Source organism: Terrabacter lapilli (assembly GCF_039531305.1).
GTDB lineage: Bacteria > Actinomycetota > Actinomycetes > Actinomycetales > Dermatophilaceae > Terrabacter > Terrabacter lapilli.
In genome coordinates, this window is record NZ_BAAAPU010000011.1 from 147704 (window position 1) to 203671 (window position 55968).

Consider the following 55968-nt stretch of genomic DNA (forward strand, 5'->3'; position numbering starts at 1 on the left):
CGCGTGCACACGGGAGTGCACTACCCCGGGGACGTCATGGCGGGGGCTCTCATCGGGGCCAGCATGGGATCGGCGAGCTACCACCTGTCCCGGGCGGTGCGGCGACGAGCCACGTCTCACGACGTCGACCCCGGGGCGGGCTGAGGGTCGGCTGGGAGCGGGCTCCGAGAGCGGTCCAGTTCATCCTCACGGGGTGACGCGGTACCGCCCGCAATCGCCCACGATGACTGCGTGTCCACCAACTCGCCCGCCCGGACCGGGGCAAGGGTCGTGCTGACGCTCCTGGCCGCCGGGCAGTTCCTGATGACCCTCGACAGCTCGGTCATGAACGTCTCGATGGCCGTGGTCGCCAACGACCTGGGCACCACGATCAGCGGCATCCAGACGGCCATCACGCTCTACACCCTCGTCATGGCCACGCTCATGATCACCGGCGGCAAGGTCGGGACCATCATCGGCCGGCGTCGGGCCTTCGGCGTCGGGCTGGTCATCTACGGAGCCGGCTCCCTCACCACGGCGCTCTCCCCGAACCTGACCGTCCTGCTGATCGGCTGGTCGCTGCTCGAGGGCATCGGCGCCGCGCTCATCATGCCGGCGATCGTCGCGCTCGTGGCCGCGAACTTCCCCCGTGAACGGCGCGCTGCCGCATACGGGCTCATCGCCGCGGCCGGCGCCATGGCGGTCGCTGCCGGGCCGCTCATCGGCGGCGCGGTGACGACGTACTTCTCGTGGCGCTACGTCTTCGCGGGCGAGGTCGTCATCGTGCTGGTCATCCTGGCCTTCCTGCGCAAGATGGCCGACGTGCCGCCGGTGCGGTCGCACATCGACTACGTCGGGTCCCTGCTGTCGGTGCTCGGCCTGGGGTCGCTCGTCCTCGGCGTGCTGCGCACGAGCGAGTGGGGCTGGGTGGTGCCCAAGCCAAGCGCTCCCACGCTCTTCGGCGCATCGCTGTCGATCTGGCTCATCCTGCTCGGCATGCTCGTGGTCCTGCTCTTCCTGCGCTGGGAGAGCCGGCTCGTCCGGCGAGGGAAGGAGCCGCTGCTTCGCCCCGTCATGCTGCGCAACCGCGAACTGACCGGCGGCCTGACGATGTTCTTCTCGCAGTACATGATCCAGGCCGGGACGTTCTTCGCGGTGCCGCTCTTCCTCTCGGTCGTGCTCGAGCTCGACGCGCTCCAGACCGGGCTGCGGATCCTCCCGCTCTCCTTCGCCCTGCTCGTCTCGGCAGCCGGTGTCCCGAAGATCTGGCCGACCGCCAACCCGCGCCGGGTGGTCCGAGTCGGCCTGGTGTCGGTGCTGGCCGGGGAGCTGGTCCTCGTGGGCGGCATGGACCCGGGCGCGTCCGCGGCGGTCGTGGCGATCCCCATGCTCCTCATCGGCCTCGGGCTGGGTGCGCTGGCCTCTCAGCTGGGCAGCGTCACCGTCTCGGCTGTGCCGGACTCGGAGAGCGCCGAGGTCGGCGGCCTGCAGAACACGGGCACCAACCTCGGCGCCTCCCTCGGCACCGCGCTCGTCGGCTCGGTGCTCCTGGCCACCCTGACCGCATCCGTCATCTCCGGCATCGAGGAGAACCCTGCCGTCCCCGAGTCGGTCAAGACCCAGGCCTCGACCCAGCTCGTCAGCGGTGTGCCCTTCATCTCCGACACCCAGCTGAGCCAGGGCCTCGCCGACGCCGGGGTCACCGGCGCTACGGCCGACGCGATCATGCAGGTCAACACGCAGGCTCGCCTCGACGCCCTCCGCAACGCCTTCGCCGTCACCGCCCTGCTGACCGCCGGCGCACTCTTCTTCACCGGCCGGATCCCGCGTCGGGCTCCCGGCAGCAAGAAGGACGAGGACGAGGACGAGGACGGTGAGGGCGTGGTGGCCGACCGGGAGGAGCACCGCGAGGAGGCAGAGCAGGGCGGCGAGAAGGACGGCGAGAAGGACGGCGCGACGACGGGTGTGACGGCGGGTGTGACGGCGGACGAGGCGGTGGATGGCGTGCCGGAGGCGCGCCCGGCGGCCGCGCCTGGGCCGGCGACACGGCATACGACCGAACCGCTTGCGCAGGCGGGGGAGCGGCGGTTGGGTGAGGGGAGACCGTCCGACGCCGCCCGGGAGTGACCGTGACCGCAGTGCAGACCCACCCCTCGACCGAGCTCGACCCGCGCCTGTCGCACACTCGCGGTGAGACCGAGCCGCCGCTGCTCGAGGAGACCATCGGCGACAACTTCGACGCCACCGCCGAACGCTTCGGCGAGCGTGAGGCGCTCGTCGACGTCGCGCAGGGCCGGCGGTGGACGTATGCCGCGTTGCGCGCCGACGTCGACCGGCTGGCTCGTGCGCTCCTGGCGTCCGGTGTGCGCAAGGGTGACCGCGTCGGCATCTGGGCGCCCAACTGCTCCGAGTGGACGCTCGTCCAGTACGCGACGGCCAAGATCGGCGCCATCCTCGTCAACATCAACCCGGCCTACCGGGCGCACGAGCTGCACTACGTCCTCGGGCAGGCGGGCATCTCGACCCTCATCGCGGCCGAGTCGTTCAAGACGAGCGACTACCGCGGGATGGTCGAGGAGGTCCGCGACGAGATCGACTCGCTCGAGCGGGTCGTCTACATCGGCACGCCCGACTGGGAGGCGCTCCTCGCGCGAGCCGACGAGGTCGGCGCGGACGAGCTCGCGCGCGTGCAGTCGAGCCTGTCCAACACCGAGCCCATCAATATCCAGTACACCTCGGGCACAACGGGATTCCCCAAGGGTGCGACTCTCAGCCACCGCAACATCCTCAACAACGGCTACATGGTCGGCGAGCTGTGCCGCTACACCGAGGCCGACCGCGTCTGCATCCCGGTGCCCTTCTACCACTGCTTCGGCATGGTGATGGGCAACCTCGCGTGCACCTCGCACGGCGCCTGCATGGTCATCCCTGCACCCGGCTTCGACCCCGCGGCGACGCTGCGCGCCGTGCAGCAGGAGAAGGTCACCTCGCTCTACGGCGTGCCCACCATGTTCATCGCCGAGTGGAACCTGCCCGACTTCGACTCCTACGACCTGTCGACCGTGCGCACCGGCATCATGGCCGGATCCCCTTGTCCCGCAGAGCTGATGAAGAAGCTCATCGCGTCCGGCATCGAGGAGATGACGATCTGCTACGGCATGACCGAGACCTCGCCGGTGTCGACGCAGAACCGCACCGACGACACCTTCGAGCAGAAGGTCGGCACCGTCGGTCGGGTCGGGCCGCACCTGGAGATCAAGATCGTCGACCCGGCCACCGGTGAGACGCTGCCGCGTGGCCAGGCGGGCGAGTTCATGACCAAGGGCTACTCGGTGATGCTCGGCTACTGGGAGCAGCCCGACAAGACGTCCGAGGCGATCGAGGACGGCTGGATGCACACGGGCGACCTCGGCGTCATGCACGAGGACGGCTACGTCGAGATCACCGGGCGCATCAAGGACATGGTGATCCGAGGCGGTGAGAACGTCTATCCGCGCGAGATCGAGGAGTTCCTCTACACGCACCCCGACATCCTCGACGCGCAGGTGATCGGGGTCCCGGACGAGAGGTACGGCGAGGAGCTGTGCGCCTGGATCCGGATGAAGGAGGGCGCCACCCCGCTGACGCCCGAGTCGCTCCGGGAGTTCTGCAGCGGCCAGCTCGCCCACTACAAGATCCCGCGCTACGTCGAGATCGTCGACGAGTTCCCGATGACCGTGACGGGCAAGATCCGCAAGGTCGAGATGCGCGAGACGACCGCGAAGAAGCTCGGCCTCGTCTGAGGAGGGTCGCGCCCGCCTCGACCGGCCTGGACCGGACGCCGCCTGGGACCCAGCACGGCGCGGGCGGTGCCGCCCTGCTCCCACGGCACAGTAGGTTTCCGGGGACGTGGTCGCCGGGACCGCGTGGATGCGTGAGGGGATGGCATGTCAGAGGCAGGCAAGGCGGTTCTGTGGATCGTGGTGGCGATCGCGGTCATCGCAGTGATCATCTGGTTGTTCGTCTCGGCAGGCCGACGCCGCGCCGCCGAGGCGCGACGCTTCGAGGCGAGCGAGCAGCGTGGCCGTGCCGCCACCCGGCGCGCCGACCTGCGGTCGCCGGGACGGGGCCACGACGTCGTGCCGGCCTCCCCGGCTTCCTCGGCTTCCCCGGCCCCGGCCGAGCAGCCGGCGCCTGCTGTCCCCGCGGCACCCGCGGCCCCGGCGCTCGGAGCTGCGGCCGTCGGCGCTGCAGCCTTCACCCAGGAGGACGACGACGAGGACCTGGCCGACGCCGCGAACCCCTTCGCCGCAACCGCAGCGACGGCAGTGGGTACGCGGAGTGCAGAGGAGCACCCCGAGGAGAGGTCCACGATCGTGAGCGACAAGCCCGCACCCCAGACCGCGGAGACCACGTCCAGCGGAGGCACCGGAAGCACCGTCTTCGACCCCGAGAGCGTGTCCGAGGGCCAGAGCACCGAGGCCACCGACAGCGTCCCGACGGCCGAAGCCTCCGGGGCAGACGGCTCGGCAGCCACCGACGGGCAGTCCGTCACGCCGCCGGCGGCCACCATCGACGAACCGCAGGAGGTGGACGTCCCCGCCCTCGCCGACCGCGACGAGTTCATCGCCGAGGGCGGGACCCCCGCCGGCGACCCGGGCGACCACCGCGGCCAGCCGTGGGCCACGACCCCCGGCCAGCACGACCCGGGCGACAGCGACGCGCCCGCCGACGAGGGCCTCGACGTCGACATGGCGCCCCACTCGCACGCCAGCGACGAGGTCGACGAGACGGCAGAGGCCGTCGACCCCGCGGGCGACGCGCCTCGGCGCGAGGAGGCCGAGCCGGCGCCTGACGCTGCCGCGGCAGCGTTCCCCGAGGAGCACGACCCCACCACCGACGAGCACGACACCGCCGGCGACGGCGCCACAGCCGGCCGGAGCGACACCGGGGAGCGTCAGGAAGCCCGCACCCGGCGTACGTCCAGCTTCGACGAGGTCGTCGACGGCGGCTTCGGCCTCGGCTCGGCCGCTCCGATCGGCGACGGGGCCCAGCCCCTCGGCCACGCCGTCAAGGCCCAACGGGACGGCAGGACGTTCCTGGCTCCCGGCGACGCCGGCTACGACGAGCTCGAGCCCGACGTGTGGTTCTACAACGAGGACGCCGCCCGTCGCGCGGGCTTCGACCGCCAGGGGGAGTGACCCTTCCCGAGGCGCCCGCGTCGCGGGAAACCGTGGCGCGGGCACCCAAGCGGCGCAAATAGACTTGCCCGCATGGTCTCCCCGCTCGTCGCGCTCACACCCAAGGTCCAGTCCGCGATCGCCGCCGCCCTCGGCGACGACTACCGCGACGCCGACCCCGTGCTGCGCCCGTCGCAGTTCGCCGACGTTCAGGTCAACGCCGCGCTCGCGCTCGCCAAGAAGGCGGGTATGCCGCCGCGCGAGGTCGCGAGCAGGATCGTCGACGCGCTCGACCTCGACGGCGTGTGCGACACGGTCGAGGTGAGCGGCCCCGGCTTCATCAACCTGACCTTCGCCGACGCGTGGCTGGCCTCCCTCCTGCAGGAGGTCGAGGCCGACGAGCGCAGCGGGGTGCCGCTTCAGCCCTCGGAGAACATCCCGATCGACTACTCGGCGCCCAACGTCGCCAAGGAGATGCACGTCGGGCACCTGCGCACGACGATCGTCGGTGACTCTCTCGCCCGCACCCTGGAACACCTGGGTCACAACGTCATCCGGCAGAACCACATCGGCGACTGGGGCACGCCGTTCGGCATGCTGATCGAGCACCTGCTCGAGGTCGGGGAGGACTCGCCCGAGGCGGAGCTGCTCGTCTCCGATCCCAACGCCTTCTACCAGGCCGCCCGCACGAAGTTCGACACGGCCGAGAAGGCCGAGCCGCACGGCAGTGCCGGTGACTTCGACGTGCGGTCACGGGCGCGGGTCGTCAAGCTGCAGGCCGGTGACCCCGAGACGATCAAGCACTGGCACGACCTCGTCGGGATGTCCAAGGCCTACTTCAACAAGGTCTACTCGACGCTCGGGGTCACGCTCACCGACGACGACCTCGCCGGCGAGTCGACCTACAACGACCACCTGGCGGCCATCTGCGACGAGCTCGAGAGCAAGGGCATCGCGACGATGTCCGACGGTGCGCTCTGCGTGTTCCTCGAGGGCTACACCGGCCGGGAGGGCAAGCCGGTCCCGCTGATCATCCGCAAGTCCGACGGCGGCTACAACTACGGCACCACCGACCTCGCGACGATCCGCTACCGCGTCTCCACCCTGGGCGCGCACCGGGTGCTCTACGTCGTCGGTGCACCCCAGGCGCTGCACTTCAGCATGGTGTGGGAGACGGCGCGGCGGGCCGGCTGGCTGCCCGACGACGTCAAGCCGGTCCACGTGCAGATCGGCAACGTGCTCGGCGAGGACCGCAAGATCCTGCGCACCCGCTCCGGCGCGTCGCTGCGGCTCATGGCCCTGCTCGAGGAGGCCGTCGACAAGGCGCAGGCGCTCATCGACGCCAACCGGCCCGACCTCGACGAGGCGACGCGCTCGACGATCGCCCGCCAGATCGGCATCGGTGCCGTGAAGTACGCCGACCTGTCCGTCGCCCACGACAGCGAGTACGTCTTCGACCTCGACCGCATGGTCGCGCTCACCGGCAACACCGGGCCCTATCTGCAGTACGTCGTGGCGCGGATCCGGTCGATCTTCCGGCAGGTCGGGCTCGACCCGACGGCGCAGCACGCGCCACTGCTGCTCGGCGAGAGCCACGAGCGGGCCCTCGGCATGCACCTGCTCGGCTTCGGCGACGTCGTTGCCGAGGTGGGTGACACCTACGAGCCGCACCGGCTCGCGGCCTACCTCTTCGAGCTGGCACAGGCGTTCTCGGCCTTCTACGAGAACTGCCCCGTGCTCAAGGCCGAGCGCGACGAGGTCAAGGAGTCCCGCCTGACGCTCTGCGCGCTCACGCTGCGGGTCATGACGAGCGGCCTGGACATGCTGGGGCTGGAGGCGCCCGACCAGATGTGATTCACCCCGTTTGGATGATGCCGGGGGTGGGGACGGAGGCGACGCTGGCACTGGACGGGCCCGAATGGGTCCGGCCTAGGAGAAAGGTCGCCTCATGTCTTTCTGGGACATCATCTGGTACATCATCGTCTTCTTCGCGTTCGTGGCCTACCTCATGGCCCTGTTCTGGATCCTGACCGACCTGTTCCGTGACCGGGAGCTCTCCGGGTGGCTGAAGGCCGTGTGGATCGTGTTCCTCGTCGTCTTCCCGCTCATCACGGCGCTCGTCTACCTCATCGCCCGTGGGCACGGCATGAGCGAGCGCTCCGCGCAGCAGTACGCGGAGGCCCAGAAGGCCCAGGACGCGTACATCCGCTCCGTCGCGGGCAGCAACGGTGCCGCGTCGGGGGCCGAGCAGATCGCCAAGGCCAAGGAGCTGCTCGACTCCGGCGCCATCACGCCCGACGAGTACGCCGCGCTGAAGCAGAAGGCACTGGCCTGACCGGAGGGCGAAGCCATGACCGCCGCACCCGCCGCCAGCCTCCCGAAGAGCTCCTCAGCCCGGAAGGAGCGTGTCGCCCAGGCCACCGCACGTATGCCGCTGACCGCCCACGCGCAGCTCGTGCCGTGGGCGGAGCGTGACCCGGTGGAGATCCTCGAGGAGCAGGGGCGCACCCGTGTGCCCGAGCTGCTCCCCGTCCGCTACGGGCGGATGCTCGCATCGCCCTTCGCGTTCTACCGCGGGGCGGCGGCCGTGATGGCGGCCGACCTCGCGGCGAGCGGCAGCTCCGAGCTGACGGCCCAGCTGTGCGGTGACGCGCACGTGTCCAACTTCGGCTTCTTCGGCACGCCGGAGCGCAAGCAGGTCTTCGACCTCAACGACTTCGACGAGACGTGGCCCGGGCCGTTCGAGTGGGACGTCAAGCGGCTGGCGGCCAGTCTCGAGATCGCCGGCCGTGAGAACGGGTTGCGCCGCAAGCAGCGGCGGGCGATCACGGTCGGCATGGTCCGCGCCTACCGGCAGTCGATCGCGGAGTTCGCCTCGCAGTCGGCCCTCGACGTGTGGTACGCCCGGGCGGAGCTCCAGCCGGGCCTGCCACGCCTGGCCAAGGAACTGCCGAAGGCCGCGAGGGAGACGACCCGGAAGGTGCTCAGCAAGTCGCGTGTGCGAGATGCGGCGCACGCCGTGGCGAAGCTGACGACACCCGAGTTCGGCCAGCGGCGCTTCGTCAGCGACCCTCCGCTCCTCGTGCCGGTGCGCGAGCTGGCGCCCGAGCTGGCCGACGACCTGACGAGGCTGCTCGACCTGCTGCTCGTGGAGTACCGCAAGAGCCTCCCGCCGGACCGGCGGGTCCTGATCGGCCGCTTCCAGGTGGTCGACATGGCGCGCAAGGCCGTCGGCGTCGGCTCGGTCGGCACCCGGGCGTGGCTGCTGCTCCTCGTCGACGAGCTGGGCAACCCGCTCCTGCTCCAGGCCAAGGAGGCCGCTGAGTCCGTGCTGGCGGCCCACCTGCCGTGGCCGGCCCTCGACAACCAGGGCCGGCGCGTGGTCGAGGGACAGCGCCTCATGCAGGCGAGCAGCGACATCCTGCTCGGCTGGCAGCGCGTGACCGGTCTGGACGGAGTGGAGCGCGACTTCTACATCCGGCAGTTCCGCGACTGGAAGGGCGGCTACGAGATCGAGACCCTCGACCCTGCCACGCTCGAACGCCTCGGGCAGGCGTGCGCCTGGACCCTGGCGCGAGCCCATGCGCGGTCCGGCGACCCCCGGGACATCGCCCTCTACCTGGGTACCCCTCCGGGACCCGTCCCGGCAGACGGCGCGGCCGACGGCCCGGGAGCGGTCTTCGACGAGGCAGTGGGCGACTTCGCCGTCGCGTACGCCGACCAGAACGAACGCGACCACGCCGAGCTCGTCGCGGCGGTGGAGTCCGGGCGGTTGCCGGCGTCCCCGAACCTCTGAGGCGCGCGAGCCGCCTCGGCCTGTTCGTCGTCTTGCGCGTCCACTCCTCCACCCGTCGCCGACCCGGTCGACGCGGCGCCCACCATCAGAGACGTTCCGGCTGTCCGGAACGTCATTTGTGTGACGTGCCGAGCAGGGGCGCCCCGGATGAGCCGGTCGTGCCCTAGGTTCGGGTCACCAGCGCCCACAGAGCGAAGGAGCACAGCGTGCAGATCGGTGTCCCTCGTGAGACGCGTGCCCGGGAGACGCGCGTCGCCGCGACGCCCAAGACCGTCGAACAGCTCGTGGGCCTCGGCTACGACGTGGTCGTCGAGAGTGGTGCCGGGGAGGCGGCGAGCTTCTCCGACGAGGCGTATGCCGTCGCCGGCGCTCACGTCGTCAGCGCCCAGGAGGCCTGGGGCTCGCCGATCGTCCACAAGGTCAACGCGCCCTCCCACGACGAGATCGCACTGCTCCGACCCGGCACCGTCCTCGTCTCGCTCCTGGCTCCGGCCCTCAGCCCGGAGCTCGTCGAGAAGCTGCGCGCCGCCGGCGTCACCGCGATGGCGATGGACGCCGTGCCCCGTATCAGCCGCGCCCAGTCCCTCGACGTGCTGTCGTCGATGGCCAACATCGCCGGCTACCGGGCGGTCGTGGAGGCCGCCCACCGGTTCGGGTCCTTCTTCACCGGACAGGTGACGGCGGCGGGCAAGGTGCCTCCGGCCAAGGTGCTCGTCGCCGGGGCCGGCGTGGCGGGCCTCGCCGCGATCGGCACCGCTCGGTCGCTCGGCGCCATCGTCCGGGCGACCGACGCCCGCGCGGAGGTCGCCGAGCAGGTCGAGTCCATGGGGGCGGACTTCCTCGCAGTCCAGATGCCCGAGGTCGACGCGGGGGCGTCGTCGAGCGACGGCTACGCCAAGGAGATGGGCGAGGAGTACAACCGTCGGGCCGCCGAGCTCTACGCCGCCCAGGCGCCAGAGGTCGACATCATCGTCACGACGGCCCTGATCCCGGGACGGCCCGCCCCGCGACTCATCACCGCGTCCATGGTCGCCTCGATGAAGTCCGGCTCCGTCATCGTCGACATGGCCGCCGCCAACGGAGGCAACGTCGAGGGGTCCGTCGCCGACGAGGTCGTCGTCACCGGCAACGGCGTCACGATCATCGGCTACACCGACCTCGCTGCCCGGCTGCCGACGCAGGCGTCACAGCTCTACGCCACGAACCTCGTCAACCTCATGAAGCTGCTGACGCCGGGCAAGGACGGCGAGCTCGTCCTGGACTTCGACGACGTCGTCCAGCGCAACATGACCGTCGCCCGGGACGGCGAGCTGCTCTGGCCCCCGCCGGCGATCCAGGTCAGCGCGGCACCGTTGGCCAAGCAGCCGGCATACGGCAAGGAGGTCGCCAAGGAGCCCGCGCGACAACGCGACCCGCGCCGGAGGTACGCCGGGATGGCGATCGGCGGCGTCGTGTTCGCCGTGGTCGCGGCGGTCTCGCCGGCCAGCTTCCTGGGCCACTTCACGGTCTTCGCGCTCGCCGTCGTCATCGGCTACTACGTCATCGGCAACGTGCACCACGCGCTGCACACCCCGCTGATGTCGGTGACCAACGCCATCAGCGGCATCATCATCGTCGGAGCGCTGCTGCAGCTCGGCGGGGCGCGGACGTCCATGACCACCGACGTGGTGATCATCGTGCTCGCGTTCGTCGCGACCCTCATCGCCAGCATCAACATCTTCGGTGGCTTCACCGTGACCCGCCGCATGCTCACGATGTTCAGGAAGGGCTGAGCCGTGGTCGACGTCAGCACCTCGCTCATCCAGGCCGCCTACATCGTGGCGGCCCTGCTGTTCATCATGTCGCTCGCCGGGCTGTCCCGGCACGAGACCGCCAAGGACGGCAACGTCCTCGGCATGGTCGGCATGGGCATCGCCCTCGTGGCGACCCTGTGGCTGTCGCTGCGGCACGCGCCGTGGGGCAACGTCGTGGCGGTGTTCGTGGCCATGGCGATCGGCGCCGCGATCGGCATCTGGCGGGCGCGGCGGGTCGAGATGACGGGCATGCCCGAGCTCATCGCGATGCTGCACTCGTTCGTCGGGGCGGCCGCCGTGCTCGTCGGGGTGAACACCTTCCTGGCCTCCGGCGGTGCCGGCGACTCGGTGCATCTCGTCGAGATCTTCCTCGGGGTGTTCATCGGCGCGGTCACGTTCACCGGATCGATCGTCGCGTTCCTCAAGCTGTCGGCGCGCATCTCGAGCCGGCCGCTCATGCTGCCCGCACGACACTGGCTCAACCTGGCCGCCCTCGTCGTCTCGGCGGGGCTGCTCGTGTGGTTCGTCGCCGCACACTCGATGGTGCCGCTGCTGGTGATGACGGCGATCGCGCTGGCCTTCGGGTGGCACCTCGTGGCCTCGATCGGCGGCGGGGACATGCCCGTCGTCGTGTCGATGCTCAACAGCTACTCCGGGTGGGCGGCCGCTGCGGCAGGCTTCATGCTCGGCAACGACCTGCTGATCGTCACCGGTGCCCTCGTCGGCTCCTCCGGTGCGTACCTCTCGTACATCATGTGCAAGGCGATGAACCGTTCGTTCGTCTCCGTCATCGCCGGCGGGTTCGGCTCCGACGGTGCGGTCTCCGACGCCGACGTCGACTACGGCGAGCACCGGGAGACCACCGCGTCCGAGGTCGCCGAGCTGCTGGAGAACGCGTCGTCGGTCGTCATCACGCCGGGCTACGGCATGGCGGTGGCGCAGGCGCAGTACCCCGTCGCCGACCTCACCTCGAAGCTGCGCGAGCGGGGCGTCGAGGTCCGCTTCGGCATCCATCCAGTCGCCGGCCGACTGCCCGGTCACATGAACGTGCTGCTCGCCGAGGCCAAGGTGCCCTACGACATCGTGCTCGAGATGGACGAGATCAACGACGACTTCCCGGACACGGACGTCGTGCTGGTGATCGGCGCCAACGACACGGTCAACCCCGCGGCCGCCGAGGACCCGACCTCGCCGATCGCCGGAATGCCGGTGCTCGAGGTGTGGAAGGCCAAGGAGGTCATCGTCTTCAAGCGGTCCATGGCCGCGGGCTACGCGGGGGTCCAGAACCCGCTCTTCTTCCGCGAGAACTCCGCCATGCTCTTCGGCGACGCCAAGGAGCGCGTCGAGGACATCATCAAAGCCCTCTGAGGAAGCTGCCGCCGCCCCCTCGACTGCCCATCCACTTGTCGAGTGCCCGCTGACCGAACGCCTGACACGGCATGCCGTGGGGCTCGTTCGTTCGCAGAGCAGTCGTCCGGTGGGGGAGCACGCGCGACGCCCGCGCGGACCGGTCAGGCCGTCCGTGCGGGCGGATCCTGCCGCGACGGGCTCGTGCGAGAGCGTCTTGGAGCAGCGTGCGGACGCGTTCGGGTCGGGAGAGGTCCGCCCAGATGAGCCGCACGACCTCGTAGCCGAGCGAGCGGATCCGGTCCTCGCGCTGCTTCTCGGCGAAGAGCACGTCGCGGTCGGAGTACTTGACCTTGCCGTCGAACTCCACCACGACCCGGGTGCCCTCGACGAGGAAGTCGACCCGGTCGGGCCATCCACTCGCGGTCAGTCGCTCCGTGCCGGGCACCTCGTGCTGCGGCACGAGCCGGTGACCGAGCTGGTGCAAGAGCCAGGCGGTCAGGCTCTCGCCCGGTGATTCATGCAACGGCTCCAAGAGGTGGGCCACCGCCCGCGCGGCGACGATGCCGCGGTGCCCCTCCAGCGCCGCCAGCGCCGCATCGATGTCCACGCGGGTCGCAGTCTTGGAGCGGAGGGCGGCATCGCCGGCCACGAGCAGCGCCCGGCGGCTGCGCAGTCCCGACTGTGCGACTGCGACGGCCGGCGGCACGGTGTGGTCCCCGTCGCCGAGATGCACGCCGGGCGGGCACCGGTGCAGGCGGACCCAGCGTCCGAGGTGGGCAGGTGTGGTGGGGTCGAGCCAGGTGAGGTCGATGCGCGAGGTCACCGGCTGGAACGTCGGTAGCCCGAGCGCGAGCACGGCGGCGTCGTGGCTGAGAACGGCCCGGCCGGCATACTCCTGCTGGGCTGCCGCGATGAGCAGTCGCCATCGGTGGCGCTCGTCGGTGAGGGTGCCGGCGGCATACCACCCCGGTCGGAGCCGTGCGCAGGCCCCGACGCGCATCAGACGCTTCAAGGCCGCGGCGTCGATCCCGAGACGGGTCGCCGTGCCGGTGTCGAAGACGCCGTCACGAGCGATGGTCGATATGTCCATCGCCACATCGTGGCGGGGATGGGGGCGAGCGTGCAGGAGGCCTGTGGACAGTCGCCTCCGCCCCCGGACGACGGGGGCGGTGACCGCCCGACTACAGCACGACTCTGCTGACATGGGACGACTCCCACGGCAGGCCGTGGGAGTCGTCCCATCCCGGAGCAGTCGCCGCGGGACAGCCGGAGTGAGGGCGGGCGTCAGCGTTCGCGGACGACCTCCGGTGCCTCCTCGACCCGGGCCTCGTCGACCCCGCGGGCGACGTTGCTGTGCGTTCGCGAGTAGGCGAAGTAGATGAGGAAGCCGAGGGCCATCCAGACGACGAAGCGGATCCAGGTCTCCACCGAGAGGTTGAGCACGAGGTAGAAGCAGGCCAGGGCCGAGAGCCACGGGACGATGGGGTTGCCCGGCACCCGGAACGAGCGCTTGAGGTCGGGGCGGCGCTTGCGCAGGATCGGCACGGCGAGCGAGACGAGCAGGAAGGCCGTCAGCGTGCCGATGTTGACCATCTCCTCCAGCTTGCCGATCGGCGTGAGGGAGGCGATGAGGGCGACGACGGTGCCGATGATGAGCGTCAGCTTCACCGGGGTGCCCGTCCTGGGGTTGGTGCGACCGAGGCTCGAGGGGATCAGGTTGTCGCGGCTCATCGCGAACGTCACGCGGGTGGCGCCGATCATGAGCGTCATCACCACGGTGGTCAGACCGGCGACGGCGCCCGCCGAGATCAGGGTGGCGAAGCCGTCCTTGCCGACCTGGGTGAAGGCCGTGGCGAGGGCCGCCTTCGGGTCGATGTCCTTGTAGTTCTGCATGCCGGTGATCACGAGGGTCACGGCCACGTAGAGGATCGTGCAGATCGCCAGCGAGCCGAGGATGCCGCGAGGCAGGTCGCGCTGGGGGTTGCGGGCCTCCTCCGCCGTGGTGGCCACGACGTCGAACCCGATGTAGGCGAAGAAGACGATGGCGGCGCCGGCCATGATGCCCATGACGCCGTAGGTGGCGGGCGTCATGCCGCTGATGAGCTGGATGAGCGGGGTGGTGAGGCCCTCGGCGGCCTTCCCCGGCTCGCTCGGCGGGATGAAGGGCGACCAGTTCGCGGTGTTGATGTAGGAGATGCCGGCGAAGATCACGAACAGCACGATGAAGAGCTTGACGCCGACGAGCACGAGGTTGACCCGCATCGACTCCTTGATGCCCTTGGCGATGAGCAGGGTCAGGATCGCGACGAGCAGGAAGGCCGGCAGGTCGAAGGTCGAGCCAGGACCGACGGCGTCTGGCCATTTGAGGCCGAACTGCCCGAGGAGGGTGACGAGGTACTGCGACCACCCCTGTGCGACCACGCTCGCTCCGAGCATCAGCTCGAGCAGCAGGTCCCAGCCGATGATCCAGGCGATGAGCTCACCCAGGGTGGCGTAGGAGAAGGTGTACGCCGAGCCGGAGATCGGGACCGTGGACGCGAACTCGGCGTAGCAGAGGGCTGCGAGTCCGCAGACGATCGCGCCGACGACGAACGAGAGGGCGATGGAGGGGCCGGCGTAGTCCTTGGCTGCCCTGCCGGTCAGCGTGAAGATACCGGCGCCGATGATGACCCCGATGCCGAAGACGGTGAGGTCAAGGGCGCTGAGGGTTCTCTTCAGCTTGTGGTCGGCTTCCTCGGCCGACGCCATCGACGCCTCGATCGACTTGGTGCGAAACACGCTCATGGTGACCTCCGAGCAGGTCCGGTGACGGGCGGATCATCACAAACTAGCGGGGCGCGTTCCCGGGGGCGAGCCCTGCGCGTCAGGTATCCGACGGACCGCGCTCGCGCGTGGGCCAGATCGGGCCCGTGTCGGCCCCTCGGCGGCGCCGCTTCAGGTCCTCGCTCTCGTAGACCGTCTCGCCTCGATGCTCGCCTCGACGTTCCACCCGACGCTCCGGACCACGCTCCGGGCGCTGGATCGGCATCGCGCGCGAGTAGGAGTCGAGCCGGTCGGAGATGGGGTTGTGCACGGCGCTCACGTCGGGGAAACCGCCGCCGACCTCGTCCAGCGGCTCGAAGTCCTCGTCGCCGGGCGGGGGGACGATGTGGAAGATCTCGGCGCAGATGTCGCGGTAGGTCCGGTCCGGGTTGGGCACCCACTTGACCTCGCGCAGGGCCTGGTCCTGGCCCGCGCTCTCGAGCACGAACTTGCCGTAGCCGAGGAACTGCCCCGGGATCGACCTGACGTAGCTCATGTCGGTCACCTTGAGCAGGGGCATCATCGCCACCTTGTGCGTGACCAGCCCGTAGCGCAGCAGCAGCCGCTTGTCGGTGGCGACGAACCAGTTGTGGCTCCAGTCGACGAGACACCAGACGAGGCGGGCGAGCAGGGCGAGGAAGAGCCACCAGAAGGCCGTGCCGACGGCCTGGGTCGACTTCGTGACGTTGGAGTCGACCCAGACGGCGGCCACGAAGCCGAGCGTCGTCGTCGCGACCGGCTCGGCGAGCTTGGCCCAGTGCGCGCGCACCGCGGTGACCAGCCGTTCGCCCGGGAGCAGGATCGGGGCCAGTCCCGCAGGGACCTCGGTGCTCCGCAGCAGCGCCATGTCCTCAGTCTGCTCGCGTCACCGGTTGAGCAACGCGTTGAAGAACCGCAGGATCGCGTCGAAGCCGTCGACGAGGATGCCCCAGATGTTCGTGACGATGCCTGCGGCCTTGTCCGGTGACGTGAAGACGGCGTAGACGAAGAACGCGAGCACGACGATCAGGATGATCTTCTTGACCTTGGGGCCCATGGTGTGTCGCTCCTTGGAGGGAAGGTGCTGGCGCTGCCCTGACAGCCCCACGGCACAGGGGTGCGACCAGTGTGCCGCATGAGGCCTCTGTGGCTCGGGACCCGGGTCGCGTGTCTCCCGGGCCGGCGCCGGAGCCGTGCTCCGCGGCCCCAGCTGCCGGCGCGGCTATCCTCCTCGCGTGTCCCGAACGCCGACGTATGCCGCCGAGCTGCGTGCCGCCCTCAGCGACGTCGTGCGCGCGGTGGACGAGCGCGAGCTGGCGCGAGCGACCGAGGCGCTGGTCGCGCGCTATCGCTCGGTGGGCCCGGCGTCGGCACCGATCCTCGCCTCGGAGGTGCACGTCGCCGCGTACGCCGCCTACCGGATGCCGGCGACGCACGCCGCGCTCTCGCGGGTGCTCGGGGCCGTGGCCGACCGCGGCGTGCAGCCGCGCTCCCTGCTCGACCTCGGCGGCGGCACCGGTGCCGCGGCCTGGGCAGCCGCCGGCGCCTTCCCGTCGCTCGAGTCGATCACGGTGCTCGACCAGGTGGAGGCGGCGCTCACCCTCGGGCGTCGCCTCGTCGCCGATGCCCCCTCGCCGGCGCTCGCCGCTGCCAGCTTCGGCCGGGCGCGCGCCGGTGCCTGGCCGGAGGAGCAGGCCGATCTCGTCACCGTCTCCTACGTGCTGAGCGAGCTCGACGAGCGCCAGCAGGACGCGCTGGTGGCCGATGCGATGCGCCGTGGGCAGGTCGTGGTCGTGGCCGAGCCGGGCACGCCGGACGGCTACGCCCGCGTGATCCGGGTCCGCACGGCGCTGCTCGCCGCCGGGTGGTCGCTGCTCGGCCCCTGCCCGCACGAGGCGGAATGCCCTCTGCTGCAGGGCGACTGGTGTCACTTCGTCGCCCGCGTCAACCGATCCGCGGAGCACCGGCGGATCAAGGGCGCCGAGCTGTCCTACGAGGACGAGAAGTTCTCGTGGGTCGCCGCCGCCGCTCCGGGCCTCGTCGAATCGCTTGCCGCAGAACCGAGTCCAGGGCGCATCATCCGGCACCCGTTGAAGCGCAAGGGACTCGTCGAGTTCCAGGTGTGCCGACCCGACGGCACCGCCGGCCGCGAGGTGGTCTCCAAGAAGGCGGGGGAGCGCTACCGGCGGGCACGCGACGCCGAGTGGGGCGACCCGCTGCCGTGACCCGGCGGCATACGCAAGCGGTCAGACGACGCCGTAGAGACGGTCGCCGGCGTCGCCGAGCCCGGGGACGATGTAGCCCTTCTCGTTGAGCTTCTCGTCGATGGTGCCGAGCACGACCTTGACCGGGATGTCGCTCTCGGACAGCTCGTCCTCGAGGTGCTTGATGCCCTCGGGGGCGGCGAGGAGGCACACGGCGGTGATGTCGCGGGCGCCCTTGCTGGTCAGGTAGTCGATGGCCATGACGAGCGTGCCGCCGGTGGCGAGCATGGGGTCGAGGATGAAGACCTGGCGTCCGGTGAGGTCGTCGGGCAGCCGGTTGGCGTAGGTCGAGACCTCGAGGGTCTCCTCGTTGCGGATCATGCCGAGGAAGCCGACCTCGGCGCTCGGCAGGAGCTTGACCATGCCGTCGAGCATCCCGAGGCCCGCGCGCAGGATGGGCACGATGATCGGCTTCGGGTTGGACAGCTTGATGCCCGTGGTCGGCGCGACGGGCGTCTCGATCTCGAACGGCTCGACCCGGACGTCACGGGTGGCCTCGTAGGCCAGCAGCGTCACGAGCTCCTCGGCCAGGCGGCGGAACGTCGGGCTGTCGGTCCGCTTGTCGCGCAGGTAGGTGAGCTTGTGGGCGATGAGCGGGTGGTCTGCGACATGGACGTCCATGGGTGGAAACTTAGCGCGTGGCCAAAGGATCCGAGACCTCCCGCAAGAGCTCCCTCTCCGCGCCGGAGGCGTATGCCGCGCTGCTCGGCGAGGCGCTCGAGCTCGCGGCCGCGACGGTCGGGTCGCAGGACGTGCCGGTGGGTGCTCTGGTCGTCGACCCCGACGGCGTCGTGCTCGGCCGGGGACGCAACGTGCGCGAGGAGGACGGCGACCCGACGGGCCACGCGGAGGTGCTGGCGCTGCGCGAGGCGTCGCGGGCGCTGGGTTCGTGGCGGCTGGAGGGGTGCACCCTCGTGGTGACCCTGGAACCGTGCGTCATGTGTGCCGGCGCTGCGATGGCGGCGCGGCTCGAGCGCATCGTGTTCGGCGCCTGGGACCCCAAGGCGGGGGCCTGCGGCTCGGTCTGGGACCTGACCCGCGACCCCCTTGCGACGCACAACGTGGACGTCGTGGGGGGCGTGCGCGCGGAGGAGTCCGCGGCCCTCCTGGTCGATTTCTTCGAGGGCCGCCGCCTCCGGTAAGGTCTCTCCCGGTGGCGTGTCCGAGCGGCCAAAGGAGCACGCCTCGAAAGCGTGTGTGGGGGTAACTCCACCGTGGGTTCAAATCCCACCGCCACCGCCAGCCGAAGCAGGACCCGACATCAGCGAGTCGGGTCCTGCTTCGTTTTCGGGCCTCAGGCAAGAGCCGTCTCATGAATCGTCTGTTACATCTAGACGCGCTAAGAACCATTCTGTAATGCTTCACACGGCTTCCGGCGCCCGCCGGTGCCCAGCCTCCAGTGAAGGATCTGCAGTGCGCTCACGTCCTCTCGTGTCCTACCTCGGCGCCGCATCCGTCGGGGCCCTGACCTGCCTCGCCCTCGCTTCCTGCGCGTCCGGCGCCGGGGCCGCCAACGGGGCGAGCAGCGCCCCGCCCTCGACGGTCGCGGGCGTCACCGTCGGGGTCGACGCGGCCGCCCGTGGGCTCGTCCCGCAGAAGTACCGCGATGCCGGCGAGGTCCGCGTGGCCACCGACGTCCCCTACGCCCCGTTCGAGATGTACGCGTCGGAGGGGTCGACCCAGATCACGGGCGTCGACTACGACCTCGGACAGGCCGTCGCCGCCAGGCTCGGCCTGAAGTTCACCTTCACCGCCCAGAAGTTCGACGGCATCATCCCGGCGATCCAGGCCGGCAAGTTCGACGCCGTCATGTCGGCGATGACCGACAAGAAGGAGCGCCAGGCGGTCCTGACGTTCGTGGACTACTCAGCCTCGGGCACGGGCGTGCTCGTGGCCAAGGGCAACCCGCAGGGCATCAAGACCTACACCGACCTGTGCGGCCAGAAGGTGGCCGTCCAGGCGGCGACGAACCAGCTCGACCTCGCGACGTCGTGGCAGAAGGAGTGCTCGGCCGGCGGCAAGGGGCAGATCCAGCTCGAGCAGTTCCCGAAGGACTCCGACGCCCAGCTGGCCATCAAGGCCGGCAAGGTCGTCGCAGCCCTGGCGACCAAGCCCGCCGCCGGCTACTCCGCGAAGACGACCGACAACGGCAGCGCCTTCGAGGTCGTGAACGACCCCGCTGCCCCGACCGGGTACCAGGCGACCCCCAACGGCATCGGCGTGAACAAGGCCGACGCCGACCTCGCCAAGGCCGTGCAGAAGGCGCTGCAGTCGCTCATGGACGACGGCACGTACACCAAGATCCTGGCCAAGTACGGCGTCGAGGGGATCGCGGTCAAGCAGGCCACGATCAACGGCGCGGTCAGCTGACCATGGCGGTCGACAGCCCCGGCGGCGCCACCGTCCGCGAACTCGTCAGGCCGAGCAGTCAACCGCTGCAAGCGGTCCCGGTCCGCCACCCCGGCCGGTGGGTCGCCGCGCTCGCCGTCGGTGTCGTCGCCGTCTCGGTCGTGGTCAGCCTCGCCAAGAACCCGAACCTCGACTGGGGGACCGTCGGGCACTACCTCCTCTCGGACCTCGTGCTGACGGGGCTGTGGACCACCGTCTGGCTCACCGCGGCGGCCATGGCGATCGGTGTGGTCGGCGGGATCGTCGTCGCGGTCATGCGCCTGTCGTCGAACCCGGTGCTGCGCGTGGTGTCCGGCGCCTTCGTGTGGGTCTTCCGCGGCACTCCGGTGCTCGTCCAGCTCATCTTCTGGGGGTTCCTCGGCGCCTTCTACCCGACGACGACCATCGGAGTCCCGTTCACGGACGTCGTCTTCTTCACCGGCCGGACCAGCGACCTCGTCCCGGCCACGGTCGCGGCGCTGCTGGCCCTCGGCCTCAACGAGATGGCGTACGCCTCCGAGATCATCCGCGCCGGGATCCAGTCCGTCGACCACGGGCAGGTCGAGGCGGCCCACTCCCTGGGGATGACCTCCGGGCGCGCGATGCGCCGGATCGTGCTCCCGCAGGCGATGCGGGTCATCATCCCGCCGATGGGCAACGAGACCATCACGATGCTGAAGACGACGGCCCTCGTGTCGGTCATCTCCGGCCACGACCTCATGTCGAACATCCAGGCGGCCTACGCCCAGAACTTCAAGGTCATCCCGCTCCTCGTCGTCGCGAGCATCTGGTACCTCGTGCTGACGACCCTGCTGTCCGTCCCGCAGGGCTGGCTGGAGCGCCGGTTCGGGCGGGGCCTGTCCACCTCCGGTCCCCGCGGCGGCCTCGGCCGCCTGCTCACCTTCCGCTCGGGAGCAACCTCATGAACCTGCCGGGTCGCACGCACTCTGCCCAGCCCAGCCCGGTCACCGGAGTCAGCCCGGGAGTCGGCCCCGGAGCCGCCCTCGCCGCCGGCCCAGGAGCCCTCGCCGGCGCCCCGGCGATGGTCAGGGCCGAGGGCGTCTGCAAGAGCTTCGGGCACCTCCAGGTGCTTCAAGGCATCGACCTCGAGGTCCGGCGCGGCGAGGTGGCAGTCCTCCTGGGCCCGTCGGGTTCGGGCAAGTCCACCTTCCTGCGGTGCATCAACCACCTCGAGAAGATCGACGCCGGCCGCCTGGCGGTCGACGGCGAACCGGTCGGCTACGTCGAGCGCGACGGGCGCCTCCACGAGCTGCGCGAGAAGGAAGTCGCAGCCCGGCGCACCGAGATCGGGATGGTCTTCCAGCGCTTCAACCTCTTCGCGCACCAGACCGCGCTCGAGAACGTCGTCGAGGCCCCGATCCAGGTGAAACGGACGCCCCGCAAGGTCGCCGAGCACAGGGCTCGACAGCTGCTCGACCGCGTGGGCCTGGCAGACAAGGCGACGAGCTACCCCAGCCAGCTCTCCGGTGGCCAGCAGCAGCGCGTGGCCATCGCCCGGGCGCTCGCCATGGACCCGAAGCTCATGCTCTTCGACGAGCCGACCTCCGCGCTCGACCCCGAGCTCGTCGGCGAGGTGCTCGACGTCATGCGCGACCTGGCCGGCGACGGGATGACGATGGTGGTGGTCACCCACGAGATCGGCTTCGCCCGGGAGGTCGCGGACCTCGTGGCCTTCATGGACGGTGGCGTCGTCGTGGAGACCGGGTCTCCGCAGGAGGTGCTCGGAAGCCCTCGGCACGAGCGCACCCGGTCGTTCCTGTCCAAGGTCCTCTGACGTGCCGGACACCGCGCCCGACCCCGGCGACCTGCTCGCCCGCGCCTCGAGCCGGCTCGGCGCGTTCGTCGCCGATCTGCGCACCCTCGTGGCCGTCGACAGCGGCTCACGGCACGTGCCCGGCATCCGTCAGGTGGCCGAGTGGGCGACTGCCAGGCTCCAGCGGGCGGGCTTCGACGTCGAGCAGCGTCCGGTCGAGGACGCCGACGGCGTTCCTCTGGGCCCGGTCGTCGTGGCCCGCCGGCCGGCCGCCGGCCGCCGGGTCCTGCTCTTCGCGCACATGGACACCGTCTTCGCACCCGGCACGGCAGCCGCCCGCCCGCTGCGGCTCGTCGGCCACCGCGCCCTCGGTCCCGGCGTCTGCGACGACAAGGGAGGCCTCCTCGCCGGCCTGTACGCGTGCGAAGTGCTCGTCGAAGCGGGGCTCGCCGACGACGTCGACCTCACGGTGGTCCTCACGCCGGACGAGGAGATCGGGGCTCCCGGCAGTGCGGCCGTCCTCGCCGAGCTCGCCCGGGTGAGCGACGCGGCCCTGTGCCTCGAGGGCGCCCGGGAGTCCGGTGACCTCGTCTCGTCGCGCAAGGGGGTCGCGGACCTGCACTTCCGCGTCCGCGGGCGCGCGGCCCACTCCGGCATCGAGCCGGGGCGCGGCGCCAGCGCGGCCGTGGAGGCGGCTCACCTCACCCTCGCCGCGACGGCCCTGGACGGCTCCGCGCCCGGCCTCACCGTCAACGTGGGGGTCGTCGAGGCGGGGTCCCGGCCCAACGTCGTCGCCGAAGAGGCGCGGGTCGTCGCCGAGGTGCGTGCCACCACGTCCGCGGCCCTCGACGCCGCCGTCGAGCAGCTCCGTCGCCACGCCGCGCGTCCGGTCACTCCCGGCGTGGGCGTCGAGCTCGAGGTCCGGGACCGCACCGAGCCCATGGAGCCCACCCCGAGCAGTGAGGCCCTGGCCCGGCTCGCGCTCGAAGTCGCGGCCGGACTCGGCCTGGACGTCGGCGCGGTCTCGACCGGTGGTGTCTCCGACGCGAACACCGTTGCTGCTGCAGGCTGCCCGACGCTCGACGGGCTCGGCCCCGTCGGCGGTGACGACCACAGCGACTCCGAGTGGCTCGACCTGTCGTCGGTGCCGTCACGGGTGGCGCTCCTCGCGTGCCTCGTCGCCCGCCTCGGCCGAGGCGCCCTCGACGCCGAGGGCGCTGCCGACGCCGAGCGCGCTGCCGACGCCGAGCGCGCTGCCGACGCCGAGGCCGCTTCGGTCACGGGCAGCTCGGTGCTCGCCTGAGGCGCCGTGCAGGACCGAGGAAGAGCCGAGATGCTCGCCTCACCCGCCAGGCCGACGGCGCTCTCGCGCGCGTCCCGCCGTGCCGACCCGATCTCTGAGCGAGAGTTGACCCATGAGCACTGACCCCGTAGCCGCGGCCCACGACGGAAGCGTGGCCGACCTGGTCCGGCGGTCGCTCGGTGGCCTCAGCATGTCCGAGCGCAAGGTGGCTCGGGCGCTGCTCGCGGCATACCCGGTCGCCGGCCTCGAGACCGTCGCGAGGCTCGCCGCCCGGGCCGGCGTGAGCGGCCCGACCGTCGTGCGGTTCGTGGCCCGGCTCGGCTTCGACGGCTACGCCGACTTCCAGCGGGCGCTGCGCGAGGACCTCGCCGCGCAGGCGGCCTCGCCCCTGGCTCTCTACGAGCGCGCCGACCGCCGGCGCGAGGGGGACCGGGGCGGCGACGACCTCGTGTCGCGCGCCGGGGAGAGCGCCCGGGCCGCGACGGCGGCAACGTTCGCGTCCCTGTCGGCGGACGAGGTCGAGCGCGCCGTCGAGGTGCTCGCGACGAGCCGGCGGGTGCTGCTCTCCGGCGGCCGATACAGCGTCCTGCTCGCGCGCTACCTGCACCAGCACCTGGAGCAGTTGAGACCGCGCGCCACGATGGTCCCGGAGCCGGTCTCCTCGCGCGCGGCCGCGCTGTCGGAGCTCTCGCGCAAGGACGTCGTCGTGCTCTTCGACTTCCGCCGCTACGAGCCGCAGGCCCGGTCGCTGGCGCAGGAGGCCCGCCGGCGGCACGCGCGGGTGCTGCTGTTCACCGACTCCTATCTCTCGCCGGTCGCGGCCACGGCGGACGTGGTCCTCGCCGCCGATGTCTCGTCGGTCTCCCCGTTCGACACGATGGCCACGTCGATGTTCCTCGTCGAGACGTGCATCGCCGGTGTCGTCGAGCGACTGGGCGACGAGGCCCGTGACCGGATGACGCAGATCGAGACCGCGGCCGGCCGGCTGGGCCTGTACTGACCCGGCCGAGCGGCGTCCGGCAGGTGCCGTGGACTCAGGCCACCGGGCTGGCGCCCAGGGTGAGGGTCGCCGAGTGCTGGGAGCCGTCCTGGCCGGTCCACGCAATGCCGACCCGGTCGCCGGGGTTGGCCCCGACCAGGGCCGCCGACACGTCGTCTGGCGAGGAGACGGGGTGACCGTTCAGGCTCGTGATGACGTCGCCGGCCTGCAGCCCGGCGTCGGCAGCTGCCCCACCGCTGAGGACACCGCTGACCTGGGCCCCGGGCGTCATGGCTGCGTAGCCATCGGACCCGTAGCCGTAACCGCCGTTGCCGCCGCCTCCGTACGAGGCGGCGCTGCCGACCTCGACGCCGAGGAAGGCGGCCGGGCCGATGCGGACGGTGCCCGTCTCGTGGCCGGACTGGATCTGCCGGGCGATGGACAGGGCGCGGGCGATCGGGATGGCGTACGCGTCAGGCGCGCCGCCGGACGAGCCGGCCGTGTCGATGCCGACCACCTCGCCCTGCGCGTCGAACAACGGCCCACCCGAGTCGCCGGCGAGGACGTCGGCGTCGGTCTCGAGCATGCCGTCGAGGGTCTCGGGGGAGGTCCCGTCCTCCGACCGTGCGGTGACCGAGGCGTCGAGGGAGGTGATCCGCCCGTCGGCGGCGGTCAAGCTCCCGGTCCCGCCGGCGTTGCCCACCGCCGTCACGGCTGCGCCCACCGCAATCCCGTCCGTGTCGGGCTTGATGGTCGTCAGCCCGGACGCACCGGCGAGCTGGATGAGCGCGACGTCGTGGGCCTCGTCACTGCCGACGACGCTCGCCTGGTAGGTCTGGCCGGTCGCCGCCACCGTCACGCGGATGGATCCTGCGCCGTGGACCACGTGGTAGTTGGTGAGCACCTGACCGTCCGGGGTCAGGACCATGCCGGTCCCGGCGGCCCGGCCGTTCTGGTACGGCAGGGTCGTGTCGATGAGCACGACACCTGCCGACTGGGCCTTCGTCGCGGCCTGCGAGGCCGTGCCGGCGCTGGAGCCGTCCGAGCCGCCCGAGCCGTATGCCGGGTCGCCCGAACCGTCCGAGCTCCCCGGCATCCCCGAGCTCCACGGTTGCGAACCGGAGCCGTCCGGGGTCGCGGACCAGTCCTGCCAGTCCTGCACGGTGGCACCGTGCTGGGCCCGGACAGCCGCGACGGCCGGCGCGCCGGCGGCGAGGCCGAGGGAGAGCGCCGCGGCCAGCGCGAGCGTCCCGCGCCGGACCCGCCACCTGCGAAGGGGCGAGCCGGGTGCGTTCTGGGATGACGGACCGGCGGGCACCGGGTTGCCTGATGTGCTCATCTGCGCTTCCTCCGAGACGATGTGGATCTGCTGCCACCAGTCGAACGCCGCCTGCCATGCGGACCCTCTGGGCCGGCCATGAGCCGGTTGTGAACCGCCTGCACCGGGACCTTCGCCCCTAGGCCCCTGCAAGGCCGCTGGGAAGGCTGGGAGCAACAGCCGGCACAGCCGAGTCAGGGGGTCTGTCATGCAACTGCCCGACAGCACGGCGACGAGCACGCCGACCACACCGCCGAGCAACCCGACGACCGTCGCAGCGGCCAGGACGCCGCTGCCGCGCGGCCTCGCGTGGTCGGGGGTCGCCCGGTGCGTCGTGACGAGCGCCGGGATGCTCGTGCGCCGACAGGTCCGCTTCCCCAGGACGCAGGTGGGCCGCCGCATCGGCTTCGCCGACCGCACGGGTGCGCGGGTCTACCGGGACACGAGAGTCGCTCGTCCCGCCGTGGAGCCGTGCTTCCTCGCCGTGACCTTCCGCCTCCGAGCCGTCCGCGGCCGGGGCCACGCGTGGTTCCGCGCCGAGAGCTGGCTCAACACACCGCTCTTCGTCGGCTTCCCCGGCTTCGTCTCCAAGCTGTGGCTCACGCACGACGAGCAGGGTCGCTACCGCGGCCTCTACGAGTGGGACGGGCCCGATCGTGCTGAGACGTATGCCCGCTCGCTCTGGCACGTCCTGGCGCTGGTGAGCGAGCCACGCTCCATCGACTACCGCATCGTGCCGGGTGTGCGCCGTGGCGACATCCTCGCCGACACCAGCGTGCTGGCCCGGTGGTTCCCGGACGAGGAGGGTGCCTGGTGGCGCGTGGTGGCAGTGACCTGACCGACGGCGCCGACGTCCTGGTCGTGGGGGCCGGACCCACTGGTCTCGCCCTGGCGCTGGAGGCCCACGCCTCCGGTGCGAACGTGCGGATCATCGAGCGCAGGGCCGAGTCCTTCCGCCCGTCGCGGGCGATGATCATGCACTCGCGCACCCTCGAGGTGCTGCGGCCGCTGGGAGTGGTCGACGAGCTGCTCGACCGGGCGGACCGATCCCCACGCGCGCAGCTGCACCTGGGCTCCCGCACGGTCGCGGCGCAGCTGGGTGACGTGGCCCTCGGCGACACGGCATACCCCCACCTGACGCTCGTGCGGCAGGCCGACGTGGAGGACGTCCTGGCCGACGCGCTGGCGGCGCGCGGCGTCACGGTCGAGCGTGGTGTCGAGCTCGTCGGCGGCTCGGCCGGGGTGGACGGCATGCACGTCCACGTCCGCTCCGACGACGAGGTCGCGCCGGCCTCGTGCCGCTTCCTCGTGGGGTGCGACGGCCCGGACAGCCTCGTGCGGCGGCTGGCAGGCATCGGCTGGCGGGGCGGGCGCTACGCGCAGGAGGTGGTGCTCGCGGACGTGGAGCTCGACGGGATGCTGGAACCGGGCGTGCTCCACGTGGTCGCCGGACGACACGGTCTCGTGTTCCTGTTCGCGCTCGGCGAGGGGGCGAGCTGGCGACTGCTCGCCACGCGTCCGGCCGACCGCGCCACCGAGGCGGCGTTCGGCCAGCCGGCCGGCGAGGTGCCGCTGCCCGAGGTGCAGCTGCTGCTCGACGACTCGGGGCTCGGGGCTCGGGCCACCGACATGGTGTGGTCGGCTCGGGTGCCGCTGCAGCACCGGTTGGCCACGTCGTTCCGCCGGGGGCCGGTCTTCCTCGCGGGGGACGCGGCGCACGCCGGCTCGCCGGCGGGCGGTCAGGGCATGAACACCGGCATCCTCGACGCGACGAACCTCGGGTGGAAGCTCGCCTTCGCGGCCGGTGGCGGACACCCTGGCGGTCGGCACCAGGAGCTCCTGGCCTCCTACGACCTGGAGAGGCGGCCGGCCGCCGCCCAGGTGCTGGCCCTCACCCACCTGATCTTCTTCGGTGAGGCCTCCACGCACCCGCTCCCGGCATTCCTCCGCGGCTCCGTGCTGCCGTATGCTGCGCCGGCCCTGCCCGTGCTCCTGCGGCAGCGCCCGCTGCTGGCGGCCGTCGTGGCGCTGCTCTCGCAGCGGTGGGTGCGCTACAGGAGCAGCCCGCTGTCGGTCGCGGGCAGCCCGACGAGCCACGGGGCTCGGCCCGGCGACCGGCTGCCGGACCAGACGGTCACGTGTGAGCGACGCTCACGACGGCTGCACGAGCTGACCGCGGAGCCAGGGGTGCACGTGCTCCTCGAGCGCCACACCGTCGTGCCGGAGCTGCCGGCAGCCACTCGGCTCGTCACCGTCCACCGCATCGACAGCTGGCCGGGACGGGGGCTCCTCGCCGTGCGACCCGACGGCCACGTCGGCTACCGGACGGGGCGGCTGGTCGACGACGACCTGGCACGGTGGCTCCGACTGGTCGGCCGCTGAGTCACCCGGGCGCCCGTGCACCGACCCGCCGACGAGGCAGGTCCGCCTGTCAGCCCCGGGTGCTCTTCGCGCTCTGTGCCTTCGCGCTCTCTGCGGAGGTGTCGACGGTGCTCCGGTCGGCACTCGCCCGCCACTGCTCGGCGCCCGCGGTCGTGCGCCTCGCCCTCCCGTGGTCGCCGTACCAGTCGAGCACCATGATGGTCGCGTCGTCGGACAGCGCATGGCCGCACTGCTCCAGCACCAGCCCGGTCAGGCGTCGACTCGCCTCCCGCGGATGCAGCTCTCGGGTGCGGCTGATCTGGTCACTCAGGTCCACCCCGGCGGCGTTGCGCTCCAGCATGCCGTCGGTGACCAGCACCAGCCGGTCCCCGGGCTCGAGCGCCAGCTCAGTGCTGTGGTACTCGGTGTCCGCGAAGAGTCCGAAGGGCACGTCGGGGGCGAGGGCCACGGCCGTCACGCCCCCGGCGCGGTGCAGGTAGGGAGGCACGTGGCCGGCGTTGACGACCTCCAGCGAGCCGGTCCTGAGGTCGAGGCGGGAGAGCAGGCCGGTGGCGAAGTGCTCCGTGAGGCTCTCGGTGGTGTGCTCGAGGATCGCCGCGTTGGCCGCCCCGGCCTGTTCCGTGAGCGAGCCGCTCATCCGCCGGGTGTTGCGCAGGCTGTTGACGCACAAGGTGGCGGTCAGCGCGCTGGCCACGCCGTGGCCCATGGCATCGGTCAGCGACAGGTGCAGCTCGTCGCGCGCCATGGAGTAGTCGAAGGTGTCGCCGCCGACCGAGGCTGCCGGCTCGAGCCACGCTGCGAGGGTGAAGGCCCCGCCCTCGCAGGTGAAGGCCGGCGGCAGCAGCCGGCGCTGGATCTCGGCGGGCAGGGAGAACAGGCTGCTGCGCTCGGCCCGCTCGAACAGGTCGGTGTGTCGCCGGTTCGCGATGATGACAAAGGCGAGCAGGTGGGCGATGCGGGCGATCTGGGCGTGGGCGGCGGCGTCGGGCAGCTCCGGCAGGGAGAGCTGGAGGAGGCCGAGCACCTCGCCTCGTTCCGTGACCGGGCTGAGCACCACCCAACCTCCGGCCCCGTTGGCGAGCCCGGAGTCGGCGGCCGGGAACACCTGAATGGTCTGGGTCCGGAGCGCAGCCTCGACCGGCCCTCCAGCCGTGATCGGCACGATGACCGACTCTTCACCGTCGTCGATCCGCATGCGTCCCTCGCCGCCCAGCCCTTGCGCGGCCAGGGCCCCCCTGGAGGAACCGTGCGACATGCGCACGAGGGCGCCACCCCCCAGGTCGGCGATGAGGAAGAAGGCGGCGGGCGACCGCAGGCGGCGCGCCAGGGTGGCGGTCGCCGCGTCGACGGCCTGCAGCGGCGACGCGTTCTCCACGGCGTCGAGGACACCGCCGAGAAGATCCTCCGCGTCCTCGCTGTGCTCCACCGCACCACAGTATGGCGGAGGGCCTGCCGTGGGCGGACTTTGCGCACGGAGGTCGGAGCCGAGCGAGGCGCAGCGCATCCGCGGCCAGATGCGGTTGGGCCCGATCGGGGCCCGGGTACGGTCGAACCGTGAGCGAGACCCTCAACTGGACCACCGACCCCGTCGACCTCGAGGGCGTCGAGCCCGCCGACCCGCCGACCGAGATGCTCCCCGGGCTCTGGCACGGCGGCTGCCCGGTGGACTTCCAGTGGGTCCGCGAGACCGGCATCGACACGGTCGTCGACCTGGCGGACCCGGACGCCTACCCGCCGCCGGAGGACATCGAGGGGCTCGCCTACCTCAAGTGCCCGCTCGTCGACGGCGAGGACGTCCCGGACCCGGCGCTCACGCTGCGCCTCGCCCACCTCGTGGCGGGCCTCGTCGACGAGGGCCGCCGGATCCTCGTGCACTGCACCTTCGGGCGCAACCGCTCGGGCCTGGTCATGACGCTCATCGTCCGCGAGCTCCTCGGCATGTCCGGTGCCGACGCCCTGGCTCACGTCCAGCAGCGACGCGAGCGCACGGTGAACAACGCGGACTTCGCCGAGTGGCTGCGCTCGCTGCCGGCGCCGTCCGCCTCCGATCCCGCCGCCTGAGCGGGGACGTCCGCGCCGCGGCTCAGAGGGGCGTGCCCCACAGTTCGAGCTCGGCGGGGAGCCAGTCGAGGTCGCGCCCGTGGTGCCGGCAGTCCCAGATGCGGAACACCACGCCCGCGAGGTCGGCGATGCGGTCGAGCAGCGGCAGGCCCTCCCAGCCCAGCACGTCGTGGTCGTATGCCGTACAGAAGTCCCGGTAGGTGCCCCGGTCCAGCTCGCCCGCGCGGAACCGGCGGGACGCGCTCGCCAGGTCGTACTCGCGAGGTGCCACCGCGACCCAGTCGAGGTCGATGAGGGCGGCCCGCGTCCCGTCGTGCATGACGTTCGAGGGTGACACGTCGCCGTGGATGACGCCGTATCCGAGCTCGGACCGCACGCCGGCGAGGGCGGACAGCAGCCCGTCGCGCGCCGACCTGAGCACCTCGGCGTCCTCCTCGGGCAGCACCGCCACCTGCGACTCGAGGCGCGAGAGCGGTGACCAGAGCGCGACGTCGGCGTCCGCGTGCTCGGTGTGGAAGTCCCGCAGCAGGGCACCGACCTCGGGCCACGTGACCGGGGGGCCACCAGCCAGGCGCGGGGCGACGGTGACGACACCGTGCGGCGTCACGACACTCGGGACGAGCGCCGTGGTCGCCGTGCGTGACCCGGCCAGGGCAGCATGGATCCTGTCGAGGTGCGCCGCGTCGGTCCCGGGCGGGTAGACCTTGACGACGTGGACCCCGGCGCCCAGCACGACGGTGGTGAGCAGGCCCAGCACCTCGCCGGCATCTCCCACCTCGACCGGCAGGTGCGGGCGCGCCAGCTCGAGTGCTGCAACCGCGTCGGACCCACCCCAGCCCGGGGCGGGCAGCGGCAGCGCGACCGCTTCGACGGCGCCACCGACGACCGCGGCCGCCTCCGGGCCTGCACCGATCTCGGAGCCCGGCACGGCACCGCGCGCGACGTCGGGCACGACGACGGCAGGTCCCGGCTGGGACGCGGCGGACGGCATACGGAAGCTCCTGGGGACGAGGTCCGTCCCGGTGACGCGGGCTGCTGACGCGCCGACGGACGCGGAACGTTAACACGCAGCGAACCCCTTGCGAACGCCTGCCGTCGCGGCGCCGGGGCACTGGCAGGATGAGCGCCATGACGACGGACGTCCCGCTCAGTGTGCGCACCCCCTCACCCCTGGGCGAGTTCCTTCGCGCGCGACGGCACGAGCTCGCGCCGGAGGAGGTCGGGATCAAGCGCGCCAAGGGCCGGCGCCGCGTGGGCCTCAGCCGTACCGAGGTGGCCGAGCTCGCCGACATCTCGGTGGCCTACTACGACCTCATCGAACGCGGCCGCGACCTGCGCCCCAGCCGAAGCGTCATCGACGGGCTCGCCCGCGCCCTGATGCTCGGCGCCGACGAGCGCGCGCACCTGACCGCCCTCGCCACCGGCGGCCCGTCACGACGGCCGCAGGCTCCCGAGGAGCTGACCGAGGAGCTCGAGGAGCTGCTCGACTCCATCGACCCCAACCCGGCCTACGTCGTCGGCGCCCGGTGGGACGTCCTCGGCGCGAACCACACCGCCTGCCAGCTCTTCACGGACTGGGAGGGCAAGCGCAGCAAGCGCGAGCGCAACCTGCTGTGGTTCTACTGCTGCGACCCCGCGGCCCGCAGCCTCTTCGTCGACTGGGAGCAGGAGGCGGCCGACCAGCTCGCGCTCTTCCGCGAGGCGTACGCGCGCCACCCGGACGACCCGTCGTTCAAGCGCATCCTCGACGAGGTCTTCAAGGGCAACCCGGCCACGGTCCAGTGGTGGGAGCAGCACGACACCGACCCGACGCGCGGGCGCACCAAGCGGATCCGCCTCGACACCGGCCAGGTCATCCGACTGCACCAGCTCGTGCTGCAGGTCGCCGACGAGCCGGACATCCGCGTCATCAGCTACTTCGCGGACGCCGACGTGGACCTCGACGACCTGGACCTCCGCGACTGAGCCGTCGGCCCCGCCGGTGGGTCAGGCGGGGTCAGACCGGTCAGTCCCGTGGGTTCGGCCCGTGGTCAGGCCGGACGCGCCACGACGACGACGTTCTCGTCGTAGTGACGCTGCACCGGGTCGAACCGGCCACCGCACGTGACGATGTGCAGGCTCGGCGGCCCGTCGGTGCGGAACAGCGCGGCCAGGTCCAGGCGCGTCTTGCGCACGGCCTGCACCTCGGTGACGACGAAGCGCCGCGAGGTCGTGCCGCTGTCGACGACGACCGTGTCGCCAGGAGCCACGTCGGCCAGGCGTCCGAGCGGGCCGGTGCCGTACCACGGCTGGTCGAGGTGGCCCGCGATGACGGTCGCGCCCTGCGGGTCGCCGGGGTGGGCCCCGAAGCGGTACCACCCGGCGTCGGCGGGGCTGCGTGGTAGGGCCATCTCCCCGTTCGCGGCGACGCCGACCGGGACGACCGGCATCTGCAGGCCGACGGAGTCGATGGTGAGCCGGGTGGGTGCTGCGGGCGCCGGCGCGGGACGGGTCGGCTCTGCCGGGGTTGCTGTGACGGTCGATGCCGGTGGGGCTCCCGACTGGACCCCACGCGTCGGCGCGGCGGCCGCGGGCGTCGGGACGGCTGTCGTGGTGGGCGAGCCGCCCGGTGTCGCGGTCGACGAGCTCGTCCCGCGCATCGCGGCGCCCAGGGCGGCGGCGTCGCCCGGCTGCGGACGCGTCACCCACAGGACGAGCAGGCCCGCCACGAGGGCGGCGACCACTGCGGCCACCGCCCTCGCCGGGCTGACTCTCGGGCCCACGGAGCCCGTCAGCGGGTCGGGACCGCGCGGCGGCGGGCGAGGAGCACCGCGCCGGCGGCCAGAGCGGCCGCGCCGCCGATGCCGGCGTACCGGGCGAGGTCGGACAAGGCCTGGGCCTGGCCGCCCTCACCGGCGGGGACGCCACCGGGCGCCGAGTGCATGCCGCCGATGGTCTGGACGGCCAGCTTCAGGTTCTTGTCATTGGCGCTGCCCCACGCATAGACGACCGTGTTGGTGCCCTCCTTGAGCATCAGGTCGGCCGGTCCGATGACCACCGTGGAGGTGCCCGCCAGGACGACGTCGGCCTTGACCGTGCCCGCCGGGACCGCGCCCTTGGCCTCGTTGGGGTTGGTGAGGTTCTTGAACACGGGGGTGCCGCCGGCGCGGACGTCGACGGCAGGGGCCGCCGCGTCGTGGCGGACCGTGACCCGCGCCTGGCCCGCCGGCACCATCGAGGTGTCGTTGACGTAGGGCGTCAGCTCGGGCGTGCCGGAGGCGTCGAGGTGGGCGACGACGGTGATGTTGGCTCCGGCGGGCACCTTGACCCCGTTCGCCTGCATGATCGCCTTGCCGGAGGGACCAGCCCCGGCAGCGGTGACCTTGAGGTCGTAGGTTCCGGCCGGCAGCATCTGCGGGTCGGTGAGGGTTCCGGGCTTGAAGTTCGTCAGCAGCGCCTTGCCGTTGACGTAGACGTCGACCTTGGCACCCGGGACGGCGTGCAGGATCGAGACCGTGGCGTCCGACGCGGCGTTGGCCGGCAGGGCGGCGGCAGCGAGCGGGGCCAGGGCGAGGGCGGCCGCAGCCGCGATACGAGGGGTCTTCACGAGGGGTTTCTCCTTGCTCAGGTCAAGCCGAATCGGTGACGAGAAGCGCGACCTCGGTGGCCGTCGCTGCCCGTTTTTCGAAGCAAGGAGCCGCTCGGATGGGCCGGATCCGAAGTCTTTTCCGAGCGTCACGTCCGCCGGAGAGGGAGCAGAGCCGGGTCGGGCAGTCAGCGCGCAGTCGGCGCGCAGTCGGCGCGAGTCAGGGTCGCTCAGCGGCGGCGGGTGCCGAAGAGGCTGCGGGTGATCTCCCGGCCGATGACGGTGCCGGCCGAGCGGAGCATCGAGCGGAACGCCGTGGACTGCACGACCTGCTCGACGACGCCCGGCTCCTCCTTGGGCGCCCGCCCCTGCCTCGGCGCCGGGGCGGGAGCCGGTGCCTGGGCATCGGGCGTCGGAGCGGGCTCGGCGGGGGCCGGGGGAGCCGCCTGCAACCGCGCTGTCAGCAACTCGTAGGCCGACTCGCGGTCGACGACGTCGGCATACTTCGTCTTGAGCGCCGAGCCGTTGACGACGGCGTCCAGGGTCGCCTGCGGGGAGGGGTCCATCAGCGAGTTCGGCGCCTTCATCCGGGTCCACGCGACGGGCGTCGGGACGCCCCTGTCGGACAGGACCGTCACCACCGCCTCGCCGATGCCGAGGCTCGTGAGCAGCTTCTCCATGTCGTACGCCGTGTGCGGGTAGGTCGCGATCGCCTGCTTGAGGGCCTTCGCGTCGTCGGGCGTGAAGGCGCGCAGCGCGTGCTGCACGCGGTTGCCGAGCTGGGCGAGCACGCCGGAGGGGACGTCCTTGGGCGACTGCGTCACGAAGAAGACACCGACGCCCTTGGAGCGGATGAGGCGCACCGTCTGCTCGATGGCCTGCAGGAACGCCTTGCTCGCGTCGTTGAAGAGCAGGTGCGCCTCGTCGAAGAAGAAGACGAGCTTGGGCTTGTCGAGGTCGCCCTCCTCGGGCAGGTCGTGGAAGAGGTCGGCGAGCAGCCACATGAGGAAGGTGGAGAAGAGCTGCGGCCGGTCCTGCACCTGGGGCAGCTCGAGGCAGGAGATGATGCCTCGGCCGTCGGGGGCCGTGCGCAGGAGGTCGCTCGTCTCGAACTCGGGCTCGCCGAAGAAGTCGCCGGCGCCCTGGTCCTCGAAGGTGATGAGGTTGCGCAGGATCACCCCGGCCGTCGCGCTCGAGAGGCCACCGAGCTCCTTGAGGTCGGCCTTGCCCTCGTCGGAGGTCAGGTGCGTGATGACGGCGCGCAGGTCCTTGAGGTCGAGCAGCGCCAGGCCGTTCTTGTCGGCGTAGTGGAAGATCAGCCCGAGGCTGCTCTCCTGCGTGTCGTTGAGGCCGAGGACCTTGGACAGCAGGGTGGGGCCGAAGCCGGTGATGGTGGCCCGGATCGCGATGCCGGTGCCCTTGCCGCCGAGCGTGTAGAGCTCGGTGGGGTATGCCGTCGCCGTCCACGACATGCCGACGTCGGCCGCGCGGGCGGTGATCTTGTCGCTGGCCTCGCCCGGGGTGGCGAGCCCGGAGAGGTCGCCCTTGAGGTCGGCGAGGAACACCGGGACACCCTGCTCGGACAGCTGCTCGGCCATGAGCTGGAGCGTCTTCGTCTTGCCGGTGCCGGTGGCGCCCGCGACGAGGCCGTGCCGGTTGAGCACGCTGAGCGGGACCTGCACCGGGGCGTCGGCGTGGGCCTGCCCGTCCACCACGGCGGCGCCGAGCCTGAGCACGTCCCCGTCGAACGCGTAGCCCGCCCGGATCTCGTCGAGCTGGGGGTTCGACGACGGGTCGCCGCCGGTCTTCTGGACTCCGGTGTCGGTCACGCCTCGAACTGTAACGGGCGGCCCACCCCCGGCGCTGTCTATGCTGACCCGGTGATTTTCAAGGCCGTCGGCGACTCGCGCCCGTACCCCGACCATGGACTCGAGACGACCAAGGACTGGTCCAACGTGCCGCCGCGTGTGGTCCAGCTCGGCGAGCTCATCACCACCAAGAGCACGCTCGACCTGCGTGGGCTGCTCGCCGACGACTCGACCTTCTACGGCGACCTCTTCCCGCACTGCGTCGAGTGGGAGGGCGAGCTCTACCTCGAGGACGGCCTGCACCGGGCACTTCGCGCCGCGCTGCAGCAGAGGCCTGTCCTTCACGCCCGGGTCCTCGTACTGTGACCCCGGACCGCCCGACCGGGGCGGTTGCCGAGCGGCTCGCGAGCGGGTCGGGAGCAAGGAGCGTGGATGTCGCAGGCGGTTGACGACGACGACCGGCCCTACCGGAGGCGCCGCCAGCGCCGGGCGACGATCGTCATCGCGGTCGTCCTGCTGGGGCTGGCGGGGGCGTTCTACTACGCCTCCACCTACTTCCGTGACACGGCGCCGAAGCCGCAGCCGTGCACCACGGAGGTTGCTGCCGCGCCGCTGACACCCCAGGACGTCAGCCTCGACGTCTACAACTCGACGAACCGCACCGGCCTCGCCGCCGCGGTGGCCAAGCAGGCCGGGGCCCGGGGGTTCAAGATCAAGGCCGTCGGCAACGACCCCTTGGGCCCGTCCGCCAAGCAGGTGGCCCAGATCCGCTTCGGCCCGGAGGGGGAGGCGTCGGCCAAACTGCTCAAGACGCACGTGCCCCAGGCCGTCCTCGTCAACGACAAGCGCAAGGGCGACACGATCGACCTCGCGGTCGGGGCGGCCTGGAAGGGCTTCGGCAAGGTGCCCGTCGTCATCACCCCCACCCAGACGCTGCGCCCCTGCCCCACGGTGACCGTCCAGCAGTGACCCGAGCGTGCGTATGCCGTCCGGCGCAGACTGCGCCGGACGGCATACGTCCTCGGGGCGGCGGGGCCTCCCGGCCGCTCAGGTGAGCGGGGAGGCGGCCTTGACGAACTCGTTGGTGTACGTCTTGGCGAGGTCGATGTCCTTGCCCTTGACCTTCGGGTTGAACTCGCCCAGCACGGCCAGGCAGGTCTTCGGGCCGTCCTCGGGCATCAGGCCCGTGGGGTTGAAGATGCCCTTCTCGCTGTCGAGGGCCTTGACGTAGGCGTCCTTGCCGACGCCCTTGTAGTACGCGGCCGGCATCTTGTCGGCGATCGCGGCGCCGTCGTGCTGCTGGATCCAGGCGAGCGTCGAGACGTAGGCGTTGACGAGCTTCTGCACCGTGTCCTTGTTCTGGTTGACCCAGGCGGTCGGCATGTACAGCGAGGTCGCCGGGTAGGTGCCGCCGAGTGCCGCCTTGGAGCCCTCGGCCGTGCGCATGTCGAGCAGGATGAATGCGGTTCCGTACGAGACCGCTTGCGAGACAGTGGGTTCGGTCGTCATGCCGCAGTCGATGGCCTTCTGCTTCATCGCCGCGAGGAACGTCTGTCCGGCGCCGACGCCACGGCGGGTCTCCTGGGCCGGGTCGACGCCGTTCTTCTTGCTGAGGTACTGCGTGAGGAAGTCGGTGGACGAGCCGGTGTCGGTGATGCCGAGCGAGCGGCCCTTGAAGTCGGCCGGACCCTTGACGGTGCCCTTGAGGTCGCTGCGGCACAGCTCCACCTCGCCGGGGATCTGGAGCATCGAGACGACGGCCTCGGACGACTTGCCCTGCGCCTGCAGGGCGATGTTGTGGTCGTAGAAGCCGCCGACGCCCTGCACCTGCCCGGCGAGCATGTTCTCGGTCGCGTCGCCCCCGGCGGGCTCGTCGACGAGGTTGACGTTGACGCCGGCCTTCTCGTAGTAGCCGAGCTGCTTGGCGAGCATGAACGGCAGGTAGATCTGCTTGCTCATGCCGCCGACCATGATCGTGACGGTGGGGGCGTTCGCGTTCGCCGTGCCGGCGGCTCCCGCCCCGGCGCTCGACGAGCCCGAGGCGTTGTTGGCGCAGGCGGCCATGGTGGTTGCGGCGAGGAAGGCGGCGCCTGCGGCGCCGATGCGCTTGGTGTTCATGGGAACTCTCCTTTGAGTGTGGTGCGGGGTGCTGGGTGGGTGGTCGCGCTGGTCCTGCTACTCGACGGCGGCTCCTCCGTGGGTCTGCGGCGGCCGCCAGCGCAGCAGGCGCCGCTCGAGGAGGCTGATCAGGCCTTCGGCCGTCAGGGCGATGACGGCGACGAGGACCATTCCGGCCAGGACGCCGTTCATGTCGAAGTTGTTCTGCGACGAGCGGATGAGCAGGCCCAGGCCCTGGTTGGCGCCGAGGATCTCCCCGACCAGGGCGCCGATGAGGGCGAAGCCGAAGCTGATGTGCAGGCTCGCGAGGATCCACGTGAAGGCCGACGGCAGCACGACGTCGCGCGTCACCTGCCAGCGGGAGGCGCCGAGCAGCCGGGCGTTCGCGATGAGGTTGCGGTCGACCTCGCGGGCGCCCTGGAAGGCGTTGAAGAAGACACCGAAGAAGACGAGCACCACGGCGAGGATCACCTTGGACTGGATGCCGAACCCGAAGGCGACGGTGAAGATCGAGCCGAGGATGATGCGCGGGATCGAGTTCGCGGCCTTGAGGAACGGGGCGAAGAGCTCGGAGAGGATGCGGACGCGCCCGAGCGCGATGCCGCAGACGACCCCGAGGATCGAGCCGATCACGAAGCCGAGCACCGCCTCCTCGAGGGTGACGAGGATCTGGTCGCCGAGCGAGCCCTGGCTCGTGCCGACGGTGAGCCAGTCGTAGAGGTCGGCCCAGACCCCCTTGGGCTCGCCCCAGAAGAACGGGTCGACGACCTTGGCGTCGACGCAGGCCTGCCACGTGACGAGCAGGACGACGACGATCGCCAGGCGCGCGCCGGCGAGCACGGCGCGGCGCCGGCGCGCACGGGTGCGTGGTGAGGGGGCCGGCGTCGCGGCCGCGGGCGGGAGCTGGGCGGCGACGTCGGTGACCGCTGCGTCACTCTGGGTCGGGGTGTCGATCACGACGCCACCTCCGCGAGACGCGTCGTGCGGGCGTACGCCTCGGCCACCTCGGCGCGCAGCGCCTCCCAGATCTGCTCGTAGAGGCGGGTGAACCGCGGGTCGAAGCGGATCTCCTGCACGACCCGGGGGCGGGGCAGGTCGATCTCGAACTCGGCCTTGACCGTGCCGGGACCGGCCGTGAGCACCACGACCTTGTCGGCGAGGGCGATGGCCTCCTCGAGGTCGTGCGTCACGAACACGACGGCGGGCTTGGTCTGGTCCCACAGGTGCAGCAGCTCGGTCGACATGATCGCCCGGGTCTGCACGTCGAGGGCGCTGAAGGGCTCGTCCATGAGCAGGATCCGCGGCTGGTTGATGAGCGACTGGGCCAGGGCCACGCGCTTGCGCATGCCGCCCGACAGCTGGTGCGGGTAGCGGTCCTCGAAGCCGCTGAGGCCGACCCGGCGCAGCCAGTCGCGGGCCAGCGTCAGGGCCTCCGACCGGCTCCGGCCGCGGTAGAGCGGTCCTGCCGCGACGTTGTCGACGACTGACCGCCACGGGAAGACGGCGTCCTGCTGGAAGACGAAACCGGTGCTCGTGTCGATGCCCCGGACCGGTTCGCCGTGCACGAGCGCCTCACCGCGCGAGGGTTGTTCGAGTCCCGAGACCAGCGTGAGGGTGGTCGACTTGCCGCACCCGGTGGGGCCGACGACGGCGCAGAACTGGCCCTCCTCGACCGTCAGCGACAGGTTCTCGATCGCGGTGTAGGTGCCGCCGTCCGCCGTGGCGAACTTCTTGGTGACGTTGCGTAGCTCGATGGCCGCCATTGGCTCCCGCCCTTTCTCCTCGTTGAGTTGCGTCACCGTAGGAGCCGGGTGGTCGGGGCCGGAATGCTTGTGATCGTTGCCGTTGATAGCCGCGATAGAGATGGTTTTGTGCAATCTGCTCAGCCATGCTGGGTGCGACGCCGACGAGGGCGTCACCGGGACCACGCGCCGCGAACCGTCGTGGCCGAGCAGGAGCGGAGGAGCCGTATGCCGCGACTGGGCAGGACGCTCGCCGCCCGGATCCTGCTGGCCGTCCTCGGGATCGTCGTCGTGACGCTCGCCGTGGGGTTCGCCCTCCTCGCCCGGCTGACGTCCCAGACGGCCGACAGCCACGCCATCGAGCAGGCGAGCGCCATCGCCACGACCCTCGGACGCGTCCCCCAGGTGGGGCAGGCGCTCGAGGCCGGCGACCCGGGGCACGTGCTGGCGACGCTCGGCGCCGAGGTCAGGGCGTCGACGGGGGCGTCCTACGTCGTCATCATCGGCCGCGACGGCCGCCGCTTCTCGCACCCGAACCCGGCTCTGATCGGGCAGCGCATCGAGGAGCCGGTCGCCGCGCTCGACGGTCAGGTGCACACCGGCATCGACGAGGGCAGCCTCGGGCGCTCGGCCAACGCGCGTGCACCCGTCTTCGGCCCGGCAGGGCGCCCGGTCGGCGAGGTCTCCGTCGGCATCCTCGAGTCGGAGGTCGGGGTGCGGCTCAACGCCGAGGTCCTCGACATCGCGCTGTATGCCGGCATCGCCCTCGCGCTCGGCGTGGCGGCCTCGCTGCTGCTGGCTCGGGCGATCAAGCGGGTCACCTTCGGGGTGGAGCCGGCCGAGATCGTGGCGCTCATGCAGGAGCGCGAGGCGATGCTGCACGGCATACGGGAAGGGGTGCTCGCGGTCGACGCGAAGGGCGTCATCAACGTGCTCAACGACGAGGCGCGGCGGCTGCTCGGGGTGGAGTCCGCGGGACTGGGCCAACGGGTCGAGGACGTGATCCCCGAGGGCCGGCTCCAGCGCGTCGTCACGGGGCAGGTCGAGGGCGTCGACCTCGTGGCCGTGACGGACGAGCACCTGCTCGTGCTCAACCGGATGCCCGTGCTCGTCGCCGGCCGCAACGTCGGCTGGGTCGTGACGATCCGGGACCGCACCGAGCTCGAGGCGCTCGTGCGGCAGCTCGACTCGATGGAGGGGCTGTCGACGGCACTGCGCGCGCAGGAGCACGAGTTCTCCAACCGCCTGCACGTCCTGTCGGTCCTGCTCGAGCTGGGCGAGGTGGAGGAGGCCACGCGCTACAGCCGCGAGCTGCAGGCGGAGACGGCGCTCGCCAGCGAGGAGATCCGGGCGCGGGTCGGCTCGCCCGTCGTGGCGGCGCTGCTCCTGGCCAAGACCACCGTGGCCGCCGAGCGCGACGTCGTGGTGCGGCTCGACCCGACGAGCCGGCTCGAGGCCGGCCGGGACGAGGACCTGCCGCTTGTCACGGTGCTCGGCAACCTCGTCGACAACGCCGTGGACGCCGTCGCCGACGACCCTCGCACCGCGGGCAGCCACCCGCGCGGCGAGGTGCTGGTCCGGGTCGTGTCGATCGGCGACACCCTCGTGCTGACCGTGTCCGACACCGGTCCCGGCATCCCCGAGGACCGGCTCGAGGAGGTGTTCGTCGACGGCTACTCGACGAAGCCGCCGCGCGGGGCCATGCGCCGCGGGGTCGGCCTCGCCCTCGTGCACCGCCTCGTCACCCGCCTCGGCGGCACCATCCGTGCCACCTCGGCCGAGGGCGCGACCTTCGAGGTCCGCCTACCACTTCGTGTCCGCCAGGGAGCGTCATGATCCGCGTCCTCGTCGTCGACGACGACTACCACGTCGCGCACGCCCACGCCCTGAGCGTCGCCCGCGTCCCCGGGTTCACCGTCGTGGGGGAGGCGCACACGGGAGCCGAGGCCCGGGAGCTCGTCACCTCCGGGGTGCCGGACCTGCTGCTGCTCGACATGTACCTGCCCGACTTCAGCGGCCTCGACCTCGTGCGGCAGGTCGCCGCCTCGGGGGAGCGGGTCCCCGACTTCCTGCTCGTCACCGCGGCCCGCGACATCGACTCGGTCCGGTCCGCGATGCAGCTCGGGGCCTTCTACTACCTCGTGAAGCCGTTCAGCTTCGCCGCGCTGCGCGAGCAGCTCGAGGGCTACCGGGCGTGGTCCGAGCGGATCGACCGCGCGCCGGAGGCCGACCAGCACGTCGTCGACGCGCTCTACAGCCTGCGCGGAGCGCAGCCCCGGCGGGCGGCCTCCGCCAGGACGCTGCAGCCGACGATGGCCCGCGTGCTCGAGATCGTCGAGTCGGCGCCCGCGCCCATCGGCGCCGCCGAGGTCGCGGAGATCCTCGGGGCCAGCCGCCCGACGGCGCAGCGCTACCTGGCCGGGCTCGTCAAGAAGCAGCTGCTCGACCTCGACCTGACCTACGGCTCGACGGGCCGCCCCGAGCACCGCTACCTCCCCCGCCGCAACTGACCCGCACCACTCCCACCCCGACCCCAACCGTCGAGAGGCCACTTCTTGCCGCTCCCGACCCGTCGAGAGGCCACTTCTTGCCGCTCCCGACCCGTCGAGAGGCCAGAGCCGGTGGCAAGAGCTGGCCTTTCGACTGCCGGAGAGCGGCACGTTCTGGCCTCTCGACGGTTGGAGGTTCGGCGCGGGCTGCGTCGGACGGCGTCGGGCTGCGCCGGACGGCATACCCTCCCGGCTCGGGTGTCCGGGTGGGCCGGTTCAGGAGGCGTACGGGATCCGCTGCCACGAGAGCACGTGCTCGGCTCCGGGCCGGTTGACGGTGACCTCGAGGAAGTCCTTGTTGTTGCTCGACCCGTCGACGGTGACGCGGGTCAGGTTGTCGGCCGAGCCGTGCACGCCGTAGAAGGAGAGCCACTTCGACCCGGCCGCGAGGGGCTTGTCGGAGTTGTAGACGTGGCTGTCGCCGTTGAAGAGGTAGACCTCGCCGTCGAAGGCGTCCGACTGCGCGACGAGCTCGCGCACGAGCGGCTCGAAGGCCGAGTTGTCGGCCCACGTCACGTCGTAGGTCGGGTCGAACATGTCGGCCTGCAGGAAGAGCGCGACCGCGCGGTCGTGCCGCTGCCGCGCGCCAGCGAACGCCGAGCGCACCTGTGCCACAGCGTTGTCCATGCGCGACCGCTCCTCGGCGACCTGCTCGGGCGTCGGCGACGTGAAGCCGAGCTCCGGCCACGGGAGCAGCCCGTCGTTGCTGCCCACGACGTGCAGGGTCGCGAGGTCGACGCCCTGGCGGCGGAACGCGACGTTCTCGGGGAAGCCGGCGGACGCCTGCGACGCGACCGTCAGGTCGGCGCCGAGCGTGTGCCCGGGGCGGTCGAAGAAGGTCGAGCGGATCGCGGAGAGGCGCTCGAGCGGGTTGTACGCCCCGTTGTTGGTGCGGTGGCAGTCGGTCCACTCGTTGTCGCCGGGGGTGTAGACGAGCGGCATCGTGAAGCGGTCGAACTGGGTGCGGATCATCCCGAAGTACTCGTTGGTGCACGTGGACGAGCCGTTCTTGATGTCGCCGACGTGAACCGTGAAGGACAGGCCGGGTGTCGCGTTGATCTGGTCGACCCACCTCGGGAAGGCCGCGACCTGCGCGTCGCCGTAGGGCACGTCGCCGATGACGGCGAAGCGGTAGTGGCCGTCCTTGCCCTGGCCGGGCGCGTCGGCGGGCGACGCCGTGGCGGCTGCGGCGGAGAGGACGACGAGCGAGGCGGCGGCAGCCGCGAGGACGGGGGTTCGCGAAAGGTGCATGACAGCAGTTGTCCCGCACTTCGGGCGAAGTCCGCCACCACGGGCGGGTGAACGTCAGGCGTCGAGCTGCACCATCGTGGCGACCATGAGCGCCTTGATGGTGTGCATGCGGTTCTCGGCCTGGTCGAAGACCACGGACGCGTCCGACTCGAAGACGTCGTCGGTGACCTCGAGCTCCTTGAGGCCGAACTGCTCGTGCACGTCCACGCCGACGGCGGTCTCGAGGTCGTGGAAAGCCGGGAGGCAGTGCATGAACTTCACCTGCGGATTCCCTGTCAGCGCAAGGAGATCCGCGTTCACCTGGTAGGGCTTGAGCAGCTCGATGCGCTCGGCCCAGACCTCCTTCGACTCGCCCATCGAGACCCAGACGTCGGTGTGGACGAAGTCGACCCCGCGTACGCCCTCGGCCACGTCCTCGGTGAGCGTGACCCGCGCGCCGGTCTCGGCGGCATACCTCCTCGCGATGGCCACCACGGCGTCGGAGGGCCACAGCGAGCGCGGGGCGGCGATGCGCACATCCATGCCGAGGATCGCTCCGGTGACGAGCAGCGAGTTGCCCATGTTGAAGCGGGCGTCGCCGATGTACGCGTACGCGATCTGCTCGTCGGGCTTGCCGGCGTGCTCGCGCATCGTCAGGGCGTCGCAGAGGGACTGGGTGGGGTGCCAGTCGTCCGTCAGGCCGTTCCAGACCGGCACGCCGGCGAACGCGCCGAGGGTCTCGACGACGTCGTGGGCGGCGCCGCGGTACTCGATGCCGTCGTAGAAGCGGCCGAGCACGCGCGCGGTGTCCTTGGCCGACTCCTTGTGGCCCATCTGCGAGCCGACCGGGTCGAGGTAGGTCGTGCTCGCCCCCTGGTCGGCGGCGGCGACCTCGAAGGCGCAGCGCGTGCGGGTCGAGGTCTTGGCGAAGAGCAGGGCGATGTTCTTGCCGGTGAGGCGTCGCTCCTCGCGGCCCTCCCGCTTGGCGGCCTTGAGCTCTGCGGCGAGGTCGAGCAGCGCCCGGAACTCGTCGGGCGTCAGGTCGGTCTCCTTGAGCAGGTTGCGGCGGTGGAGTGCGGCGAGCGACATGGTGGGATCGTTTCAGGCGGGTCGCCGTGCGGCAATCGGGTCTCAGTCGGTCCGCCGACGGCTCCGGCGGCGGCTCCGGAGCCCGAGCTGCCAGCGGGCGCGCTCGAGCAGGCCCCGGGCCAGGAGCGGGACCTGGACCCGGGGACCGTTGCCGACGCAGAAGACGACGTCGTCGAAGCGGTGGATGCCGGGCCGGTGGGCGACCGTGCGGAAGGCTTCGCGGACGGCCCGCAGCTGGGCCACCGTCATGAACGGCGACGGCTCGTCGGGCTGGTAACGGGAGCCGAGCGGGTGGTCGCGGCCCAGCGTCCTCGTCATCTCGACGTGGCAGCCGAGGACGTGGCGCACCCCGCGGTCCTCGGCGAAGGCCACCAGCCGGTCGAGGGTGTCGAGGAGGGCCTCGGGGTCCTCGACGTAGATGCGCCCGGGATAGACGGTGTCGCCGGTGTGGAGCAGCCCGGTCGTCGGGTCGTGCACCGCGATCGACGTCGCGTGGTGCCCGGGGATGCCGAACACCTCCAGCGTGCGCCCGCCCAGCTCGAACGGCACGACCTGGGCCGGCCAGTCCGTGAACCCGAAGAAGTCGCGGACCGCACCGAGGTCGTGACCGACCACGGTGGTGGCGGGGCGGTCGGCGAAGGCGGCGTCCCCGGCGACGTGGTCGCCGTGCGCATGGGTGTGCGCGACGACGAGCTCGTAGGCGGCGGGGTCGTAGGCGGCGAGGTCGTATGCGTCGGGGTCGTATGCGTCGGGCCCGGTGCGCGCGGAGAGCCAGTCCGCGAGCACCCCGTCCACGACCTCCCGCAGCGTCGTGCCGTCGACCGCGCCGGTGTCGAGGAGCAGGGCCCGGCGCCCGCCGAGCAGGAGCAGGACGAACGGCGCCTCGAACGTGAGGTCCTTGCTCTGGCGGATGAGAACGGTCCCGGGAGCGAGGCGGTGGACCTGCAGGGGCGGGTCCGTCAGGCGTCGCGGCGAGGCGGAGCCGTGGATCCACCGCACGTCGGTGTCGAGGGGGACCGGCTGCGAGGGGGGCATGGGGCGATTGTGTCGGTGACGGGCGCCGAGCCGAGGGGTTGCGGTGCCGATTTCATCTGCAGGGTGCGCCTCCGGTAGCCTGCGCGACGGAGGATTCGCATAGTGGCCTAGTGCGCACGATTGGAAATCGTGTTGGGATAAAACCCTCGGGGGTTCAAATCCCCCATCCTCCGCCGACACCGACGGCCCCTGCCGCGCCCAGCGCGACGGGGGCCGTCGCTGTTCTCGCGGCCCCTCGGGGTCGTGGTGGGAACTTTTTCCCGTCTGGGGCAATCCGTCCGTTACACGGCTACGAACTCCACGTGGAGACGGTCGACCGCGGCCCCCGTCTGGCAAGACAGCAGGATGGACGGTTTGTCTCCTCGTCAAGGAGGAACACAGATGCGCACCACCACCACCACCCGGGTCGTCGGGGCCAGCTTCGCCGCAGCAGCAGCCTTGGCCCTGAGCGTCGGTCCGGCCTTCGCCGCCGACGGCTCGGTCACCGCCAACCTCAAGCCCGTGGCCGGCAGTGGAGTGAACGGCAGCGGCACCGCCATGGTCGACGTCCAGGCCAACACGATCACCGTCACGATGGCCGCCAACGGCCTGCTCGCGGACAGCCCGCACGCCGCACACATCCACTTCGCCGCCGAGGCACGTCACGAGTGCCCGATCCTGTCCGACGACAAGAACGGCGACGGCCACCTCAACACGACCGAGGGCGGTCCCGCCTACGGTGACATCGTCGTCTCGCTGACGAAGACCGGTGACACGAGCCCGAAGTCGGGCCTGGCCATCGACCGCTTCAGCACCGCCCCCGGCGGCAAGATCGCCTACCAGCGCGGCAGCATCCAGGTCTCGAGCGAGGTCGCCCAGGCGATCACGGCCGGTCAGTCCGTCGTCGTCATCCACGGTGTCGACTACAACAAGGACGGCAAGTACTCCGGCAGCACCAAGAGCGACCTGATGCCGTCGCTGCCCACCGAGGCCACCGACCCGGCCCTGTGCGGCGCGCTGCGGGTCGCCCCCGTCGGCGGCATGCACACCGGTGGTGGCCTCGACACCGTCAAGAGCGGCGGCCAGAACGAGGCCCTCATGCTCGTCGGGGGCGGCGCCCTGCTCGCTGCGGCCGGGACCGGTGCCTTCGCCGCCCGTCGCGCGCGCTCGCGCGCCTGAGTCGACGGGCCCGGACCGATGACTGAGCGCACCCAGTCGCCGAGCGGTCGCCGCGTCTCCTCCGGGGTCGCGGCGGCCCTGGCGACGACGGCCGTCCTGGTCGTCGTGGGGCTCGTCGCGCTCGTCCTGGGTCTTCGGGGCACGGGGACGTCCGGACCGCCGCAGACAGCGGCGGCCGGGCCTCCTCCGGCCACCTCGGTGAATCGACCACCAGCCTCGTCGCCGACCGGCCCGCCGGCGTCTCCCGGTCAGGGTGGGACGCCGACCGCCGGTCCCCGGCCGGCGGCCGGGGGTGACGGTATCGGCCCCTTCCTCGAGGCGTCCGCGCCGACGTCGTTGACGATCCCCTCGATCGGGCTCCGGTCGAGCCGCTTCGTCACTTTAAGCATCCAGCGTGACGGCACCATCTCCGTTCCCGGCACGGCCCAGGAGGTCGGGCTCTACGACGCCGGGCCGACTCCCGGCCAGCTCGGGCCAGCGGTCCTCGCCGCGCACGTCGACACCCCGGCCGGGGTGCCCGGCATCTTCCACGAGCTGAAGCGGGTGAAGAAGGGCGACGTGGTCGAGGTCGGTCGACAGGACGGCAGCCACCTGACCTTCACCGTCGACCGCGTCGCGGCCTACCCCAAGACGCAGTTCCCGACGGAGCAGGTCTACAGGGGCGACTTCACCAAGGCGGAGATCCGGTTGGTCACCTGCGGCGGCCCGACCGACAGCCGCAACGAGTACCGCGACAACGTCGTCGTCTTCGGCCACCTCACGTCAGCCACCTGACGGCCGGCCTGTCGCCGGGGGGCACACGAGCCGCGTCGATGTGTGGGCCGAGCCGGAGGCGTACGCCCTCGGCTGCGCCCGCTCACCCCTGACCGAGGAGCAGCTCGCCGAGGACGAAGGCCAGCACGAAGACCCCCGCGAGCAGGGGCAGCATGATGACCGGGACCGAGCGTTCCCGGGACACGCTGAGCGCGCCGACGGCCGTGACCGCCGAGACCAGCCCCAGAGCCAGGCTGATCTCCCCGAACGGCGTGAAGGCGGAGGCCACCGCCGCGAAGAAGCAACCGAGGCTGACCCAGCCCGAGGCGCTGGTGGGCGCGGCGCTGAGCTGGTCACCCCGAGCGCGCACAGCGCCGACGACCATGACGACGAGGGCGAGGAAGATGATCCCGAACCCGACGGCCCAGCACAGGTCGGCGAGGGTGGTGCCCGGCACGAGGAGGGCGGCGGCCGCGGTGAGGACCCCGAGGACGCCGAGCCCGACGGCGACCCTGCGCCCGGGTACGTCCCGCTGCGGCCGCTCCGAGGGCTTGCGGCGCTGGTCGAGCGTCGACATGGCGCACCTCCTTCTCCTGACTCCACGCTCGCCCTGTGCGAACCGGGAGGGCAGGGGCAAAGGTCCCGGAAAAACCGGACGACGGCTGTCGGTGGTGACCGGCAGACTTCCCCGGTGAGCTCGACCAGGACCCGCCCGCCGCTGTCCTCCTTCTGGCACGACCTGCCACGTGAGGGCCGCTGGCTCATCTCCACCGTCCTCGTGCAGTCCGTCGGGACGGGCCTGGTCCTGCCGTTCCTCGTCGTCTACCTCCACGAGGTGCGCGGGATCTCGCTCGAGACGGTCGGGCTGCTCCTCGCCTTCCAGGCGGGTGTCGGCATCGTGCTCGTGACCCCCGCCGGTGCGCTGATCGACCGCATCGGCGCGCGAAGCGTCTATGCCAGCGCCCTGGTCGCCCTGCTCGTCGGCGACGTGCTGCTCGCCTTCGCCACGAGCCTGCCGCAGGCGGTGCTGGCCCTGCTCTTCTTCGGCTACGGGTTCGGCGTCGTGTGGCCCGCATCGAGCTCGCTCGTCGGGTCGATCGTGCCGAGCGAGCAGCGGCAGCGCTACTTCGGCATCAACTTCACCCTGCTCAACCTCGGCATCGGGATCGGCGGCATCGTCGGCGGCCGCTTCGTCGACGTCGCCCGGCCGGGCACGTTCGAGGCGATCTACCTCATCGACGCCGCCAGCTACCTGCTGCCGCTCGCGATCCTGCTCGGGCCGTTGCGTCGCGCCGGTGGGCCGGCTCCCCGCTCGTCGCACCACGAGGCGGGCGCGCGGGTCTCCTACCTCGCGCTGCTGCGAGACCGCCGCCTGCGCGCGCTCCTCGCCCTCGGCGCCGTCGCCGCGGTGGTCAGCTACCCGCAGCTCAACGTCGGCATGCCCGCCTACGCCCGCGCCGAGGGCCAGGTCTCGACCGAGGGGCTCGGCTACGCGTTCGCGGCCAACACCGTCGTCATCGTCCTGCTGCAGCTGTTCGTGCTCCAGCGGATCGAGGGCCGGCGCCGCACCCGCGTCACCGTCGTCATGGCGGCGACCTGGGCCGTGGCGTGGTCGCTGCTCGGCGCGACCTCGCTCGTGCCGGGCACGGTCAGCGCCACGCTCCTGCTGTGCGCGGTGGCCGGGGTCTTCGGGCTCGGCGAGACGATGCTGCAGCCGACGAGTGCCGCCATGGTCAACGACCTCGCGCCCGACCACCTCCGGGGCCGCTACAACGCGCTGAGCTCGCTGATGTTCTCGCTGGCCTTCGCCGGGGGGCCCGTCGTCGCCTCGTTCCTCGTGGGCCGGGGCCTGGGCTGGGTCTACATCGGCTTCCTCGTCGGCGGCTGCGCGCTGCTCGCCGTGATCGCCCTCCTCGTCGAGCGAGTGGTCCCCGACCACGTCAACGGCCTACGCAGCCCAGACGAGGTGCCGGCCGCGGCCCCGACCGCGGTGGGAGAGCCGATTTCGGGCTGACGACGGCAGCGGCATACACTGACCGTCGGCACCCCGCGTGGTGGTACCTCTCCGAACTCCCCCAGGGCAGGAATGCAGCAAGGGTAGGAGAGCTCTTCCAGGTACGCGGGGTGTCCCTTTTCGTCAGGAAGCCGCCGCCGTCGTGGTCCCGACCCGCAGGTCGACGGGCTGGGTGACGCTCCGCGACCGCTTGCCGTCGAGGCGCCGGCGCACCAGCGTGCCGAGGGTGCGGCCCTTCTCGCGGCCGTGCTGGTCCATCGTGGTGAGCCGGTGCGGCAGCCAGGGCAGGTCCACGCCGTCGAAGCCCGTGACGCTCAGGTCCTCCGGGACTCGCAGGCCGAGCTCCTCCGCGGCGAGGATGACTCCCGCCGCGATGACGTCCGACTGGGCCACGACCGCGGTGGGGCGGTCGGCCTCCGGCACGTCGAGCAGGGCCCGTCCGGCGGTGATGCCGCCCTCGACCGAGGAGCCGTCGCCGGTCTGGACCGCGGGTGCGTCGGCGCCGAACACGTCGCGGAAGCCGAGCAACCGCCCGACGCTCGGCACGTAGGCGTCCTTCGCCCGGACCTCGGCGTCGGGGACCGGGCCGGCCGTGCTCGTGGCCAGCATCGGCATGGCGACGTGGGCGACCCGGCGGTGGCCGAGGTCCCGCACGTGGGCAGCGATCGCAGCGCCGGACGCCCGCTCGTCGACGCGCACCTGCGTGATCCGCCGGTCGTTGGGAACCCCGGTGCTGAACATCGGGATGCCGCGGGCCGCGAGGTGCTCGACGGCCGGGTGCTCGCCGGGGCCGCACAGGGAGAAGACGACGGCGTCGAGGGCCAGCGGTGCCAGCTGGGGGACGACCGAGCCGGGGTCCTTCGTGGACTGCCCGATGAGGAGCATCCCGGTCGGGACCGCCTCGAGGACCTCGGCGAGACCGTCGAGGACGGCGATCGCGAAGGGGTCGCGGAAGGCCATGCGCAGCCGCCCCTCCACGAGCACGCCGATCGCCCCGGAGCGGCCCTGGCGCAGGGAGGAGGCCAGGGGGTTCGGGCCGGTGAAACCGAGGTCCGCGGCGGCGGCCCGGACCCGGTCCGCGGTGGCCTCGGCGACCGGGCCCTTGCCGCTGAAGACGAGCGAGGCCGTGGAGACCGAGACGCCGGCCCGTTCGGCGACGTCGCGGAGCGTCGGACGGGTTTGACCTCGGGCGACCATGGCAGGCATGCTATCGAAACGTTTCGAGTCGAAACGATTCGAAGTGCTCCCCGCTCTCTGAGAGGCTTGTCGCATGTCCGCCGTGAGTTCGCCGTCGGCCGCTGTCGTCCGGACGGCTCGAACCGCCGTCTTCACGGCCTTCGCCATCAACGGCGCGGCCTTCGCGGCGTTCGCATCGCGCGTCCCGGACATCAAGCACGAGCTGGGGCTCTCTGCGGGCGAGCTGGGACTGACCCTGCTGGCCGCCTCGCTGGGGTCGGTCCTGGGCCTGCCGCTGTCGGGCTGGATCGTGCACCACCTCGGTGCCGCGCGCACCCTCCTCGGCGCCGCCGCAGTCCAGTGCGCCGGGCTGCTCGGCGTGGGGCTCGGCGTCGGCGTCGTCGGCAACCGGGCCGTCGTCATGGCCGGGCTCTTCCTCGTCGGCATGGGTTCCGGGATCTTCGATGTCGGGATGAACCTCGAGGGCGCCTCGGTCGAGCGCCTGCTCGGCCGGGCGATCATGCCCCACTTTCACGCCGCCTTCAGCGGGGGCACGGTCGTCAGCGCCCTCATCGGTGCCGGGCTCTCCTACCTCCACGTGCCCGTCGCGGCGCACCTGCTCGGCGTCGTCGTGCTGCTGCTCGCCGTCACGCCCTGGTTCCTGCGGGCCTTCCTGCCCCGCTCGGTCGAGACCGACGAGCACGGCGAGGAGGTCAAGGAGAAGGCCGGGATCGGCGCCGCGTGGCTCGAACCCCGCACCCTGCTCATCGGGGTCGTCGTCCTGGCGGCGGCCTTCACCGAGGGCACCGCGAACGACTGGGTCGCCGTGGCGCTGTCCGACGGCTACGGGCTCGAGCGCTGGGTCGGCGTCGTCGGCTTCGCCGTCTTCCTCACCGCGATGACCGCGGGACGCCTGCTCGGGACGCGCGTCCTCGACCGACGCGGTCGCGTGCCGGTGCTCCGCGTCCTCTTCGTGTCGGCCGTCGTCGGCTGCGTGCTCGTCGTGTTCGGCGGTCCGGTCCTGGCGTTCGTCGGCGCGGCGGTCTGGGGCGTCGGCGCGAGCCTCGGCTTCCCGGTCGGGATGAGTGCCGCCGCGGACGACCCCAGGCGCGCGGCCGCCCGGATGAGCGTCGTCTCCACCATCGGCTACACCGCCTTCCTCGCCGGGCCGCCCCTGCTCGGCTTCCTCGGCGACCACGTCGGCGTGCTGCACTCCCTGCTCGTGGTCGGGGCCATGGCGGTCATCGCGCTGCTGGCGCTCCCGGCCGTCCGCGAGCCCGCGCGCGTCCACGCCGACGCGCACCGCTGACCGCCGCCCGATCGGGAGGGGCGCCGAGCCCCGCTGGAGCGGGCCCGGGTCAGAAGTACTCGGTGATGTAGGGCTGGCAGGCGAATGCCGCGTCGAGGGCGGCGTCGGCCTCGGTGCCTCCGGTCGCGAGGCCCGCCTGGCGCAGCCGTGACACCGACCAGCCGCACCACAGCGCTGACAGTCCCCGGGCCCCCACCTGGAGCACGTCCTCGTCTCTCACCGGCTCGTCGGTGCGGGCGGCGGTGCCACGACCGTGCGCGACGGTGAGGGTCCAGCGACCGCAGTTGCGCGGCGCCTCGGGGTCCGACACCACCACGTCCACCTCCACCGAGACGTGCGGGTTGAACCCACGAGCCGCGAAGGCCGCCTCGAGGTCGATGACGCGGCCCATCCACGGGACCTGCCGGACCTCCGTCGACGGGAGGCCGCCGACCACGAGCGCGACGGGATCCCGGGGGTCGAGGTAGGTGTGCACGGTCGGCACGGCGGACGAGCCCGAACCGACGACGCCCCACACGGTCGAGGCCGCCTCCGGGTTGGTGGCGACCAGCTCCTCCACCGTGACCGCCTGCTCGGACAGGTCGTAGAGCACGTAGCCGCCCTCCACGAGGTACGCGATGAGCTCGTCGCGCTCGAGCGTGCCCCGCAGCGTCGCCACCGACTGCACCATCGGGCCGCTGACCCCGAGCCGGGTGCCGGCCTCACGAGCGAGGTCGTGCAGCAGCTCGGCATCGTCCGGGCCGGCCGGACGCACACTCGTCCTGCTGCCCGCCTCGCGCACGGTGCCCCGACGGGACGTGCCGAGCTCGCGCAGGAGGTGGGCGGCATACGTCGTCCGTGTCTGGACGCCGCCGACCTCGTAGCCCGAGCGGCGGTAGAGCGTCGGGGTGGTGGGGAAGAGGCACGATACGACGTCGCCGAGCTCACCCATGCGCGTGATCAGGGCCCGCGTCACGGCCGTCGCGACGCCGCGGCCGCGTGCGCTCGGCTCGACGTAGACCCCGGCGACGCCACCCATCCGCAGGTGCCGTCCGCCCCACGCCTGCTCGTACGGCCGGATGCGCCCGGCGCCGAGGACCGTGTCCGACTCGTCGACGACCGCGACCATCCGCCCGCCCAGGGTCTCGGCGGACACGCGCTGCCACCAGGCGTCCCCGCCGATCCCGAGCGGCCCGAAGGACCGCGCCCGGATGGCCAGGACCGCGGGGAGGTCGGACTCGACGACGTCGCGCGTGCGCAGCTCGCTCATGCCCGGAAACCTAACGACTGGTCTCGGGTGGCGGCGATCGGGGCGTCCCTCAGCTGCGGTGGAGGTAGGTGAGGCGGCGCACCCGTGAGACCGCCCAGGCCAGCACGGCGTAGACGAGCCAGCTCACGACCGAGAGCCCGGTGTAGCTGCCGTTCTTCGTCAGGACGGCCACGAGGGAGCCGAGGACGACGACGGTGAGAGCGGGGACGGCATACCAGAGGGCCACCGTCTGCGGCCGGAGCACGAAGGTGGGGGAGCCGCGGAAGGCGGCGAGCACGTTGCCCGAGACGAGCAGCACGAGCACGAGCCACAGCGACAGCAGCGCGCCGACGGGCGCCGAGCCGAGCACGGCGGCGACCGCGAGCCAGCCGCCGAGGACGAGCGCCGTCAGCGCCGTCGGGACCGTGGCGTGGGCGACCGCCTCGGCCACCTCGCCGGTGCCGAGCAGCGACGGGGTGCCGACGTTGTCGGCCTGCAGCCGCAGGCCCTCGGCCCACGCGCCGAACCCCAGGTAGAGCGGCAGCAGTCCGATCGTCGCGGCGATGCTCGGGGCGGCGGGCTGGGTGAAGGCCCAGGTGACGATCGCCCCGCCGAGCAGCGTCAGGCCCAGGCCCGAGAGGAACGCGCCCGGAGTGCGCCGCAGGCCGAGGACGTCGCGCCGGACCAGCACGGCGAAGGGGTGCCCGGCCCGGAGGCGGGCGGTGCGGCCGTGCCGGACCGGCCGGGTCAGGGCGAGGCGCGCGGTGCGCAGGTTGCCGGTGAGTGCCGACCCGGCCATCGTCGAGGTGTTGGCCGAGTGGGTGCGCAGCGACTCCGAGTGCAGCTCGCGCAGGGCGTCGGGCACGCGCCAGAGCAGGCCGAGGCCGCGGTCGGGGCCGGGCCACGACCGCACCTGGGACCACAGCCACAGCCGCGTCGCGAGGACGCCGAGCGCCGCACCGACCAGGGTCGTCACGACGACGGTCGCGACGCCGCCGAGGTCGGCGAACACCAGGCCGCCGCCGATGGTGAGACCACTCAGGGCGCCGACGAAGAGTCCGCCGATCGCTGCATAGCGCCACCAGCGCCGCAGGGCGAGGGCCCGGTCGAGCGGCGCCGGGAGCACTAGGTCGATCCACGGCATGGGCGGCACCACGGGTCCGCGGAAACGCCCGGCGAAGACGACGGCGCCGAGCAGGGCGGCCACCGACACGACGAGGAGCCCGATGGCCACCGGCGAGCGCAGCTGCTGTCCGAGCGAGCCCGGGTCGGAGGTGCGGAAGACCGCCTGGACGATCGGCAGGCCGTAGACGAGCGCGCCGAGGAACAGGACGTAGCCGGCATACAGCCCCTGCTGCCGGGCCTTGCGGGCGGCCTCGCCCCCGATGACCCAGTCGGCCTGGCCGAGCAGGTCGTGGTCGTCGTACTCGATCTCCGGGACCGCCGGGTCGTCCGGGGCCGTCACGTCGTCCGGGGTCGTCGGGTCGTGTGCCGTCTCGCCGGCGGGGCGCTTGCGCTTGCTCATCGGGGGTCCGTATCCAGATCCGTGGGCACGTCAGCGGGCCGGGACCACGTCGACGACGCGGCTGGCGAGCGCGGACGTGAGCTCGGGATCGTGGCAGGCCATGACGACGGTCGCGCCCGCCTCGGTGCGCTCGCGGATCAGCTGGGCGACGACCTGGCGCTTGGCGGTGTCGAGCCGCTGCTCCGGCTCGTCGAGGAGCACGACGCTGGCCGGCCGCGAGAAGGTCAGGGCCAGCCGGAAGAGCTGCTCCTGACCGGACGACAGCTCGTGCGGGAACCGGTCGTCGAGGTGCGCGATGCCGAGGCGGCCCAGCAGGGCCAGGCCCCGGTCGTCCGAGCCGGCCGGGTCGCCGCCCCACGTCGAGTCGATGAGGACGAGGTGGTCGATGAGCGTCAGGTCGCGATACGTCGTCGGGGCGCCGAGCAGGGCCGCGACGGCCGCGCGCACGGCGCGGTCGCGCTCGTCGGCCTCGCGCCCACCGATGGTCGCGGTGCCGGTCGACGGTGCGAGCAGGCCGCCGATGATCCGCAGGAGGGTCGTCTTGCCCGAGCCGTTGGGTCCGCGCAGGACGATGCACTCCCCGGGGTCGGCGCTGACGTCGGTCGGCAGCAGCAGGGTCGTCTCGTCGATCGTCTTGCCGACGCCCTGCGCCCGCACCTCACCGGCCAGCACGGCGACCGCACCCATCGGCTCTTCCCTTCATCGGCCCGCCGGCCGCCGACCGGCGACCACACGTCGAAGCCACCGTATGCCGTCCGGCTCCGAACGCGCTGGGCGCGCCGAGGTGCCCCGTCCCGGGCGCGGGTCAGCCCTGCTTGCCGACCGGGGGCCCGACGAGGAGGGCCACGCCGGTCAGGGCGAGAACGGCGACGACGCCGACACCGACGGCGACCATGGGCCGGGCGAGCAGGGCGGCGACGAGGCGCTCGGCCGGGTTGCTGGGAGCCTCCCCGTCACGGGCCAGGCGCCAGCCGCCGTCGAGACGTCCTCGCCGCTCGAGACGCCGCTCCCACCAGACGGTGAGGAACGGCGGGACGGCGCTCAGCAGGCCGAGGACGCCCTCGCGCGCGGTCCAGCGCTGGTTGACCCCCAGCAGCACCGTCACGAGGCAGAACGCGATGAAGACGACGCCGTGCAGCAGCCCGAAGACCTTCACACCGAGCTCGGTGGTGTGCGTGACGTACTTGAGGGCCATGCCGACCAGCAGCAGCGCCCACGTCACCACCTCCGCGAGGGCGATGCGGCGGTACAGGGTGCGAGGGCTCATCGGGCGTCTCCTACGTTGTGTCGTACTCGAGTCGCCCCAGTCTCACCCACGCCGTCGGTGATCGACCACTCGGGTCATGTCTCGCGCCGGGCGAGGGTCAGCGCGAAGTCCCCGGCGGCGTCGGTCCACGTGCGCTCCACCGAGAAGCCGGCGCTGCCCAGCTCGTCCCGCAGCCGGTCCGGGCGGAACTTCGTGGAGATCTCGACCCGGATCTCCTCGCCGTGCGTCAGCTCGATCGCGAGGTCCGCGCCGGGGATCGTGACGCGTTGCGGCATGTCGGCCCGCAGCCGCAGGTCCATGCGCTCCTGCCGGGGGTCCCAGAACGGGACGTAGGAGAAGGCGTCGACGTCGAAGTCGGCGCCGAGCTCGCGGTTGAGCACGCGCAGGCAGTTGGTCACGAACGCCGCCGTGACGCCGCGGCCGTCGTCGTAGGCCGCGATGAGCCGGTCGGTGCTCTTGACGAGGTCGGTGCCCAGCAGGAACCAGTCACCCGGCTCGAGGCTGTCGTGCAGGGCCCCGAGGAAGGCGGCGCGTTCCTCGACGTAGAAGTTGCCGATGGTGCTGCCGAGGAAGGCGACGAGCCGACGCCCACCACTCGGCAGGTGCGCCAGGTGCAGGGTGAAGTCGCCGACGAGGGCCTCCACCCGCAGCGACGGGTAGCGCTCGGAGAGCATCACGGCCGCGTCACGCAGGGTCTGCTCCGACACGTCGACCGGCACGAAGCGCTCGAGGGTGCCAGCGGCGGTGAAGGCGTCGAGCAGGGTGCGCGTCTTGTCGCTGGTGCCGCTGCCGAGCTCGACGACGGTGGTCGCGTCGCAGGCGGCAACGATGTCGTCGGCGTGGTCGCGCAGGATGGCCCGCTCGGCCTCGGTCGGGTAGTACTCCGGCAACCGCGTGATCTCGTCGAAGAGGTCGGAGCCCACGTCGTCGTAGAGCCACTTCGGCGGGAGCGTGCGAGGCTGCGAGCCCAGCCCCCGGCGTACGTCGTCGACCAGGGCGCCGGAGGCCCAGTCGGGGTCGAGGGCGACGGTGACGACGGGCTCGCGCGCGGTCATCGGCGCTCACCGCCGTCGGC

At 71.9% G+C, this 55968-nt stretch carries 53 protein-coding genes, 2 tRNA genes and 1 other RNA gene (2 of these 56 only partly in view); 31 read left to right on the forward strand and 25 right to left on the reverse strand.

From position 1 onward, the window contains the following. From ABD241_RS18240 to pntB, 9 genes are all read left to right on the forward strand, one after another. Positions 1-144, forward strand: the end of a protein-coding gene (locus ABD241_RS18240) for a phosphatase PAP2 family protein (protein WP_344066082.1). It extends 453 nt beyond the left edge of the window; the window shows 144 of its 597 coding nt (coding positions 454-597); its start codon lies beyond the left edge, outside the window; it ends in the stop codon at positions 142-144. An 87-nt stretch (positions 145-231) separates the two neighbouring features. Beyond that, a complete protein-coding gene (locus tag ABD241_RS18245; RefSeq protein WP_344066085.1) occupies positions 232-2106 on the forward strand; it encodes an MFS transporter in 1875 nt (624 codons plus the stop codon). Positions 2107-2108: 2 nt separating this feature from the next. Beyond that, positions 2109-3761: an AMP-binding protein gene (locus ABD241_RS18250; RefSeq protein ID WP_344066088.1), complete on the forward strand. Its 1653-nt coding sequence runs from the start codon at positions 2109-2111 to the stop codon at positions 3759-3761. Positions 3762-3905: 144 nt separating this feature from the next. Continuing rightward, on the forward strand, positions 3906-5159 hold the full coding sequence (locus ABD241_RS18255; protein WP_344066091.1) for a sunset domain-containing protein: 1254 nt from the start codon (positions 3906-3908) through the stop codon (positions 5157-5159). Between the two features lie 72 nt (positions 5160-5231). Then, a complete protein-coding gene (gene argS / locus ABD241_RS18260; protein ID WP_344066094.1) occupies positions 5232-6992 on the forward strand; it encodes an arginine--tRNA ligase in 1761 nt (586 codons plus the stop codon). 94 nt (positions 6993-7086) lie between these two features. Next, on the forward strand, positions 7087-7473 hold the full coding sequence (locus ABD241_RS18265; RefSeq protein ID WP_344066097.1) for an SHOCT domain-containing protein: 387 nt from the start codon (positions 7087-7089) through the stop codon (positions 7471-7473). A 15-nt stretch (positions 7474-7488) separates the two neighbouring features. After that, positions 7489-8934 (forward strand): DUF2252 domain-containing protein, encoded by a 1446-nt coding sequence (locus ABD241_RS18270; protein WP_344066100.1) that lies wholly within the window; start codon positions 7489-7491, stop codon positions 8932-8934. Between the two features lie 206 nt (positions 8935-9140). Next, a complete protein-coding gene (locus ABD241_RS18275) occupies positions 9141-10706 on the forward strand; it encodes a Re/Si-specific NAD(P)(+) transhydrogenase subunit alpha (RefSeq protein ID WP_344066102.1) in 1566 nt (521 codons plus the stop codon). Between the two features lie 66 nt (positions 10707-10772). Further along, the gene (gene pntB, locus ABD241_RS18280) at positions 10773-12095 is read left to right on the forward strand and encodes a Re/Si-specific NAD(P)(+) transhydrogenase subunit beta (protein ID WP_344066977.1); all 1323 of its coding nucleotides are present in this window, start codon (positions 10773-10775) and stop codon (positions 12093-12095) included. Here pntB and ABD241_RS18285 read toward each other — a convergent pair. The 4 genes from ABD241_RS18285 to ABD241_RS18300 form a co-directional block, all read right to left on the reverse strand. Beyond that, positions 12082-13167, reverse strand: a complete 1086-nt coding sequence (locus tag ABD241_RS18285) for a hypothetical protein (RefSeq protein WP_344066105.1) — start codon at positions 13165-13167, stop codon at positions 12082-12084. The genes pntB and ABD241_RS18285 overlap by 14 nt on opposite strands. Positions 13168-13361: 194 nt before the next feature. Next, positions 13362-14861, reverse strand: a complete 1500-nt coding sequence (locus ABD241_RS18290; protein ID WP_344066107.1) for an APC family permease — start codon at positions 14859-14861, stop codon at positions 13362-13364. A 79-nt stretch (positions 14862-14940) separates the two neighbouring features. Further along, entirely contained in the window at positions 14941-15726 is a 786-nt protein-coding gene (locus ABD241_RS18295; protein ID WP_344066110.1) for a PH domain-containing protein, read from the reverse strand. Between the two features lie 18 nt (positions 15727-15744). Continuing rightward, positions 15745-15915, reverse strand: coding sequence for a hypothetical protein (locus tag ABD241_RS18300; protein WP_344066113.1), 171 nt, complete (start codon positions 15913-15915; stop codon positions 15745-15747). A 178-nt stretch (positions 15916-16093) separates the two neighbouring features. Between ABD241_RS18300 and ABD241_RS18305 the strand changes: the two genes are divergently transcribed. Beyond that, complete coding sequence (locus tag ABD241_RS18305) at positions 16094-17083, forward strand: small ribosomal subunit Rsm22 family protein (protein ID WP_344066116.1); 990 nt, start codon at positions 16094-16096, stop codon at positions 17081-17083. A gap of 21 nt (positions 17084-17104) precedes the next feature. Here ABD241_RS18305 and upp read toward each other — a convergent pair whose 3' ends face one another. Beyond that, positions 17105-17743 carry a uracil phosphoribosyltransferase gene (upp, locus tag ABD241_RS18310; RefSeq protein ID WP_142182031.1) on the reverse strand — a complete coding sequence of 213 codons (639 nt, stop codon included), beginning with the start codon at positions 17741-17743 and terminating at the stop codon, positions 17105-17107. Between the two features lie 17 nt (positions 17744-17760). Between upp and ABD241_RS18315 the strand changes: the two genes are divergently transcribed. The 7 genes from ABD241_RS18315 (at position 17761) to ABD241_RS18345 (ending at position 23587) form a co-directional block, all read left to right on the forward strand. Next, a complete protein-coding gene (locus ABD241_RS18315) occupies positions 17761-18264 on the forward strand; it encodes a nucleoside deaminase (protein ID WP_344066121.1) in 504 nt (167 codons plus the stop codon). 10 nt (positions 18265-18274) lie between these two features. Then, positions 18275-18364: transfer RNA gene (locus ABD241_RS18320), tRNA-Ser, on the forward strand. Between the two features lie 171 nt (positions 18365-18535). Then, entirely contained in the window at positions 18536-19492 is a 957-nt protein-coding gene (locus ABD241_RS18325) for an ABC transporter substrate-binding protein (RefSeq protein WP_344066123.1), read from the forward strand. A gap of 2 nt (positions 19493-19494) precedes the next feature. After that, positions 19495-20436 carry an amino acid ABC transporter permease gene (locus tag ABD241_RS18330; RefSeq protein ID WP_344066126.1) on the forward strand — a complete coding sequence of 314 codons (942 nt, stop codon included), beginning with the start codon at positions 19495-19497 and terminating at the stop codon, positions 20434-20436. Between the two features lie 116 nt (positions 20437-20552). Further along, positions 20553-21305 carry an amino acid ABC transporter ATP-binding protein gene (locus tag ABD241_RS18335; RefSeq protein ID WP_344066979.1) on the forward strand — a complete coding sequence of 251 codons (753 nt, stop codon included), beginning with the start codon at positions 20553-20555 and terminating at the stop codon, positions 21303-21305. Between the two features lies 1 nt (position 21306). After that, the gene (locus ABD241_RS18340; protein ID WP_344066129.1) at positions 21307-22587 is read left to right on the forward strand and encodes a M20 family metallopeptidase; all 1281 of its coding nucleotides are present in this window, start codon (positions 21307-21309) and stop codon (positions 22585-22587) included. Between the two features lie 112 nt (positions 22588-22699). Further along, positions 22700-23587 (forward strand): MurR/RpiR family transcriptional regulator, encoded by an 888-nt coding sequence (locus ABD241_RS18345; protein ID WP_344066131.1) that lies wholly within the window; start codon positions 22700-22702, stop codon positions 23585-23587. Between the two features lie 34 nt (positions 23588-23621). Here ABD241_RS18345 and ABD241_RS18350 read toward each other — a convergent pair whose 3' ends face one another. Then, positions 23622-24905 (reverse strand): S1C family serine protease, encoded by a 1284-nt coding sequence (locus ABD241_RS18350; RefSeq protein WP_344066134.1) that lies wholly within the window; start codon positions 24903-24905, stop codon positions 23622-23624. A gap of 187 nt (positions 24906-25092) precedes the next feature. Between ABD241_RS18350 and ABD241_RS18355 the strand changes: the two genes are divergently transcribed. Together ABD241_RS18355 and ABD241_RS18360 are read left to right on the forward strand one after the other, a co-directional pair. Then, entirely contained in the window at positions 25093-25722 is a 630-nt protein-coding gene (locus tag ABD241_RS18355; protein WP_344066137.1) for a hypothetical protein, read from the forward strand. After that, positions 25698-27266, forward strand: coding sequence for an FAD-dependent monooxygenase (locus ABD241_RS18360; protein WP_344066140.1), 1569 nt, complete (start codon positions 25698-25700; stop codon positions 27264-27266). Before ABD241_RS18355 ends, ABD241_RS18360 begins: the two co-directional genes overlap by 25 nt. A 49-nt stretch (positions 27267-27315) precedes the next feature. On the opposite strand, the gene ABD241_RS18365 is transcribed toward ABD241_RS18360, so the two are convergent. After that, complete coding sequence (locus tag ABD241_RS18365; protein ID WP_344066143.1) at positions 27316-28692, reverse strand: PP2C family protein-serine/threonine phosphatase; 1377 nt, start codon at positions 28690-28692, stop codon at positions 27316-27318. 128 nt (positions 28693-28820) lie between these two features. Here ABD241_RS18365 and ABD241_RS18370 point away from each other — a divergent pair, with 128 nt between their 5' ends. After that, positions 28821-29327, forward strand: a complete 507-nt coding sequence (locus ABD241_RS18370) for a protein-tyrosine phosphatase family protein (RefSeq protein ID WP_344066146.1) — start codon at positions 28821-28823, stop codon at positions 29325-29327. A 22-nt stretch (positions 29328-29349) separates the two neighbouring features. On the opposite strand, the gene ABD241_RS18375 is transcribed toward ABD241_RS18370, so the two are convergent. Then, positions 29350-30318 carry a phosphotransferase enzyme family protein gene (locus ABD241_RS18375; RefSeq protein ID WP_344066148.1) on the reverse strand — a complete coding sequence of 323 codons (969 nt, stop codon included), beginning with the start codon at positions 30316-30318 and terminating at the stop codon, positions 29350-29352. A gap of 137 nt (positions 30319-30455) precedes the next feature. Here ABD241_RS18375 and ABD241_RS18380 point away from each other — a divergent pair, with 137 nt between their 5' ends. Further along, a complete protein-coding gene (locus ABD241_RS18380; protein WP_344066151.1) occupies positions 30456-31292 on the forward strand; it encodes a helix-turn-helix transcriptional regulator in 837 nt (278 codons plus the stop codon). Positions 31293-31357: 65 nt separating this feature from the next. On the opposite strand, the gene ABD241_RS18385 is transcribed toward ABD241_RS18380, so the two are convergent. The 3 genes from ABD241_RS18385 to ABD241_RS18395 all read right to left on the reverse strand — a co-directional run bounded on the left by ABD241_RS18385 (position 31358) and on the right by ABD241_RS18395 (position 34817). After that, positions 31358-32059, reverse strand: coding sequence for a class F sortase (locus tag ABD241_RS18385; protein WP_344066153.1), 702 nt, complete (start codon positions 32057-32059; stop codon positions 31358-31360). Between the two features lie 38 nt (positions 32060-32097). Next, positions 32098-32913: a DUF4397 domain-containing protein gene (locus tag ABD241_RS18390; RefSeq protein ID WP_344066156.1), complete on the reverse strand. Its 816-nt coding sequence runs from the start codon at positions 32911-32913 to the stop codon at positions 32098-32100. Between the two features lie 209 nt (positions 32914-33122). Then, complete coding sequence (locus ABD241_RS18395) at positions 33123-34817, reverse strand: helicase HerA-like domain-containing protein (protein ID WP_425580826.1); 1695 nt, start codon at positions 34815-34817, stop codon at positions 33123-33125. Between ABD241_RS18395 and ABD241_RS18400 the strand changes: the two genes are divergently transcribed. Beyond that, positions 34773-35066, forward strand: a complete 294-nt coding sequence (locus tag ABD241_RS18400; RefSeq protein ID WP_142182057.1) for a type II toxin-antitoxin system VapB family antitoxin — start codon at positions 34773-34775, stop codon at positions 35064-35066. The genes ABD241_RS18395 and ABD241_RS18400 overlap by 45 nt on opposite strands. A gap of 66 nt (positions 35067-35132) precedes the next feature. Then, positions 35133-35669, forward strand: a complete 537-nt coding sequence (locus ABD241_RS18405) for a LytR C-terminal domain-containing protein (protein WP_344066162.1) — start codon at positions 35133-35135, stop codon at positions 35667-35669. A 78-nt stretch (positions 35670-35747) separates the two neighbouring features. Here the strand turns inward: ABD241_RS18405 and ABD241_RS18410 are convergent, their stop codons facing one another. Genes ABD241_RS18410 through ABD241_RS18420 form a run of 3 tightly spaced genes read right to left on the reverse strand, consistent with a single transcriptional unit; the run spans position 35748 to position 38581 of the window. Next, the gene (locus ABD241_RS18410) at positions 35748-36818 is read right to left on the reverse strand and encodes an ABC transporter substrate-binding protein (protein ID WP_344066164.1); all 1071 of its coding nucleotides are present in this window, start codon (positions 36816-36818) and stop codon (positions 35748-35750) included. 57 nt (positions 36819-36875) lie between these two features. Next, a complete protein-coding gene (locus tag ABD241_RS18415; RefSeq protein ID WP_344066167.1) occupies positions 36876-37775 on the reverse strand; it encodes an ABC transporter permease in 900 nt (299 codons plus the stop codon). Further along, positions 37772-38581: an ABC transporter ATP-binding protein gene (locus ABD241_RS18420; RefSeq protein WP_344066170.1), complete on the reverse strand. Its 810-nt coding sequence runs from the start codon at positions 38579-38581 to the stop codon at positions 37772-37774. Before ABD241_RS18420 ends, ABD241_RS18415 begins: the two co-directional genes overlap by 4 nt. A 207-nt stretch (positions 38582-38788) precedes the next feature. Here ABD241_RS18420 and ABD241_RS18425 point away from each other — a divergent pair, with 207 nt between their 5' ends. Beyond that, a complete protein-coding gene (locus ABD241_RS18425) occupies positions 38789-40396 on the forward strand; it encodes an ATP-binding protein (protein WP_344066173.1) in 1608 nt (535 codons plus the stop codon). Beyond that, positions 40393-41070 carry a response regulator gene (locus tag ABD241_RS18430; protein ID WP_344066176.1) on the forward strand — a complete coding sequence of 226 codons (678 nt, stop codon included), beginning with the start codon at positions 40393-40395 and terminating at the stop codon, positions 41068-41070. The genes ABD241_RS18425 and ABD241_RS18430 overlap by 4 nt, the downstream gene beginning before the upstream one ends. Before the next feature lie 255 nt (positions 41071-41325). Here ABD241_RS18430 and ABD241_RS18435 read toward each other — a convergent pair whose 3' ends face one another. The 3 genes from ABD241_RS18435 to ABD241_RS18445 are packed head-to-tail and all read right to left on the reverse strand — an operon-like array spanning position 41326 to position 44463. Further along, positions 41326-42360 (reverse strand): metallophosphoesterase, encoded by a 1035-nt coding sequence (locus ABD241_RS18435; protein WP_344066179.1) that lies wholly within the window; start codon positions 42358-42360, stop codon positions 41326-41328. Between the two features lie 54 nt (positions 42361-42414). Continuing rightward, entirely contained in the window at positions 42415-43428 is a 1014-nt protein-coding gene (gene argF / locus ABD241_RS18440) for an ornithine carbamoyltransferase (RefSeq protein WP_344066182.1), read from the reverse strand. A 42-nt stretch (positions 43429-43470) separates the two neighbouring features. After that, positions 43471-44463 carry an MBL fold metallo-hydrolase gene (locus ABD241_RS18445; protein WP_344066185.1) on the reverse strand — a complete coding sequence of 331 codons (993 nt, stop codon included), beginning with the start codon at positions 44461-44463 and terminating at the stop codon, positions 43471-43473. An 88-nt stretch (positions 44464-44551) separates the two neighbouring features. Between ABD241_RS18445 and ABD241_RS18450 the strand changes: the two genes are divergently transcribed. The 3 genes from ABD241_RS18450 to ABD241_RS18460 all read left to right on the forward strand — a co-directional run bounded on the left by ABD241_RS18450 (position 44552) and on the right by ABD241_RS18460 (position 46395). Continuing rightward, a tRNA-Ser gene (locus ABD241_RS18450) sits at positions 44552-44636 on the forward strand. Between the two features lie 208 nt (positions 44637-44844). Further along, complete coding sequence (locus ABD241_RS18455; RefSeq protein WP_344066188.1) at positions 44845-45621, forward strand: hypothetical protein; 777 nt, start codon at positions 44845-44847, stop codon at positions 45619-45621. Positions 45622-45639: 18 nt separating this feature from the next. Further along, entirely contained in the window at positions 45640-46395 is a 756-nt protein-coding gene (locus ABD241_RS18460) for a sortase domain-containing protein (RefSeq protein WP_344066191.1), read from the forward strand. A gap of 82 nt (positions 46396-46477) precedes the next feature. Here ABD241_RS18460 and ABD241_RS18465 read toward each other — a convergent pair whose 3' ends face one another. Continuing rightward, the gene (locus ABD241_RS18465; RefSeq protein WP_344066194.1) at positions 46478-46951 is read right to left on the reverse strand and encodes a hypothetical protein; all 474 of its coding nucleotides are present in this window, start codon (positions 46949-46951) and stop codon (positions 46478-46480) included. Between the two features lie 114 nt (positions 46952-47065). On the opposite strand from ABD241_RS18465, the gene ABD241_RS18470 reads away from it, so the two are divergent. Further along, the gene (locus tag ABD241_RS18470) at positions 47066-48388 is read left to right on the forward strand and encodes an MFS transporter (protein WP_344066196.1); all 1323 of its coding nucleotides are present in this window, start codon (positions 47066-47068) and stop codon (positions 48386-48388) included. Positions 48389-48412: 24 nt separating this feature from the next. Beyond that, positions 48413-48509: signal recognition particle sRNA small type (gene ffs / locus ABD241_RS18475), an RNA gene on the forward strand. Positions 48510-48511: 2 nt separating this feature from the next. Here ffs and ABD241_RS18480 read toward each other — a convergent pair. Continuing rightward, the gene (locus tag ABD241_RS18480; protein ID WP_344066199.1) at positions 48512-49585 is read right to left on the reverse strand and encodes a LacI family DNA-binding transcriptional regulator; all 1074 of its coding nucleotides are present in this window, start codon (positions 49583-49585) and stop codon (positions 48512-48514) included. A gap of 73 nt (positions 49586-49658) precedes the next feature. On the opposite strand from ABD241_RS18480, the gene ABD241_RS18485 reads away from it, so the two are divergent. Beyond that, positions 49659-50873: an MFS transporter gene (locus ABD241_RS18485; RefSeq protein ID WP_344066202.1), complete on the forward strand. Its 1215-nt coding sequence runs from the start codon at positions 49659-49661 to the stop codon at positions 50871-50873. A gap of 49 nt (positions 50874-50922) precedes the next feature. Here ABD241_RS18485 and ABD241_RS18490 read toward each other — a convergent pair whose 3' ends face one another. The 6 genes from ABD241_RS18490 to egtB form a co-directional block, all read right to left on the reverse strand. Beyond that, on the reverse strand, positions 50923-52122 hold the full coding sequence (locus tag ABD241_RS18490; RefSeq protein WP_344066205.1) for a GNAT family N-acetyltransferase: 1200 nt from the start codon (positions 52120-52122) through the stop codon (positions 50923-50925). A gap of 49 nt (positions 52123-52171) precedes the next feature. Then, a complete protein-coding gene (locus tag ABD241_RS18495; RefSeq protein ID WP_344066208.1) occupies positions 52172-53626 on the reverse strand; it encodes a hypothetical protein in 1455 nt (484 codons plus the stop codon). Positions 53627-53656: 30 nt separating this feature from the next. Next, a complete protein-coding gene (locus tag ABD241_RS18500; protein ID WP_344066211.1) occupies positions 53657-54313 on the reverse strand; it encodes an ABC transporter ATP-binding protein in 657 nt (218 codons plus the stop codon). A gap of 118 nt (positions 54314-54431) precedes the next feature. Beyond that, positions 54432-54893, reverse strand: coding sequence for a DUF3817 domain-containing protein (locus ABD241_RS18505; protein ID WP_344066213.1), 462 nt, complete (start codon positions 54891-54893; stop codon positions 54432-54434). A gap of 74 nt (positions 54894-54967) precedes the next feature. Continuing rightward, on the reverse strand, positions 54968-55948 hold the full coding sequence (gene egtD, locus ABD241_RS18510) for an L-histidine N(alpha)-methyltransferase (protein WP_344066216.1): 981 nt from the start codon (positions 55946-55948) through the stop codon (positions 54968-54970). Beyond that, a protein-coding gene (gene egtB / locus ABD241_RS18515) for an ergothioneine biosynthesis protein EgtB (RefSeq protein ID WP_344066219.1) crosses the window boundary here: on the reverse strand, positions 55945-55968 show its end. Its footprint extends 1266 nt past the window's final position; the window shows 24 of its 1290 coding nt (coding positions 1267-1290); its start codon lies off the right edge, out of view; it ends in the stop codon at positions 55945-55947. The genes egtD and egtB overlap by 4 nt, the downstream gene beginning before the upstream one ends.

Bases quoted from the DNA above. Each gene is read 5' to 3' on its own strand.
- ABD241_RS18345 (WP_344066131.1), top strand. From the start codon at position 22,700: ATGAGCACTGACCCCGTAGCCGCGGCCCACGACGGAAGCGTGGCCGAC.
- ABD241_RS18270 (WP_344066100.1), top strand. From the start codon at position 7,489: ATGACCGCCGCACCCGCCGCCAGCCTCCCGAAGAGCTCCTCAGCCCGG.
- egtD (WP_344066216.1), bottom strand. From the start codon at position 55,948: ATGACCGCGCGCGAGCCCGTCGTCACCGTCGCCCTCGACCCCGACTGG.
- ABD241_RS18495 (WP_344066208.1), bottom strand. From the start codon at position 53,626: ATGAGCAAGCGCAAGCGCCCCGCCGGCGAGACGGCACACGACCCGACG.
- ABD241_RS18265 (WP_344066097.1), top strand. From the start codon at position 7,087: ATGTCTTTCTGGGACATCATCTGGTACATCATCGTCTTCTTCGCGTTC.
- ABD241_RS18335 (WP_344066979.1), top strand. From the start codon at position 20,553: ATGGTCAGGGCCGAGGGCGTCTGCAAGAGCTTCGGGCACCTCCAGGTG.
- ABD241_RS18485 (WP_344066202.1), top strand. From the start codon at position 49,659: ATGTCCGCCGTGAGTTCGCCGTCGGCCGCTGTCGTCCGGACGGCTCGA.
- argS (WP_344066094.1), top strand. From the start codon at position 5,232: ATGGTCTCCCCGCTCGTCGCGCTCACACCCAAGGTCCAGTCCGCGATC.
- pntB (WP_344066977.1), top strand. From the start codon at position 10,773: ATGTCGCTCGCCGGGCTGTCCCGGCACGAGACCGCCAAGGACGGCAAC.
- ABD241_RS18490 (WP_344066205.1), bottom strand. From the start codon at position 52,122: ATGAGCGAGCTGCGCACGCGCGACGTCGTCGAGTCCGACCTCCCCGCG.
- ABD241_RS18290 (WP_344066107.1), bottom strand. From the start codon at position 14,861: ATGAGCGTGTTTCGCACCAAGTCGATCGAGGCGTCGATGGCGTCGGCC.
- ABD241_RS18395 (WP_425580826.1), bottom strand. From the start codon at position 34,817: ATGGTCGGGGTACGGGCGCGAGTCGCCGACGGCCTTGAAAATCACCGG.
- ABD241_RS18330 (WP_344066126.1), top strand. From the start codon at position 19,495: ATGGCGGTCGACAGCCCCGGCGGCGCCACCGTCCGCGAACTCGTCAGG.
- ABD241_RS18500 (WP_344066211.1), bottom strand. From the start codon at position 54,313: ATGGGTGCGGTCGCCGTGCTGGCCGGTGAGGTGCGGGCGCAGGGCGTC.
- upp (WP_142182031.1), bottom strand. From the start codon at position 17,743: ATGGACGTCCATGTCGCAGACCACCCGCTCATCGCCCACAAGCTCACC.
- ABD241_RS18435 (WP_344066179.1), bottom strand. From the start codon at position 42,360: ATGCACCTTTCGCGAACCCCCGTCCTCGCGGCTGCCGCCGCCTCGCTC.
- ABD241_RS18355 (WP_344066137.1), top strand. From the start codon at position 25,093: ATGCAACTGCCCGACAGCACGGCGACGAGCACGCCGACCACACCGCCG.
- ABD241_RS18445 (WP_344066185.1), bottom strand. From the start codon at position 44,463: ATGCCCCCCTCGCAGCCGGTCCCCCTCGACACCGACGTGCGGTGGATC.
- ABD241_RS18380 (WP_344066151.1), top strand. From the start codon at position 30,456: ATGACGACGGACGTCCCGCTCAGTGTGCGCACCCCCTCACCCCTGGGC.
- ABD241_RS18295 (WP_344066110.1), bottom strand. From the start codon at position 15,726: ATGGCGCTGCTGCGGAGCACCGAGGTCCCTGCGGGACTGGCCCCGATC.
- ABD241_RS18255 (WP_344066091.1), top strand. From the start codon at position 3,906: ATGTCAGAGGCAGGCAAGGCGGTTCTGTGGATCGTGGTGGCGATCGCG.
- argF (WP_344066182.1), bottom strand. From the start codon at position 43,428: ATGTCGCTCGCCGCACTCCACCGCCGCAACCTGCTCAAGGAGACCGAC.
- ABD241_RS18420 (WP_344066170.1), bottom strand. From the start codon at position 38,581: ATGGCGGCCATCGAGCTACGCAACGTCACCAAGAAGTTCGCCACGGCG.
- ABD241_RS18285 (WP_344066105.1), bottom strand. From the start codon at position 13,167: ATGGACATATCGACCATCGCTCGTGACGGCGTCTTCGACACCGGCACG.
- ABD241_RS18505 (WP_344066213.1), bottom strand. From the start codon at position 54,893: ATGAGCCCTCGCACCCTGTACCGCCGCATCGCCCTCGCGGAGGTGGTG.
- ABD241_RS18410 (WP_344066164.1), bottom strand. From the start codon at position 36,818: ATGAACACCAAGCGCATCGGCGCCGCAGGCGCCGCCTTCCTCGCCGCA.
- ABD241_RS18460 (WP_344066191.1), top strand. From the start codon at position 45,640: ATGACTGAGCGCACCCAGTCGCCGAGCGGTCGCCGCGTCTCCTCCGGG.
- ABD241_RS18300 (WP_344066113.1), bottom strand. From the start codon at position 15,915: ATGGGCCCCAAGGTCAAGAAGATCATCCTGATCGTCGTGCTCGCGTTC.
- ABD241_RS18405 (WP_344066162.1), top strand. From the start codon at position 35,133: ATGTCGCAGGCGGTTGACGACGACGACCGGCCCTACCGGAGGCGCCGC.
- ABD241_RS18375 (WP_344066148.1), bottom strand. From the start codon at position 30,318: ATGCCGTCCGCCGCGTCCCAGCCGGGACCTGCCGTCGTCGTGCCCGAC.
- ABD241_RS18480 (WP_344066199.1), bottom strand. From the start codon at position 49,585: ATGGTCGCCCGAGGTCAAACCCGTCCGACGCTCCGCGACGTCGCCGAA.
- ABD241_RS18465 (WP_344066194.1), bottom strand. From the start codon at position 46,951: ATGTCGACGCTCGACCAGCGCCGCAAGCCCTCGGAGCGGCCGCAGCGG.
- ABD241_RS18430 (WP_344066176.1), top strand. From the start codon at position 40,393: ATGATCCGCGTCCTCGTCGTCGACGACGACTACCACGTCGCGCACGCC.
- ABD241_RS18455 (WP_344066188.1), top strand. From the start codon at position 44,845: ATGCGCACCACCACCACCACCCGGGTCGTCGGGGCCAGCTTCGCCGCA.
- ABD241_RS18425 (WP_344066173.1), top strand. From the start codon at position 38,789: ATGCCGCGACTGGGCAGGACGCTCGCCGCCCGGATCCTGCTGGCCGTC.
- ABD241_RS18350 (WP_344066134.1), bottom strand. From the start codon at position 24,905: ATGAGCACATCAGGCAACCCGGTGCCCGCCGGTCCGTCATCCCAGAAC.